Annotated in this window: 23 protein-coding genes and 1 pseudogene (2 of these 24 cut by a window edge); 6 read left to right on the top strand and 18 right to left on the bottom strand. The window is 72.8% G+C overall.

The window, feature by feature from the left end:
* The 4 genes in view from DTB53_RS37905 to DTB53_RS25200 are tightly spaced (at most 16 nt apart) and all read right to left on the bottom strand, a layout consistent with a single transcriptional unit that may run on beyond the window.
* Positions 1-8690: the beginning of an SDR family NAD(P)-dependent oxidoreductase gene (locus DTB53_RS37905; protein ID WP_012382213.1), read on the bottom strand. It extends 11980 nt beyond the left edge of the window; 8690 of the gene's 20670 nt are visible here — the first part of the coding sequence; its start codon is at positions 8688-8690; its stop codon lies beyond the left edge, outside the window.
* Positions 8687-10723 (bottom strand): asparagine synthase (glutamine-hydrolyzing), encoded by a 2037-nt coding sequence (asnB, locus tag DTB53_RS25210; protein WP_012382212.1) that lies wholly within the window; start codon positions 10721-10723, stop codon positions 8687-8689. Before asnB ends, DTB53_RS37905 begins: the two co-directional genes overlap by 4 nt.
* Before the next feature lie 16 nt (positions 10724-10739).
* On the bottom strand, positions 10740-10997 hold the full coding sequence (locus DTB53_RS25205; RefSeq protein WP_003971103.1) for an acyl carrier protein: 258 nt from the start codon (positions 10995-10997) through the stop codon (positions 10740-10742).
* Between the two features lie 3 nt (positions 10998-11000).
* Entirely contained in the window at positions 11001-11876 is an 876-nt protein-coding gene (locus tag DTB53_RS25200) for an ACP S-malonyltransferase (protein WP_012382211.1), read from the bottom strand.
* A 432-nt stretch (positions 11877-12308) separates the two neighbouring features.
* Between DTB53_RS25200 and DTB53_RS25195 the strand changes: the two genes are divergently transcribed.
* The gene (locus tag DTB53_RS25195) at positions 12309-15656 is read left to right on the top strand and encodes an ATP-binding protein (protein WP_370454223.1); all 3348 of its coding nucleotides are present in this window, start codon (positions 12309-12311) and stop codon (positions 15654-15656) included.
* A gap of 69 nt (positions 15657-15725) precedes the next feature.
* On the opposite strand, the gene fabD is transcribed toward DTB53_RS25195, so the two are convergent.
* From fabD to DTB53_RS25155, 8 genes are all read right to left on the bottom strand, one after another.
* Positions 15726-16994, bottom strand: coding sequence for an ACP S-malonyltransferase (fabD, locus tag DTB53_RS25190; protein ID WP_012382209.1), 1269 nt, complete (start codon positions 16992-16994; stop codon positions 15726-15728).
* A complete protein-coding gene (locus tag DTB53_RS25185) occupies positions 16994-18058 on the bottom strand; it encodes a ketoacyl-ACP synthase III family protein (RefSeq protein WP_003971099.1) in 1065 nt (354 codons plus the stop codon). The genes fabD and DTB53_RS25185 overlap by 1 nt, the downstream gene beginning before the upstream one ends.
* The gene (locus DTB53_RS25180; RefSeq protein WP_012382208.1) at positions 18055-26427 is read right to left on the bottom strand and encodes a type I polyketide synthase; all 8373 of its coding nucleotides are present in this window, start codon (positions 26425-26427) and stop codon (positions 18055-18057) included. The genes DTB53_RS25185 and DTB53_RS25180 overlap by 4 nt, the downstream gene beginning before the upstream one ends.
* Positions 26420-30859, bottom strand: coding sequence for a beta-ketoacyl synthase N-terminal-like domain-containing protein (locus DTB53_RS25175; protein ID WP_012382207.1), 4440 nt, complete (start codon positions 30857-30859; stop codon positions 26420-26422). Before DTB53_RS25175 ends, DTB53_RS25180 begins: the two co-directional genes overlap by 8 nt.
* Positions 30860-30882: 23 nt before the next feature.
* Positions 30883-41760 (bottom strand): non-ribosomal peptide synthetase, encoded by a 10878-nt coding sequence (locus DTB53_RS25170; RefSeq protein WP_042497799.1) that lies wholly within the window; start codon positions 41758-41760, stop codon positions 30883-30885.
* A 999-nt stretch (positions 41761-42759) separates the two neighbouring features.
* Positions 42760-43938, bottom strand: a complete 1179-nt coding sequence (locus tag DTB53_RS25165) for an acyl-CoA dehydrogenase family protein (protein ID WP_012382205.1) — start codon at positions 43936-43938, stop codon at positions 42760-42762.
* A gap of 102 nt (positions 43939-44040) precedes the next feature.
* Complete coding sequence (locus tag DTB53_RS25160) at positions 44041-45195, bottom strand: methyltransferase (RefSeq protein ID WP_012382204.1); 1155 nt, start codon at positions 45193-45195, stop codon at positions 44041-44043.
* Between the two features lie 129 nt (positions 45196-45324).
* Complete coding sequence (locus tag DTB53_RS25155) at positions 45325-45537, bottom strand: hypothetical protein (protein WP_003971091.1); 213 nt, start codon at positions 45535-45537, stop codon at positions 45325-45327.
* A 158-nt stretch (positions 45538-45695) separates the two neighbouring features.
* Here DTB53_RS25155 and DTB53_RS25150 point away from each other — a divergent pair, with 158 nt between their 5' ends.
* The 4 genes from DTB53_RS25150 (at position 45696) to DTB53_RS25135 (ending at position 50116) form a co-directional block, all read left to right on the top strand.
* The gene (locus DTB53_RS25150) at positions 45696-46247 is read left to right on the top strand and encodes a GH25 family lysozyme (protein WP_003971090.1); all 552 of its coding nucleotides are present in this window, start codon (positions 45696-45698) and stop codon (positions 46245-46247) included.
* 374 nt (positions 46248-46621) lie between these two features.
* Positions 46622-48394 carry an eCIS core domain-containing protein gene (locus DTB53_RS25145; protein WP_012382202.1) on the top strand — a complete coding sequence of 591 codons (1773 nt, stop codon included), beginning with the start codon at positions 46622-46624 and terminating at the stop codon, positions 48392-48394.
* Positions 48395-48432: 38 nt separating this feature from the next.
* Positions 48433-48984 carry a hypothetical protein gene (locus DTB53_RS25140; protein ID WP_012382201.1) on the top strand — a complete coding sequence of 184 codons (552 nt, stop codon included), beginning with the start codon at positions 48433-48435 and terminating at the stop codon, positions 48982-48984.
* Positions 48985-49297: 313 nt separating this feature from the next.
* On the top strand, positions 49298-50116 hold the full coding sequence (locus DTB53_RS25135) for an endonuclease I family protein (protein ID WP_012382200.1): 819 nt from the start codon (positions 49298-49300) through the stop codon (positions 50114-50116).
* A 24-nt stretch (positions 50117-50140) separates the two neighbouring features.
* On the opposite strand, the gene glsA is transcribed toward DTB53_RS25135, so the two are convergent.
* The 3 genes from glsA to DTB53_RS25120 are packed head-to-tail and all read right to left on the bottom strand — an operon-like array spanning position 50141 to position 52601.
* A complete protein-coding gene (gene glsA / locus DTB53_RS25130; RefSeq protein ID WP_012382199.1) occupies positions 50141-51490 on the bottom strand; it encodes a glutaminase A in 1350 nt (449 codons plus the stop codon).
* A 10-nt stretch (positions 51491-51500) separates the two neighbouring features.
* A complete protein-coding gene (locus tag DTB53_RS25125) occupies positions 51501-52049 on the bottom strand; it encodes a hypothetical protein (RefSeq protein ID WP_012382198.1) in 549 nt (182 codons plus the stop codon).
* 57 nt (positions 52050-52106) lie between these two features.
* A complete protein-coding gene (locus DTB53_RS25120; protein ID WP_012382197.1) occupies positions 52107-52601 on the bottom strand; it encodes a DUF1269 domain-containing protein in 495 nt (164 codons plus the stop codon).
* Between the two features lie 119 nt (positions 52602-52720).
* Between DTB53_RS25120 and DTB53_RS25115 the strand changes: the two genes are divergently transcribed.
* Positions 52721-53836, top strand: coding sequence for a baeRF3 domain-containing protein (locus DTB53_RS25115; RefSeq protein WP_012382196.1), 1116 nt, complete (start codon positions 52721-52723; stop codon positions 53834-53836).
* Positions 53837-53962: 126 nt separating this feature from the next.
* On the opposite strand, the gene DTB53_RS25110 is transcribed toward DTB53_RS25115, so the two are convergent.
* The 3 genes and pseudogenes from DTB53_RS25110 to DTB53_RS25100 all read right to left on the bottom strand — a co-directional run.
* Positions 53963-54922 (bottom strand): D-2-hydroxyacid dehydrogenase family protein, encoded by a 960-nt coding sequence (locus DTB53_RS25110; RefSeq protein WP_012382195.1) that lies wholly within the window; start codon positions 54920-54922, stop codon positions 53963-53965.
* Positions 54923-55008: 86 nt separating this feature from the next.
* Positions 55009-57395: pseudogene (locus DTB53_RS25105) on the bottom strand (phosphoketolase family protein).
* A gap of 48 nt (positions 57396-57443) precedes the next feature.
* On the bottom strand, positions 57444-57671 hold the final stretch of the coding sequence (locus tag DTB53_RS25100) for an NADP-dependent succinic semialdehyde dehydrogenase (protein ID WP_003971080.1). It continues 1185 nt past the right edge of the window; the window shows 228 of its 1413 coding nt (coding positions 1186-1413); the start codon falls outside the window, past its right edge; its stop codon occupies positions 57444-57446.

The raw sequence follows: 57671 nt of genomic DNA, 5'->3' as shown, positions 1-57671 counted from the left end.
GTCTTGCACCGCCCGTCCGGGCTCAGCATGCCCGCCTGTGCGGCGCTGACGAACGTGTCGACGCTGAGGAGCAGGTTCACCCCGCCCGCGATCGCGGCGTCGCAGGCCCCGGACCGGAGTGCTTCGACGGCCCGGTGGACGGCGACGAGCGAGCTGGAGCAGGCCGTGTCGACCGGTTCGCTCGGACCGTGGATGTCGAGGACGTAGGAGATGCGGTTGGCGAGCATGGAGTGGGCGTTGCCCGTGGAGGTGAAGGCGTCGGGCGGGGTGCCGTGGGCGGCGAGCAGCGTCGCGTAGTCGGTGCCCGAGACGCCGAAGAACAGCCCGGTGCCGGCCGGCAGGTCCGCGGGGGCGTACCCGCTGTTCTCCACCGCGTTCCAGACGGTCTGCAGCGCCAGCCGGTGCTGGGGGTCCATCAGTTCGGCCTCGCGCGGCAGGATGCGGAAGAAGGCGGCGTCGAAGGCGTCCACCCCGTCGAGGACGCCCGCGTGGCGCGGGAAGTCGGACGCCTCCACGATCCGCGCGTACTCCTCGTCGTACCGGTCGACGGGGAACGCCGTCACCTGGTCGGTCCCGGCCGCCAGATTGGCCCAGTACGCGTCCAGGTCGGGGGCGCCGGGGAAACGGCCGCTCGCTCCGATGACGGCGATCGGGAAGGCGCCGCCCGGGTCCGCCGGGCGTGGGGCGGCGTCGGGGGCCCCGGCGCTCTCCCGGCGGGTCCGGTGCCCGGTGTCCGGGGCGGGCGGCCTCGGGGCCCCGGACGTCCGGGGGGTCCCGGCAGAGGTCCCGGAGGTCCGGACCGCCGTGGCGGGGGCGTCGGCACGGGCCGGGGTCCCGGTGGACTGTTCGTAGGCCGTGCGCAGGGTGGCCGCGTGCTCGGCCACGAGGTGCTCCCCCAGCGACGCGAGGGTGCTGCGGTCGAAGAAGACCGCGGGGGTCAGCTCGACGCCGAGCCGCTCGCTCGCCTGCGACGCCAGGGCGACGAGCGAGATCGAGTCGAAGCCGAAGGCGTCGAAGCCGGTGCGGGCGTCGAGTTCGCCGGGGTCGAACTTGAGGATGCCGGACGCCAGGCCGCGCAGTTCGTCGACCGCGAAGGCCAGCAGTCGCCCGGCCTCCCCGGTCTCCCCCGGTGTCCCGTCGTCCGCTTGCCCGTTGCCGCCCCGAGCGGCTGCCGTGGTCGCGCCCGAGGTCCGTGCGGTCACCTCCGGATCCTCCCTCGGCCCTTCGTCGTCGCCGCACCAGAGGCCGGCGAGGACACCGACCACGCCGCCGTTCCGGTCCAGCAGTCCGACCGAGCCCCCGATGCCCTCTCCGGAGGCGGTCACGTCGAAGACGGCGTACGCCACCGGGACCCGGCCGTCCGCCCCGTCGGCGAAGATCCGGACCTCGTCGATCCGGTGCGGTGCGCTCCGCGCCCACCGGGGGTCACCCGTGCGCTTCGCCTCGAACCGCAGTCCCTGCGCGACGGCCTGGAGGACCTGCGGAGCGAGCGTGACACGCGGTTTCACCCGGTCGTGCTGGAGCTCGGGGGTGCCGAGCCGCAGCACGAGGCGTCCGTCGCGCAGGCGGAACACCTCCTCGACACCGGCGAGTTCGGGGGCGTACCCGACTCCGCCCCCGGCCAGTTCCGCGAGGAAGACGGCCGGGGAGAGCGGTTCGGCCAGGTCCGGTGCCAGCGCCCCGGGGAGCAGGCCGACGAAGGGTCCGGCGTGGGGGTGTCCGGTCGGCCGCGTGCCGCCGCCCCCGTCCGCCCGCAGGGCGAACTCCGCCACGGCGGTGCGTCGCCCCGACGCGTCCTCCGTGTGGACGGCTCCCGCCGCCGAGTCCCCTCCGGCCGTGTCCAGGACCGTCACCAGGCGCGCCGCGGCCGTCCAGTCGACCGGGCCGAGGAGGCGGAGCCCGCGCACGAGGGACCCGTCGGAGAAGCCGGAGACCTTCGCGGCGGCGATCGCCAGGTCGACGGCGAAGGTGGGAACGATGCCGCGTGTCCTGTCCTGCCGCTCGCCCAGCGTGCGGCCGTAGTCCAGGAGATCGTCGAGATGCACGTCGAGGACGTACCGCAGGCCGGTGACGTCCGACGCGTTCCGGCCGAGGAACGGGTGCAGCTTCTCGCGCAGGGCGAGCGGCGCGGTCACGGACGGCGCGCCGTCCTGAGGGGCGACCCAGCACCGTACGCGCTCGAAGGGGTACGCGGGCAGGGAGACGCGGCGGGGCGCGGGAGCGTCCTGCGCGTCGGCCCGCTGCCAGTCGGCGCTGCTCCCGCCCACCCAGGCGGTCGCCAGGTCGCGCAGGTCCGCGGTGCGGGCGCCGTCGCCCGCGAGCGCGGCGCCGAGGTCGCGGTCGCCGGCCAGCCGGCGGTCGACGGCGGCCAGCGCCTCGTCCACGGTCCGCGCGAGGAAGGCCCACCGGTGCGGGAGTTCGTTCTTGCCGACGCGGAGGGTGTGGGCGACCGAGGCGAGGTCCGGCGCCGCGGCCTTGGCGAGGAAGGCGCGGAACCGGGCGAGGTAGGCCAGCAGCGCGGCGTCGTTCATCGCGGAGAAGACGAGGAGTTCCTCGCGCCCGCCGGGTGCGCTGCCGCGCGCTGCGCCGTCGTGGCGCGGGTACTCCTCCAGGATCATGTGGGAGTTCATCCCGCCCGCGCCGATCGAGGTGATCCCGGCCCGGCGCGGATGGGTGACCTCGCGTCCGTCGACGCTGGTGACGGCCGGCTTCCAGGCGGTGAGCTCCTGCTGCACCCGGAAGGGGGTGCGGGAGAAGTCGATGTCCGGGTTGGTCACCGAGCTGTGCAGCGAGGGGACGAGCTGTCCCCGCTGGAACTGGAGGAGGACCTTGGCGATGCCGATCATTCCGGCGGCGTGCAGCAGATGGCCCATGTTCGACTTCACCGAGCCGATCGCGCAGAACCCGGTGTCCGGGGTGTGCTTCCGATAGGCGGTGGTCAGCGCCTTGACCTCGATCGGGTCGCCCAGGGACGTCCCCGAGCCGTGCGCCTCCACGTAGCTGATGGTCCGCGGGTCGACCCCCGCGTCGTCGATCGCCTTCTCGATCGCGCGCGCCTGCATCCGGGGGCTGGGGACGGTGAACCCGTTGCGCACCCCGGCGTTGGCGAGGGCCGTCCCCTTGATGACGGCGTACACGTGGTCGCCGTCGCGCTCGGCCTCGACGAGCGGCTTGAGGACCAGGGCGCCGACCCCCTCGCCGAGGATCGTCCCGTCCGCCCCGAGACCGAAGCTCCGGATCACGTCCGAGGTGGCCGTGGTGAAGTGCTCCTGGGACGAGCTGATGAGGTTGTACGGGTGCAGGAGCAGGTTCACCCCGCCGGCGACCGCCATCGCGCACTCGCGCGCCCGGAGCATCTGCACGGCCTGGTGGACGCAGGTGGAGGATCCCGAGCACATGGTGTCCACGAAGAGGGAGGGGCCGGTGAAGCCGTAGAAGTACGACAGCATGTTGGGCAGGGTCCCTGTGTAGCTGCCGCTCGCGGCGGACCCCCGGGTGAGGCCGTTCTCGAATCCGTAGAGGCCGTAGTGGTTGCTCATGGATCCGGCGAGCACGCCGACGTCCCCGTCGTACTTTCGGCGCAGCGTCTCGCGCGAGTAGCCCGCGTCCTCCAGTGCCTCGACCCCGGCCCGCAGGAACAGCCGGACCTCGGGCGACATGTTCTCGGCCTCGCGCTGGGAGATGCGGAAGTAGCGCGGGTCGAACGTGTCGATGTCCGAGAGGAACGTTCCGGTACGGATGGTGCTCTTGCCGAGGACGCCTCGGTCGCTGCTGTAGATCGCGTCGTGGTCCCAGCGGTCGCGCGGCACCTCGCGGAACGCGTGGCGGCCCTCTTCGAGTACCGCCCAGAGTTCGTCCAGGGTGTCGGCGCCGGGGTAGCTGCCGGAGACGCCGATGATCGCGATGTCGTGGTAGTCGTCGCGCGCGCCCGGGGCCTCGCTCCGGCTGCGGGCGGACGCGGGGGCCGCTTCCGCCACCGGACGTTCGGGTGTGGCGGGAAGGCTCGCCGCGACCGGGACCGTGCCGCCGACCGGTGCCGTGGCCTCGGCCGGGACCGTGGCCTCGGCCGGAGCAGAGGCGTCGGCCGTCCGTCCGGCGGTGGTCCGGTGTGGGCTCGCGGTGTCGGGGACGGTCCGCAGCACCCCGGCGTGCTCCGCGACGAAGTATCCGGCGACGCCCGCGATGTCGGTGTACTCGAAGAAGATCGTCTTGGGCAGCGGGCCGAAGAGTTCTTCGAGCGCCGCGGTCGTGTCGAGGATGGCGAGCGAGTCGATGCCGTACTCGATGAGGTCGACCGTCTCCTCCAGCGTCCCGGGATCGCGGTGGAGCGCCTCGCCCACGACCCGGCGCAGCAGGGCCGTCGCACGTTCCCTCAGAACTTCGTCGGCGACGGTGGCGGCCGTTTCCGCCGGAGCGGAGGCGGCGGGAGCGGAGGCGGCGGATCCGGCGGCCGGCGGATCCGGCACCGTCGGCGCCGCCGGGGGCGTCGGTGCGGCCGTGAGCGTCGCGGCGGCGCCGTGCGCGACCACGACGTGCGGGGGCGCGTCGCCCAGGGCACGGCCCAGGAGCCGCAGGCCGTCCTCGGTGGGAAGGGGCTCCCAGCCCCGGTCCCGTCGCATCGTCCTCAGCGTGACCGCGTCCACGGACATCCCGCCGTCGGCCCACAGCGGCCAGCTCACCGAGCGGGTCCGGCCGGTCCGCTCGCCGATGTCGACCAGCGCCTGGCGGTGGTGGGCGAAGGCGTCCAGGAAGGCGTTGGCCGCCGCGTAGTCCGACTGGCCCGCGTTGCCGAACACGCCCGCCACCGAGGAGAACGTGACGAAGAAGTCGAGCGTGAGGCCGCGCGACGCGGCGTCGAGGTGGAGGACCCCGTCGACCTTCGGCGCCAGCACCGCCCGCAGGTCGGAGGCGTCCTTGGTGAAGACGTACGCGTCGCGGAGCACGCCCGCCGCATGGACGATGCCGTCGATGCCCCCGTGGGCCCCGGTGATGGCGCGGACCGCCCGGTCCACGTCGGTGCGCGAGCCCACGTCCACGGGGACGTGGTGGGCGTCGACTCCGGCGTCCCGCAGCTCCCGCAAGGCCGCCTCGCTCACGGCTCCGTGCTCCGACCGTCCGCTCAGGACGACGGTGACGCCGGGGTACCGGCCGAAGTAGCGGGCGACGTGCCGGCCGATCCCGCCGAGACCGCCCGTGATCCAGTAGACCCCGCCCTCCTTCAGCGGCGGGACCTCGGCCCCGTCGCCCAGGCGCAGTTCCCCGGGACGGGACGCCTGGCGTGTGCCGTCCGCCCCGTACCGGACATCGCAGTCGGCCGACCGGTCCGCCGCCTCCGCCCGCAGGATCTCGGCGATCCGCTCCGGCGGCGCGGCGTCGAGGTCCGCGACGCGCACGACCCGGCCCGAGACGCGCGGGTTCTCCTGGACGACGGTCCGGAACAGCCCGGTGAGGGGGGCGTGATAGTGCCGGGGCGGCCGGTCGTCCACGAGCACGACGAACCGCCGCGGACCTGCGGGCTTCGACCGCACGGCGTCGGCGACGTCCCGGAAGGCCAGGTCCAGCGCGGCCCCCGCGCCCTCGGCGACGCGGCCGGGATCGACGTCGGGGAGCCGTGCGACGGTGAATCCGGTGAGGTCCGCCACGGCGGCGGTGTGCCGGGCCGCGCGTCCGCCGAGGTACCCCCGTACGACGGGTACGGGTCCGGCCCCGTCATCGGGTACGCCGAGCGGGGCCGGCACCCAGGAGACGGCGGCGGTCACGGTGTTGCCGCCCGTCTCCGGGCCGGCTCCGGGGGTCGCCCCGGCCGGTTCCGTCCGCTGGACCAGTCCGCGCAGACTGACGCTCATCGTGCCCTTCCCGTCGCAGAGATCGATGTCGAACATGTCGAGCGGGCCGCGGCCCTCGCGCCGCCGCACCCATGCCCAGGTCTCGGGCGCGCAGGGACCGTGGACCGTGAGCTCCTCGAAAGCGAAGGGCAGCGCGGGGGCGGACCGGCCGCCACCGGTGGCCGTCGAGGTGTCCGCCAGAAGGACGACGGAGGCCTGGAAGGCCGCGTCCAGCACGCTCGGCGGCAGGACGTGTCCGGCGTCCCCGGCCCCGTCCGCTCCGGGTTCGACGATGCGCGCGACCAGCTGACCCTGCCCCAGCCGCAGTTCCCTCAGCCCGCGCATGGCGGGCCCGTAGTCGAGCCCCCGGTCGCGGAACTCCGCGTACACCTGTGCCTGCCCGCGCTCGCGGGGGCACGCCGCCAGCAACCCGGCGAGGTCGAGCCGGGCCGGTTCCCCGGCCCCGACGGTCTCGGCCAGCCCCGAGCTGTGCACGGTGCCGGGGGCCGTTCCGGTGGAGATCTCGAAGGCGAGCGCGCCGCCGTCACGCGCGGTGAGGCCCACCCGGACCTCCACCGGCCCGTCCCGCACGACCAGCGGGCGCGCCCATCCCATGGTGCGGAGCCGGACGGCCGGGGGCGCCCCGGTCTCCCGCCCCGCCGCACGGGCCACCGCGGCACGCACCATCTCCACCTGCGCCGCCGCCGGGAGAACGGGAGTGCCGCGTACCCGGTGCGCGGCGAGGAACGGCTCCTTGCCGGTGAAGGTCGAGGCGAAGCGCCGTCCTCCGGAGCCGGGGACGGCGGCGTGGAGGAGGGGATGCGGCGCCGCGGACCGGGACGCGGCTCCCGGCTGCTCCGTCAGCGCCCTCTCCGCGCCCGTCCGGGCCGGCTCCGTACGCGCGGCGTTCGCGGTCCCGGCGGTCTGCGCGGTGGGCGCGGTGGGCGCGGTGGGCGCGGTGGGCGCGGGCGAACGGTCCGCCGTCGCTCTGCCCGCCTCCCCCTCCCCCGGCGTCCCCGCCTCCCTCTCCCTCGGGATGCCCGCGTCGCCGTCCTTCGGCGGAACCCTGAACCAGTGGCGTTCGCGGGCGAACGGATATCCGGGGAGGCGCACGCGGCGCGGGGCCGCCGCGGGGTCGGCCTCCCGGGGCCGCTCCGACCAGTCCGCCGTCCCGCCGCCCGCCCAGAGCGCCGCGGCCGTCCCCAGCCCGGCCGCGTCCGCGTCGTCGGCACGCACCGTCGCGCCCCGGTGGACCTCTCCCCCGGCCCGCTCGCCGTCCGCGAAGGCCGCCAGCAGACCGACGAGTTCGGTACGGTCCGCGACGATGAACGCGACCCGCTCCCGCATCGGGTCGCGGCCGATCCGCAGCGTGTACGCGATGTCGGCGAGCGCCTGCGCGGGCTGCTCCCGCAGATGGGTGAGCAGCGTGCGGGCGACCTGGCGCAGCCGCTCCGGTGTCCTCGCGGAGAGCGGCACGAGATGCGGGCCGGGCGGGTCCGTCCGCCGTGGTTCGTCGGCGAGGTGCTCCTCCAGCACGACGTGGGCGTTCGTGCCGCCGAACCCGAAGGAGCTCACCCCGGCCCGGCGTGGCGGGACGCTGCCGTCCGGGCCCGCGGGCGGCGCCTCCCAGGGCCGGGTCTCGCGGACGACGTGGAAGGGGCTGTCGTCGAAGCTGATGAGCCGGTTCTGCTGGCGGAAGTTGACGGTGGCGGGCAGTGACCGGTGTGCCAGGGAGGCGATCACCTTGGCGATCCCCGCGACCCCGGCGGCCCCTTCCAGATGCCCGATGTTGGTCTTGACCGATCCGATCCCGCAGCTCTCCGGCCGGGCGGCGGTGCCCTGCGCGGCGTGCAGGTTCCGGAAGGCGGTCTTGAGCGCCATGACCTCGATCGGGTCGCCGACGGGTGTGCCCGGGCCGTGCGCCTCGATGTAGCTGACGGTCTCCGGGCGGATTCCGGCGCGGGTGTAGAGCCCTTCGATCAGGTTCGCCTGCGCGGTCGGACTGGTGACGGTCAGGGAGTTGGTCCGGCCGCCGTGGTTCGTGGCGATCCCCTTGATGACCGCGTGGACGGGGTCCCCGTCCGCGACGGCCCGTGCGAGGGGCTTGAGCAGGAGCACCGCTCCGCCCTCGCCGCGTACGTAGCCGTCGGCGGCCTGGTCGAAGGCGCTCGCGCGGCCGGTCCGCGACAGCATGCCCGCCTGGCTGAAGGCGACGAAGTGCTTGGGCGACCAGATCAGGTTGACCCCGCCGGCCAGGGCGAGACCGCACTCGCCGTGGCCCAGTGCGCGGACCGCTTCGTACACCGCCACCAGCGAGCTGGAGCACGCGGTGTCGTTGGTGATGCTCGGACCCTGGAGGTCGAACTGGTAGGAGATCCGGTTCGCGATGATCGAGTAGGCGGTGCCGGTGGGGAAGTAGGCGTCCGTCCGCACCCCTTCGCGTTCCATCATCTCCGCGTAGTCCGCGTGGCAGACGCCCATGAAGACGCCTGTCGCGGTACCGGCCAGATCTCCCGCCGCGTACCCCGCGTTCTCCACGGCCCGCCAGGCGAGTTCGAGCGCCATCCGCTGCTGCGGGTCCATGCTCTCGGCCTCGCGCGGCGATATGGCGAAGAAGTCGGCGTCGAAGCGGTCCGCGTGCTCGACGAAACCGCCCCAGACGCTGTTGGTCTTCTGCGCCCCGCGCCGGGGATCGCCGAAGAACTCCTCCCTCGACCAGCGTTCGGGCGGTACCTCCGAGATGAGCGAGCGGCCCGCCAGAAGGTGTCCGGCGAGTTCCTCCAGTGTCTCGGCGCCGGGGAAGCGCAGAGCGAGTCCGATGATGGCGACGTCGTCCGCCGCCGGCTGCGGTGCGGCCGTGCTCATCGGGGGCCTCCCGCCCCGTGGAGGGCGTGCGCGGCCGGCCGCGGTCCCCGGGAGCCACGGAGATCGACGATCGTGTCCGCCTTAAGCTCCGCTTCCGGGTGGCCGGCCCTCCCCCGGTCCCGGCCGCCCGCGAACTGCTGGTGCAGGACGGCCGTCGACAGCAGGTAGATAAAGGCCTGGTCCTCCTTCGTGCTGATCCCCTCGCTGGGTGTCGCCATGATCTTCGCCACGAGCTTCCTCGCGAACACCGGGTCGAGGCCGTCGATCTTCCGCAGCTCCGTCTCCGAGAGCAGCAGCTCCATGTAGTCGGGCCGGTGCTCCTTGAAGACGGCCGCGCCGGGGGCGCGGTAGGGCTGCTTGCGCCGGGCGAGGCTCGATTCCGGCAGCTCGCCCCGGAAGGCCTCCTTGAGGATGGCCTTCTCCTCGGAGCCGTCGTCGAACCGCAGATTGACCGAGGCCGCCGCACGGACCACCGCGGGATCGAGGAAGGGGCAGCGGTTCTCGATGCCGTGGGCGAGGCTCATGCGCTCCCCCTGGGTGGAGAGCAGGTAGCCGGGCAGCAGGGTCTTGAACTCGAGCCACTGGGCCTTCTGCACGGGGCTCAGGGCGGCGTATCCGGGTGTCGACGCCGTCAGCGCCAGGAGGTCCGCGAACGGATCGCCCCGCTCCTTCAGCAGACGTGCGGCGAAACGGCCGTTCTGGTAGCGGAGTTCGTGCGAGAAGAGGCCGGGGAGCCGTTCCACGGCGAACTGCTCGAACAGGCCCTTCAGCCGGGCCCGGTTCGCGGGACCGAAGTGGCTCAGCTCCGGGTGAAGGCGCCCGATCCCGGCCATGCGTTCGTCGTCGGAGAGGTCGTGCCACGCGGCACGCAGCAGGGTCTCCCGGAAGAGGGAGTAGCCGAGGAAGGCCTCGTCGGCGCCCTCGCCGCTGAGGATCACCTTGATGCCGGCGTCGCGCACATGACGGGAGAGCAGGTACATGGGCACGAACGCCGTCCGGAACGCCGGGACTTCGGCGTGGTAAACGGCGGACGGGAAGTTCGCGGCGATGTCCGCGCCGCGCACGGCGATGGACGAGTGGAGCGACCCGAGGTGCGAGGCGACGACGTGCTGGCTGCCCGACTCGTCGAAGGCCGCCTCGTCGAACTCGACCGAGAACGTGCGGACCGCGTGCGGGGAGAGTTCGGTCGCCAGTGCGGTGACGATGGACGAGTCGAGGCCTCCGCTCAGGTAGACCCCGACCTCGACGTCGCTCCGCAGCCGCATCGCGACGCTTTCCCGGAGGGTGTCGCGGACGAATGCGACCGCTTCCCGGGCGGAACCGGTGAACGGGTCGGCGTCGATTTCGAGTTCGGCGTACGTGGTCAGATCCACGCGGCCACCGCGCACGGTCAGGAAGCTCCCCATGGGCAGTTGGCGGATGTGCCGGAAGGGGGTCCGGTCGGGCAACGGGGTCCACACCGCGAAAGCGGAGGCGAGTTCTCCGGGGTCCAGTTCGAAGCGGAATCCGGGGAATGCCCGGAACGCCTTCATCTCCGAGGCGAAGAGGAAATCCCCGTCCGGGCCCGTGCCGCTCCCCCGGTCGCTGTAGAAGACCGGGCGCTTGCCGTACCTGTCCCGGGCCAGGAAGAGGTCCCCGGACACCGCGTCCCGGATGGCGAAGGCGAACGCGCCGTTGAAACGGGGCAGAGCGCCCGCTCCCCACTGGGCCCACGCCTGGAGGACCACTTCGGTGTCCGAGCGGGTGCGGAAGTGCCGGCCGAGCCCTCGCAGCTCCCGGCGGAGTTCGACGTGGTTGTACAACTCGCCGTTGAAGCAGATCCAGTAGCGGTCGGACGGGTCCGCCATGGGCTGGGCGCCCGTGGCGAGGTCGATGACCGACAGCCTGACCGTGCCCATGGCCACCCCGTCGTCCAGGTAGTAGCCCGCCTCGTCCGGGCCGCGGTGGCGGATGAGCGACAGCATCGAGGCGATGACCTCGGGCGTGGCCCCGGCGTCGAGCGAGGGCGAGACGAAGCCTGCGATTCCGCACATGCGGGGTCTCCTTGCTTCAGCGGTCGCCGCGCTCGGCGATCTTCTTCGCCACGAAGGCGTCGATGGATTCCAGCGAGGTGAGAATGTCCTTGAGGAAGTCCTCGTCCTTCAGTTGGATCGAGAACTCCTCCTCGATGGAGCCGAGGAGCTGGACATAGCCGAAGGAGTCGATCACCCCGACCTTGAAGAGGTCGCTCTGATCGGTCAGTTCTTCATCGAATTCAACGAGAAACTGTTCCTCGATCATGGTCCGCAGGCGCTGGGTTCGCCCCATGTCTCATACCCCGCTTTTCGTCAGAGTGGCCCGAGGGCCGGATTTCGCGATGCTTTTCACCATGCGGAGCAGCGATGTGCCGCCGATCTCCTCGTACTCCAGGGAGGCGTCACGATCGAGGAGATGCCGGACGCTTTCGACCCATCGGACGGGTTCGACGATCTGCCGACACAGCAGCTCCGGAATCATGCTTCCCTCGTAGGGGCGTGCGCTCGCATTGGATATCACGGTCACCGAGGGTTCCGCGAAGGTGAATTGGCGGAGGAATACCTCGAACGCGGTGCGCGCCGATTCCATGGCGCGCGAGTGAAAGGCCGCCCCGACCCGCAGCGGGGCGAAGCGGATGCCCCGCGCCCGCAGGGAGGCGTGGGCGGCCCGGAGAGCGCCGTCGGCGCCGGCGATCACGATCTGGGTGTCGGTGTTGTGGGCCGCCACCTCCACGCCCTCGACGCCGTCGGCGCCCAGTACCTCCAGGAGTCGCTCGGCCGGGGTGTTCATGACCGCCGTCATGCCGCCGCCCGAAGCCGCGGCCATCAACTCGCCGCGCTTCTGGACGATCCGGAGACCGGTCTCGAAGTCGAAGACCCCCGCGGCGAGGAGCGCGTTGTACTCCCCCAGGCTGTGCCCGAGGTAGCAGTCGGCGGGCCGGCCCTCCCGGCGTTCCCGCTCGAAGGCGTGCAGCGCGTTGACGGTGAAGAGAGCCGGCTGCGTGCACTCCGTACGGGAGAGCACGTCGTCCTGGTTGTCGCGGCAGCGTGCGGGGAGGTCGTAGCCGAGGAGATCGCAGGCGAATCGGGTGATGCCCGGATAGTGGCCGAAAACATCTGCGCCCATGCCCCGGAACTGCGAGCCCTGACCAGGAAAAAGAATCGCGAACACCGTGTGACGCCTCCTGGATCCGCGCCGAGCGATTGGCTCGGGCCACTCGGAAAATTCCGGTTTCGATCATGTTGACCCATCCCCCTTGCTGGACGCTGGCCGGTTCGCTGACACCCCGGCGCAAGGACTTGTCCACATCCCTGCCGTTCGCTTGCCGATGCACCGGCCCGGGCGTTCCCCGAGGTTGCGGTCAAAGGCCCGTACGGGGGATCCAAGGCGCCCGGGGCCCTCCGCGTATCCCTGGGAAATTCACCGTGCCGCATGGCCGGTTTCGCCTCACCGGCGAATCTGCGCCGTTGACATCCGCGCACGTTTCGCCCTAGGGCTTCGGGCCTCCATGACCACCGGGAAAATCCCCGCGGATGAGATCGCTGTTCTAAGGTGTATTCACCGACGACGTCTTAGGCGTGCGAACGAATGGGGCAGGAGAATATGTTCGTGCATCAGGCCGATGGGGCCTCGCAGCCCTCATCACCGCCCGCACCCTCCGGGCCGGAGCTTCAGGTGCTGGGGCCGATGTCGGCCCGTTACGAGAGGCGCGACGTGGCCCTCGGACCACCACGCCGCCGGGCGCTCCTGGCCCTCCTCCTCATCAGGCTGGGCCGCGTCGTCCCCACCACGGTGCTCATCGAGGAACTGTGGCGGGACGCCCGCCCCCAGCAGGCCGTCGCCACCCTGCAGAGCCACATCTCCCACCTGCGCAGGGCCCTGGCGCCGGCGGCCGGCCCCGGCAGGTCCGCGATCCTGCGCCACCAGGCTCCGGGGTACGTCCTGCGGCTCGCGTCGGACCAGGTGGACGCGTACCGCTTCGAGCAGCTCGTCTCCACCGGCCGCCGGCTGCTCACGGGGCAGAACCCTCTGGCCGCCCGGGACCACCTCACCCGGGCGCTCACGCTGTGGCACGGCGCTCCGTACGCGGAGTTCCACACCCATCCGTCGATCGCCGACGAGAGCGCCCGTCTCGAACAGATGCGGCTCACCGCCCTCGAATCGTCCGCGGAGGCCGGGCTCCTCCTCGGGCGGACCGCCGAGGTGATCGCCGAACTGGAGCGCGAGGTCCGTCAGCACCCGGCCAGGGAGCGCATGGTGGGCCACCTGATGACCGCGCTGTTCCGGTCCGGCCGGCAGGCCGAGGCGCTGGAGATGTACGCGTACACGCGGAACTATCTGGCCGAGGAGTTCGGGGTGGACACGAGCGCCGATCTCCAGAAGCTCCACACCGCTCTCCTCCGGCAGGAACTGGGCGGGCGCGCACGCGGCGCACCCGGCGGCCCCGCCCGTCCGGGAGCGACCGTGTTTCCGCGCCAGGTCCGGACAACGATGTCCAGCACGCTCGCGCGGCCCGCCGCGACCTGGGCGCCGGCCGAGCCGGCGGAACCGGCGGCAGGGGCCCGGGAGATGCCGGACGGTCGGGAACGGGAGACGCCGACCGGGTCCGCCGCCCCGGTGCCCGCACCGGACGAACCGGGGGTCGCCTCTCCGTTGATAGGCCGCGAACGGGAGTTGAATGTTCTCGTCGCCGCCATGGCCGAAACGGCCGCCGGCCGCGGACACCTCGCGTGCGTCCTCGGTTTCTCCGGGCTCGGGAAGACGCATCTCGTGATGGAACTGGTCCACCGCCTTCGGGCCCTGGACGAGAACATCGAGACGGTTCGGAGCAGCAGCTTCTCCGGCGAGGGCGTTCCGCCCTACTGGCTGTGGACACAGGTGCTGCGCCGGCTCGCGACGGCACGGCCCGAGGCCTTCCGGTCGGCCGCAGCTCCGTTCGGCGCGCTGCTGGCGCCGCTGTTGCCCGGATGGCAGCCGGGCCCGGGCGGCGACGCCGGGCCGGGCGACCCGCCAAACCCCTTCCGGACGCACGACGCGCTCTGCGAGATCCTGCTCGACCTGGCGGCGCGGCGGCCTCTGGTGCTGCTCCTGGAGGACGTGCACCGGGCGGACACGGCTTCGCTGGACGTGCTCCGCCTGCTGGCCAACCGCCGCCAGGGACATGCGCTCGGGATCGTGCTGACCGGCTGGGACCTGGAGACCTGGCCCGACGGCTCCCGGTACCCGACGATGACCGGGATACTCAGGGGCCCCAACACGCAGGTCCTGCGGCTCGGGGCCCTGACCCTCCCCGACGTCACCGCCCTGGCCGAAGCGCACTCGGGGCCGGGCGTCGACCGCCGCGTGGTGGAAGCGCTGCACCGGCAGTCCGTGGGCAGCCCCTCCTTCGTGCTCCAGATGCTCTCCCTCCTCCGCGAGGCCGGCGACCTCCGGGACCCCGGCAACGCGGACGAGTTGATCGGCCTCGTCGTCCCGTGCGCGCGCAAGGTCCTGCGCCAGGAGTTCGCCGAGCTGCCGGGACCGGTCCTGCGGCTTCTGCGGCTCTGCGCCATCGCCGCACCCGACATCGAAGGGGACTCCCTGTGCCGGGCCGCGGGCGGCGACGGCGCCGTGGCGATCGTGGAGTCGGCGGTCCGGCACGGGCTGCTCGCCGCCGGCCCACGGCCCGCCGGCCGCCTCCGGCTCACCCCACCACGCGCCCGGGAGGTGCTCGTCGGCGACCTCACCGGCGAGGAGAGCCGGCGGCTGCACGCCGCGTACGCGTACGCCCTGTCCCCGCGCTCCGCCGGGGAGAGCACCCCCGAGCGGAGCGACCGCGTCGCCCACCACGTCTGGCGCGCCGGGGGCGCCGTGCCGCCGGAGCGGGCGCTTCCCTGGCTCCTGAGCGCGGCCGAGAACGCGGGGTCGCGGCTGGCCGCGGGCGACCGCCAGATGTGGCTGCGCCGTGCCATCTCGGTCTCCGGCTCCCTGCCCGAGGGTTCGGCCGCCCGGGGCCTGGTGCCCCGGCTCCACGGTGAACTGGCCCATCTGCTGGGCCACGTACGCGGGTTCGGCGACTCGGAGGCCGAGTCGGAGATCCTCCGGGGGTACACCCCCGGCACCCCGCCGCACCGGTCCGACGACCCGGCGGCGCTGTCGATGCTGAGTGTGTCGCTCCTCGTCCGGGGACGCTACGACGAGTCGGGGCGGCTCACCGACCGGTTGAAGGCCATCGCCGCACGCACGGGGGATCCCGCGGCCCGGCTGGGCGCGGTGTACGGCGAGGGGATGACCATGTTCATCCGCGACCGGCTGCCCGACGCGCTGCGGTCGTTCGAGCACGGCGTGGAACTGTCCGAACGGCTGGCACGCGAGGGGCGGCTGCCGGACGGGATGTACCGGTCCGACCCACGCGTCTACTTCCGCACCCACGACGTCTTCGCCCGCTGGCTGATGGGCGAACGCTCGGCCGCGGCCGAGCAGGGCCGTCGCCTCCTGAGGCTGACGCAGTGGGGCGACAGGCCCTGGGACCGGGTCCACGCCCTCTACGTCAACGCGATGGTGGCCGCCTGGGAGGGCGATCCGGACGCGGCCGGGGACTTCGGAGCGCAGGGCGTCGAACTCTCCGCCCAGCACGGCCTGTCGTCCTGGGCGGCGATGCTGAACGTCCCGCTCGGCTGGGCCCTCGCTCACGGGGGGCAGCGGGAGGGCATCCCCAAGATGATGAACGCGCTGACGGAGATGCGGCTGTCCCGGACGAGGATCCACCTCCCCCTCCATCTGGGCCTGCTGGCCCAGGCCCAGCATCTCGCCGAGCAGCGGGAGGGCGCCGTGGACACGCTGCGCACCCTGCTCGCGGTCGTCGAGCACCACCGCGAGTACGTGTACCTCAACTCCGCGCTGCCCTCCACCCTCCTGCTCGACGAACTTCTCGGCAAGGAGACACGTGAAGCCGTGGGCGCGGTCGAATAGACGGTCGGCTTCCCCGTGTTCGCACCCGGCCCCGGCGGCTGTGCGGCACAGCGGCGCACGCGGCGCCCGTCAGGCGAGCGCGCGGATCGCCTCGACGGTCCGGTCCACGCTGAGGGTTCCGTTCGCGCAGTCGTGCAGCAGGGCCGCCACCCGTTCGTCCCGGTACTCGCCCAAGGGCGCGGGTGGGGCGTCGGGCGCCGCTGGTGGGGCCTGCGGCACCGCGGTTCGGGCGACGTCGTCGCGGGTCAGGAGGTAGTCCGCCAGGGCGGCGCAGGAGCGGTGCTGGAAGATGACGTCCGGCTTGACCGCGACGTCGAACACCTTCCCGGCCCGGCGGGCCAGGCGCACGTAGATGATGGAGTTCAGGCCGAGCTGCCGGAACGACGCGTCCTCGTCGAAGCCCAGCGCCTCGTCACCGATCTCCGGCTGGAGGATCTCGCGCCTGATCCGCTCGATCAGGTCGCGGCGCGGGTCGGGCGCGGCCTCTCGCGCGGTGGTGATCCGGTCGATGAGCGAGGTGAGCACCTTCGACTCGCCCAGTTCCGTGAAGTCCGACACGCCCGCGTCCCGCAGATACCGGATGGAGTCGCTCCAGCGGACGGGCCGGGCGATCTGTTCGGCGAGCAGGTCCCGGACCTCCCGCGCATCGGGGCCGAACGGCCGTCCGGTCACGTTGGAGACGACCGGTGTGCGCAGTCGGCCCACGTCGACCGCGGCCAGCACGGAGCGGAAGCGCTCGGCGGCCGGGGCCATCGCCGGCGCGTGGAAGGGTCCGCTGACGCGGACCGGAACGAAGCCCCGGACTCCCTCCATCTTCTCGAAGACGGGCCTGAGCCGGGCCAGTTCTTCGCGGCTGCCGGCGAGCACGAACTGCTCGGGCGCGTTGTGGTTGGCGATGACGACGCCGTTGGCACCGTGCCGTTCCAGGGTCTCCTCGACGATCTGCTCGGAGACGCCGACGATCGCGGCCATGGCACCGCCGCTGATCCGGCTCATCAGTTCCGCGCGGCTCCGCACCAGCGCCAGGCCGGTTGCGAAGTCGAAGGCGCCGGCCGCGTACAGCGCGCTGTACTCGCCGAGGCTGTGGCCCGCGAAGAAGTCGGCGGCCGGGAGGTCCTCCTGCGCCGCGGCCCAGTGCAGCGCGTTGACCACGTAGATCGCGGGCTGCGCGTAGGCGGTCTCCGACAGCCGGCGTTCCGGGTTCTCCAGGCAGAGTTCCTCGATCGGGTATCCGAGCACCCGGTCGGCGCGGCGCCGGAGGTCGGGGAACCGGGTGAACAGGCTCCGCCCCATCCCCTTCTTCTGGGTGCCCTGTCCCGGGAAGACGTAGCAGCGCATCAGATCCGCCCGCCCCCGAGGCCGAGTCCGCCCGGCTGCGCCGGCCACCGGGGGATCTCGGTGATCCGGACCACGGCGCACGTCCAGGTGAAGCCGGCGCCGACGCCGAGCAGCATGACGAGGTCGCCGGCGTCGACGGCGCGCTCCTCCACGAGGTGGTTCAGTCCGGCGATCTGGTCGCCCGCGCCGAGGTGGCCGACGGTGCGGCCCCAGGACCAGGTGGTGAGATCGAGGTCGATGTCGAGTGCGGCGAGGACCTCGCGCTGCAGCACGATGCGTCCGAAGTGCGGGACGACGAACCGGGCGATGTCGCCCGGGCGGGTGTCCGCGTCGCGCAGGGCCCGGTCGACGCAGTCGCGGAGGCCGGCCCGGAAGCGGCGGGTGAACTCGTCGAGCTCCACGTCTCCCAGGTACTGCAGTTTGCGCAGCCGCAGGTCGATGGGGAGCGTGGGGTCGTGGTGGGGTGTGAAGGGCGCGTCGCCGCGGTGCAGGCGCTCCAGGGTGGGGTCCGACACCGTGGAGGTGCTCAGCACCTGGGCGAAGCCGGACCTCTTGCTGAGCACCATCGCCGACGCACCGTCGCCGGGGACGATGCCGATGTCGCTGTTCCAGCGGTCGATGGCCGGCGGACTCACCTTGTCGGCGGTGGTCACCAGCGCCGCGACGTCGTCGGTGGCCGCGAGGGAGCGGGCCGCCAGGTCCAGCGCGGTCATGCAGCCGTTGGAAGCGTTCTTGACCTCGAAGGCGAGCGCCGAATGGTCCCCGAGCACTTCGCGGTGGATGTAGGAGGCCGTCGGGTAGAGCTCCAGGCCTTGGAAGTACACACAGGCGTGCAGCAGCAGCGCGATGTCCTCGGCCCGGTGGCCCGACCTTTCCAGGGCGTCCCTGGCCGCGGCCACCGCCATCTCGGGCGGTGCTTCGTCCGTGGCCTCGCAGACCGACTCGAGCTGCGTGTCCTCGGCGTCCTGGGCGTCGAACCGGCCTTCGAGGACGGCTTGTTCGACCTTGGTCGCCGGAGGCAGGCAGGTCGCGGTACCCGCGATGAACAGGGCCTCTGTCTTCACTTCTCGTTCCCTCTCGGAGCGGTGGTGTCGTGGATCAGGAGTCCGGCGATGGCCTGGGCGGTCGGGTAGTCGAACACCAGGGTGGCGGGCAGGGTGGTGTTCAGCCGCTTGGCGAGGCGCTTGCGCAACTGGACCATGGTGAGCGAGTCGATCCCCAGGGAACGCAGTGCCCGGTCGGCCGGCACGCTGTCGGGTCCGGGCAGGCCGAGCACGTCGGCGGCTTCGCTGCGGACGAGCTCCAGCAGCAGAGCCGGTCGTTCGGCCTCGGAGGCGCCCGCCATCCGCGCGTCGAGCGACGGCGCGGTCCCGGTGGCTTCGGCACGGGGCCCTTCGGTCGTGCGCCGCAGCATGTCGCGCAGCAGCGGGGGCGCTTCCGCGTCGCCGAGCGCGTGCCGCAGCGACCCCAGCTCCAGGTGGACGGGCAGCAGCTGGGTCTCGGGCCGCGCCAGGGCGACATCCAGGGCGTTCAGTCCCTCGGCCAGGGTCAGGGCGCCGATCCCCTGACGCCGCAGGCGGCCCAGTTCGCCCTTGCCGAGGTGGGCGGTCATGCCCACTCCGGCCTGTTCCCAGAGCCCGAAGGCGAGGCTGAGTCCGGCCTGGCCGCGCTTGCGCCGGTTGGCCGCCAGGGCGTCCAGCGTCGCGTTGGCCGCCGCGTACCCGCTCTGTCCCGCGGTGCCCAGCGTTCCGGCGGCCGAGGAGAAGAGGACGAACGCGGCCAGGTCCAGCCGCTCGGTCAACTCGTCGAGCAGGCGCGCGCCCTGGACCTTGGGCGCCATGACCCGGTGCAGCCGCTCCGCGGTGAAGCCCTCCACCAGGCCGTCGTCGAGCACGCCGGCGAGGTGGAACACGGCCGTGAGGGGATGGCCCGGGTCGATCCCGTCCAGTACCGCGGCCACCGCGGCCCGGTCCGCCACATCGCCGGCGACCAGGTCCACCCGCTCGGCGCCCGCGGCTTCGAGCTTTCGCGCGAACGAGCCGGCTTCGGGAGCGTTGCCACCGCGCCGCGACAGCAGGACGAGCCGCCGCGCTCCGTGCGCCCGGACCAGGTGGGCGGCGAGCGCGCCGCCCAGCTCACCGAGGCCGCCGGTGATCAGCACCGTGCCGTCCGGGTCGAGGGCGCGTGGCAGGGTCAGTACGGTCTTCCGCGCGGCGTTCCGCTGCGCGTGGCGCAGGGCGTACGGCGCGTCGCGTACGTCGAAGGCGGTGAACGCCCCCTTGTCCTGCGGCGCTGCGGAGGCGGACGGGCCGGCGGCCGCCTGGGCGAAGGTGAGGTGCGCGGGCATCGGCCCGAGGCCGGCGCCCGCCACGCGGATCTCCTTGCCGAGCGCGGTCGCCGCACGGCCCATGACCCGGTCACCGGCCTGTACGGAGGTGACGTCGCCGCCGACCTCGATGACGGTTCCCGTGAACTCCAGGGCCTGTGCCCGCTCCGGGCTCATGGCGGCGGCCCGTACCTCGACGCGGACGTCCGACGGCGCGAGCGGCTCCGGCTCGCCCCCGCCGTGCGTGGCGGCGGTGACGGCGGGCCGGCCGTCCTCCCGCCGGTGCAGGTGCCAGCCGCCTTCGCCGGGCAGGACGAGCGCGTCGGTCTGCTCGACGGTCGGCCTTGCCCGTGGGACGTGGGCGGTCCCGCCGCGCAGTACGCACTCCGGCTCGCCGCCGGTCCCGATCACGCGGGCCAGGAGCGGCAGGTCCGGGGTACCGGGATCGAGGTCGATCAGGCGCAGGGCGCGCTCCGGTTGCTCCGTGCGGGCCGTGCGTACCATGCCCCACACCGCGGCATGGGACCAGTTCCCCACCTGGTCGTCGGGGCTCGACGACACCGCGTCCCGGGTGATCCAGACCAGCTCCGTGTTCTGGAGCCGGGCGTCACCGAGGCACAGCTGGAGCGTCCGCAGCGTTTCGGCGGCGCTCCGTTCCGCGTCGTCCTCCTGGGCGGACGGGCGGTCGGGCCGTGCGAACAGCAGCTGCCGAGGCGTATCCGCCCGGTCGTCGAGCCGCTTCACGAGGGCGTCGAGGTCGGGTACGACGTCGGCGCCGAGCCCCGCGCCCAGTTCCGCGTCGCCGACCACCAGGATGCCCGCGGAGTCGGGGGTCTCGGCCCGGGGGTGTACGGGTGCGAAGGCGACGCGGTAGAGGTGCTCGGCGAACGGGTGTCCGCGACGTCGGCCCGGCTGGAACTTCAGCCCGCCGATCCGGGCCACCGGCCGGCCTGCCGGGTCGGCCAGCCACACGGTGGCCGGTGCGAGGTCCTCGTCCCCTCCGGGCTCGTACGACACGCGCACGGCCAGTTCTCTGCCCCCGGCACGGAACAGCTCGACGTCCGACCAGATGAACGGGACGAGCGGCCCGGGAGCCGCGCCCTCCTCCATCAGACCGGCGACGACGACCTGGAGTGCCGCGTCGAACAGCGACGGATGCAGGCCGTGGCCGCCCGGATCCAGCGCGCCGGGAAGGGACACCCGCGCGTAGTAGAGGCCGTCGCGGCGGGAGAGTTCGCGCAGTCCCCGGAACGCCGGGCCGTAGGCGAGCCCGTTGGCGAGGGCGCGTTCGTAGAAGGCTTCGACGTCGAGGGCGCGGGCGTCGGGCACCGGCCAGTCGTGGAGGTCCGGCGGCACCGTGGCGTCGGCGCCCGCGCGGGTCACGCACTCCCCGGTCACGTGCTGCTGCCAGACCAGCGGATCGTCCGTGTCCTCGGGCTGGGTGTGCAGGGCGAAGGGGCGTCGTCCGTGCGGGTCCGGATCGCCGACGGTGGCCTGGATCCGCAGCGTGCGGCCCGGCAGGAGGACGACCGGCTCCAGCAGCGTCAGGTCGGTCAGGGCGTCGGCGCCCGCGGTCCGGGCTGCTGACAGCGCGGCGTCGATCAGGCCGGCGCCCGGCACGTAGACCTGCCCACCGACGACGTGATCGGCCAGCCACGGGCTGTCGTCGAGCGACAGCCGGCCGGTGAACAGGTGGCCGCCGCCGCCCGCGAGGGTCGTGATCGCGTCGAACCACGGGTGGCCCACCGTGGATCGACGCTCCGTCACCGCGGCGGGACCGGAGGGAAGCTCGCCGAGCCAGAAGCGCCGGCGTTGGAACGCGTACGTCGGGATGTCCACCTTGCGGGCGCCACGGGACCCGAGAACCCGCTCCCAGTCCAGCGGGAAGCCCCGCTCGAACAAGGTGGCGGCCGCGCGCCAGAGCTGGTCCACGCCGCCCGAACCTCCCTGAGGGGGCGGGCCGATCTCGACGAAGGCTCCGAAGCCCTCGCCGCGCAGCCGCTCCAGCGCGCGGTCGAGGGTCTTGGACTCCGGCTCCGGCAGATCGCGGAGCCAGTAGGCGCCGCCGAGTTCCGGGCCCGGTACGGCCTCGCCCGTCGGACGCGCGTGGAAGGGGATGGACGTGCGGGCAGCCACCATCCCCGCGATCGCGCCGTCGACCGCGTCCCCCGAGCGCGCGCGGGCTCGCAGGGCGACGACGCGGGCGCCGTCCGCCAGGCTCAACGCCCCGCTCACCACGGCGGCGGCGACCTCGCCGTGCGCGTCGCCCACCACCGCCGCGGGCTCCACGCCCCAGCCGCGCCACAGCGCCGCGAGTCCGAGGCAGGTCGCGAACAGCGTGCACGGCAGCACCTCCGGACCGTTCCGGTCCTCCTCGCCGCGCAACACCTTCAGCACGGACCAGCCGGTCAACGGCGCGAGGACGGCGTCGCACACCGCCACGGCGTCGCGGAACACCTCGCTCTGCTCCAGCAGTGGACGGCACGTCCCGGGCGGCCGCGCGTCATGGCCGCCGAAGACGAAGGCGACCTTCCCCGGTGCCGTGCCGGGAACGGGCTCGACCGAACGCAGGGCTGCCGCGGCCTGCGCGGCGTCGGCCGCGAAGACCACGGCGCGGGCGTCGAGGTGCGTACGGCCGACGGCGGAGGTGTGGGCGATGTCGCGCATCGACGCGGCGGGCCCGGCGTCGAGCCACTCGGCCCAGTGCCGGGCCTGCGCGCGCAGAGCGGCCTCGTCGGTGCCCGAGACCACCAGCGGGTGGACGAGAACGTCGTCGCCGGGCCGGTCCTCGACGGCGGTCTGCGGTGCTTCCTCGATGATGACGTGCGTGTTCGTGCCGCTGATGCCGAAGGAGCTGATGCCGGCGCGACGCACCCGCCGTGTCCGCGGCCACGGTCTCGGCTGCCGCAGGAGCTCGAGTTCCCCGCCGCTCCAGTCGATCCGGGTGTTCGGCTTCTCCGCGTGGAGGGTGCGGGGCAGCCACTCGTGCTGGAGCGCCATCACCATCTTGATGACGCCGATGACACCGGAGGCCGCCTGGGCGTGGCCGATGTTGGACTTGGCCGAGCCCAGGTGCAAGGGCCGCACGCGGCCCGAGAACACCGCGGCGAGGGCGCCGGTCTCGATGGGGTCACCGAGCACGGTGCCCGTGGCGTGCGCCTCGACGGCGTCGATGTCGGCCGGGGTCAGCCCCCCGTCGGCCAGGGCTTCGCGCAGCACGCGCTGCTGCGCGAGGCCGTTCGGCGCGGTGAGGCCCTGGCTGCGGCCGTCCTGGTTCATGGCGGTGCCCCGCACGAGGGCCAGAACACGGTCACCGTCGCGCCTCGCGTCCGAGAGCCGCTTGAGCACGAGCACGCCGCAGCCCTCCGCCCAGCTCGTGCCGTCGGCGTCGTCGGCGAAACTCTTGCAGCGCCCGTCGGCCGCGAGCCCGTTGAGACGGCTGAACTCGACGAAGATCTGCGGGGTGCTCATCACGGTCACCCCGCCGGCGAGCGCCAGGTCGCACGCGCCGCTGCGCAGCGCCTCGCACGCCAGGCGCAGCGCCACGAGCGACGAGCTGCACGCGGTGTCGACGGTGAGCGCCGGCCCGGACAGGCCGAGGGTGTAGGAGACCCGGCCGGAGATCAGGCTCGATCCGTTGCCCGTGATCTTGTAGCCGTCGCTGCTCCCGACGTCCCAGCGCCGGGCGACGTCGTAGTCCGAACTCATCGCGCCGAGATAGACGCCGGTGTTGCTGCCCGCGAGCGACGCGGTGCGCAGGTGGGCCCGCTCGACCGCCTCCCACACGACTTCCAGAACGAGCCGCTGCTGCGGGTCCAGGGACAGCGCCTCCTTCGGGCTGAGCCCGAAGAACCCGGCGTCGAAGTCCTCCACGTCGCGCACGAAGCCGCCCCTGCGCTCGAAGCGCCGGCCGGTGGCGGCGCGCTCCGCCTCCTCGATCGTGCTGAGATCCCACCCGTCCCAGCGGCTCGGGAACGGGGAGGAGGCTTCGCCGCCGTCGACGAGCAGTTCCCAGAACGCTTCGGGCGTGTCGATGCCGTCCGGAAGCCGGCAGGCCATGGACACGATCGCGACGGGATCGTCGTCGTCGGGCGGCTCGGGCGCCGCGACGAGGGCGGGCGCGGCTTCCGGGGTCTCGTACCGCACGTCGACGTGGGTCAGCAGCAGGCTCGCGATCGCTTGCGGTGTGGGGTAGTCGAAGGCGAGCACGGTGGGAAGGGGGACCCGGGTCCGTGCGCCGATCCGGTTGCGCAGCTCGACCACCATGAGGGAGTCGAGACCCTGTTCGCGCAGCGTCAGGTCGGGGCTCACCCCTTCGGCGGGCCGGCCGAGCAGGGCCGCCGCCTCCTCCGTGACGAGGGTGACCAGCGATCCCAGCCGCTCGGCTTCGGGGAGCGCCAGTACGTCCTCGCGCCACGCGGCGCCGTTCACGGCCGGGACGACGTCGTCGTGCTCGTCCAGCCAGTAGCCGCGGTGGTCGAACGCGTACGTCGGAAGGTCGGCCCTGCGCGGGTCCGGGTTCGGCAGGACGCGCTGCCACGGGATCGGGACACCGTGGGCGTGCAGCTCCGCCGGCGCCCGCAACGCCTGCTCGATCCCGCCGTGATCGCGGCGCAGGCTGCCCACCACGACGGCGCTCCCGTCGGCCTCGGTGCCCTGCGCCAGGGCTATCTGGAGGACCGGGTGCGGACTCACCTCGACGAAGGTCCCGAACCCGTCCGCCCGCAGGCGTTCCAGCGCGCGGTCGAACCGCACCGGCTCGCGCAGGTTGCGGCACCAGTAGTCCCCGTCGAGCTCGGACCCGTCCGCCCGCTCCCCCGTGACGCTCGAGTAGAAGGCGATCCCGGGCTCCACGGGTGCGAGGCCGGTGAGCCGCTCGCGCAGGGCGGGCAGCAGCACATCCATGTGCGGGCTGTGCGAGGCGTAGTCCACGTCCACCCGCTGGCAGTACGCGCCGGTGGCCTCCATCCCCGCGAGGAAGCGGTCCAACGCGTCGGCGTCCCCGGCCACGACGGTGGAGCGCGCGGTGTTCACCACCGCGACGGACAGCGCGTCGCCGTAGGCCGCCAGCTCCTCCACGACCTCGCCCACCGGGCGTTCCACGAGCCCCATCGCCCCGTCCGGGGCGTGGTCCTGCACGGCCCGGGCGCGCGACGCCACGACACGAGCGCCGTCCGCCAGGCTCAACGCCCCGCTGACGACCGCCGCGGCCACCTCGCCCTGGCTGTGGCCGACGACCGCGGCGGGCTCGACGCCCCAGGCGCGCCACATGGCGGCGAGACCCACGTACATCGCGAACAGCGCCGGCTGGACCACGTCCGTACGCGTGAAGGAAGGCGCGAGAGCGTCCTCGCCCCGCACGACCGCGGCCACCGAGAACCCGGTGTGCGGGGCAAGTGCCTCGTCGCAGGCCGTCACGGCCTCGCGGAACGCGTCGTTCTGCTCCCACAGCGACCGGCCCATCCCCCACCACTGGGCGCCCTGGCCGGGGAAGACGAACGCGACGCGGCCACGGTCGGCAGCGGTGCCCGTCACCACCGCGCCGTGGCTCTCTTCCGCGGCCAGCGCCCGCAGGCCGGCCACCGCCTCGTCCGTCGTGCCGGCGATCACGACGCCGCGGGCGGGGTGCTGCGTGCGGGTCGTCGCCAGCGAGTGGGCGACGTCGGACAGGCTCGCCCCGGTGGACCGCCCGAGGTGGTTCGCCAGCCGCGCGGCGTTGCGCGCGAGGGCGTGCGGGCCGGTGCCGGACACCGTCAGGCAGACCGGACCGTCCGCTTGCGGTGCGGTCGGCACCGGTGCGCTCCCGGGCGCCTCGCCGAGGGCGACATGCGCGTTGGTGCCGCCGTACCCGAAGCTGCTCACCCCCGCGAACCGCGGCCCGGCCGGCCACGCGGTCGCCTCGGTGACCACGTCCAGACGTTCGGCGGAGAAGTCGATGCGCGGGTTCGGTGTGCGGAAGTGGAGGCTCGGCGGGATGACGCCGTGGTGCACCGCCAGCGCGGCCTTGACGAGCCCGAGCACGCCGGCCGCGGGTTCCAGGTGGCCGAAGTTCGTCTTCACCGAGCCGATGCGCAGCGGCGCGGGCCGGTCGGGCCCGAACACGGTGCCGAGCGCGCCCGCCTCCGTCACGTCGCCCAGGGGCGTGCCGGTGCCGTGCGCCTCGACGTACGACACCGCGTGCGGCGCGACGCCGGCGTTCTCCCACGCCGCCCGCAGCACCTCCGTCTGCGCCTCGTGGCCGGGGGCGGTCAGTCCGTCGGTCGCGCCGTCATTGTTGACGGCGCTGCCGTGCACCAGCGCGTAGACGCGGTCGCCGTCGGCGAGCGCGTCGGAGAGCCGGCGCAGCACGACCACCGCGCAGCCCTCGCCCCGGGCGTACCCGTCGCCGTCGCCGTCGAAGGCCCGGCTCAGGCCGGCGGGGCTCTGCGTGCCGAGTTTCGTCATGGCCACCGAGGTGTTCGGATGCAGCATCAGATTGACGCCGCCGGCGAGGGCGAAGTCCGACTCGCCGGAGCGCAGGCTCTGTACGGCCAGGTGCACCGCCACCAGGGAGGAGCTCGAAGCGGTCGCCACGCCCATCGCGGGGCCGCGCAGCCCGAGCGCGTAGGCGATGCGGGAGGGAATCACCGAGTTGTCCCAGCCGATGGCCGAGTGGGCGTGGATCGCTTCGGCGGCGCCCTGTGTGAACAGCGGGTACTCCTGCCACATCGCCCCCATGAAGACGCCGGTGCGTGTGCCCCCGAGGCCGGCCGGGGAACGCCGCGCGTCCTCGACGGCGGCGTACGCCACCTCCAGGGCGATCCGCTGCTGCGGGTCCATCTGCCGGGCCTCGGCCGGTGGGATGCCGAAGTGCTCCGCGTCGAATCGCATGACGTCGTCGAGGAATCCGCCCCTGCGGTTCGCCGCCCGGCCGGATGCCTCCGCTTCGGCCCATGCGGAGGCGTTCCAGCGGTTGGCGGGCACCTGACGCACCGCGTCGACACCCGTGAGCAGAGCCTGCCAGAGCTGGTTCGGGTCCTCGACGGCTGCCGGCAGCCGGCAGCCGATGCCGACGATGGCCACCGGCTCGTGGCGGCCGTGGGTCCGGGCGGCGGTCTGGTCAGCCACGGGAGGCTCCGATCTCGTCGGACGCGTAGAGCGCCAGGCAGGTCTCCTCGATCGCGGCGAGCGGCTCCGCGTCGTTCAGGATCGTCATGTGGTTCGCGGCCTCGATCTCCACGAGGCGAAGGTCCGGCATCTCGCGCCCCCAGTCCTGCTGGTAGTTCACGTGGTCGAGGGAGAAGGTCTCGCCGGCGACCTGGAAGTAGGGTTCGGCCTCGCCGAGGAAGAGCCCGCGCCGGTTGCGGAAGTAGGTGCACACCACGGCTCTTGGCCGCGGCAGCGGCCTGATGGTGTGCTCGCCGAGCCGGTAGGCGAGCTGGATGGCCATGTTCCGTCTGGTGAACCGCGCGATCTGGGCGGGTCTCATGGCGAGCCCGCGTCCGGCCGCCAGCTCCGCGAGCCGCAGGACGAACGCGTCCTCGTCCAGGTCCTCCTCCGCGACCTCGTCCCGGTGGACGAGACGGGCGCGCAGGACCGCCGGGTCCTTCTCCCCGGCCGGCCAGAGCAGGGAGTTGACGACCTGGAGAGCCGCGCTCCGTGCTGACTGGAACCCGTTCGCGTTCGACTTCGCCAGGCCGGTCTCGTCCGGCGAGTCCACCATCGTCAGCGAGGCCACCTCCTGGCCCCGCGCCTGCAACAGCCGGGTCACCTCGTAGGCGATGATGCCGCCGAGGCAGAATCCGCCGACGTCGTACGGCCCTTCGGGCTGCACCGAGCGGATGGCCTCGGTGTAGTGCTCGGCCATCGCCGTGACGCCCTCGATCGGCGCGTCCTCGGTGAGCAGGCCACGGGCCTGGATGCCGTAGAACGGGCGGTCGACGCGCTCGGCGATCGTGCGGTAGGACTCGACGCCGGCCAGGGCGCCGTGGATCCAGAACACCGGCCTGCCCGCGGTCGCCCCGTTGAGGCGCACCAGCTCCGGGGCCGGACCGCGCGGGGAGCGCGCCGCCGCCTCGGGCAGCCTCGCGACCACCTCGTCCAACGTGTCGTGCGGCTGCCACCATTCGGGCCGGAAGCCCGGGAACACCTGGCCGATCCGGCCCAGCATCGCGACGAGGAGCAGGGAGTTGAGACCGTAGTCGGCGAGCGATCTCGTGCCGTCGATCTCGTGGCGCTCCAGGCCCAGCACCGAGGCGACGAGGTCGGCGACGAAGGCTTCGCCGTCCGGAGGGCCGACGCCCGTGTGCGGGTCGCCGTCCAGCGGCGTGTGCTCGGTGCCCGGTCCCGGCGCCTGCTCGGCGAAACACGTCAGACGGGCGAAGGGGTAGCCGGGCAGGGCGATCCGCCGGCGTCGGACGCCGCGGTGCACCTGGTCCCAGTCGGTGAAGGTGCCCGCGACCCAGTGTTCCGCCAGGTCGTCGAGTCGCGTGGGCGTCCCGGCGTGCCCGGCGCCCGCGGCCGGCTCGACGCCGTCGGCGTACGCCACACGGGCGAGGGTGTCCGGGTCGCCGTCGAGCCAGCCGCCCAGCAGGCGGGCGGCCTCGTCGGTGCTCCGCGCGACGAACGCCAGCCGGCAGCTCATCGCCTCCCGGCCGATCTGCAGGGTGTACGCGATGTCCGCCCAGGAGCGCGGATCCGCTCCGGCGAGCCGGTGGAGCAGGCGGCGGGCCCGCTCGCGCAGAGCGTCGGCGCCCCGCGCCGAGAGCACGAGGACCTGCGCGCCCTGGTCGTCGTCCGGGTGCTCGGGGGCGGTGTGCCGCTCCAGCACGACATGCGCGTTCACGCCGCCGATCCCGAAGCTGTGCAGGGCCGCGCGGCGCGGCAGCGGCCGGCCGACGTCGTCGGTCCGCCCGGGCCAGGGCAGGTTGCGTTCGGCGACGCGCAGCCTCGTCCCCTTGAGGGAGAGGTCGCGGTGCAGTTCCTCGAAGCCGGGGATCGCCGGGATCACGCCGTGCCGCATCGCCTGTGCGGTCTTCACCAGCGCGGCCAGCCCGGAGACCACCTCCGTGTGCCCGATGCAGGGCTTCACGTTGCCCAGGTACGTCACGTCCTCGCTGCCGTCCTCGCGGAACCCGGCGCCGAGCGCCGCCAGCTCCGCGCTGTCCGCCAGCGTCGAGCTCATGCCGTGGGTCTCGATGTACTCGACGGAGCCCGGATCGATCGCGGCGTCCGCGTAGGCGTGCGCGACGGCCGTCTTCATGCCCCTGATGTTCGGTGCCGTGAAGGACACCCCCCTGCCGCCGTGGGCCACGCCGGTGCCGCGCACGACGCAGTGGACGAAGTCCCCGTCCTCCAGGGCCCGGCGCAGCGGCTTGATCAGTACGGCGGCGACGCCCTCGCTGCGCGCCGTACCGTCGGCGCCCTGCTGGAACGGCCGGACGTCGCCGCGCGGGCTGAGCATCCCCGCGGCCCGCATCCCGCCGAAGCCCGCGGGCGACATCACCAGGTTCACCCCGCCGACGATCGCCTGCTCGCACTCGCCGTCGCGGATGGACCGGATCGCGCGGTGCAGGGCCACGAAGGAGGACGAGCAGGTCGTGTCGCACTGCTCGCTGGGGCCGTCGAGGTCGAGCAGGTACGAGATCCGGTTGGGCACCATCGCGGGCGAGGGCAGGCTCATCAGATCCGTGGCCGCGGGCCGGTACTCGCTCTGCGTCGTGGCGACGAACACGCCCGTGGGCCGGTTCCGCAGCTCGGCCGGCCGGTAGCCCGCGTCCTCGACGGCGTTCCACGCTGTCATCAGTAAGAGGCGCAGCTCCGGCGTCACCTGGCGCGCCTCGGTCATCGACATGCGGAAGAAAAGCGGGTCGAATTCGTGCACCCCGTCGAGGAATCCGCCCCGCAGATCGGCCGCCCCGTCGCCGTGGACCGCCCAGTCCGCACGCTTCTGGGGCGGTGCGGTGATGCTCCGCCGGCCTTCCTCGACGTTCCGCCAGAACGCGTCGACGTCGTCGGCCCCGGGGAAGCGGGCGGACATGCCGACGATCGCCATGCCGTCGAGCGCCGGTCCGTCGGGCTCCGGCCGAGGCGGCACGGGGCCGGGTGTCCGGTCCGGTGCCGCGGGCTCCGGCGGAAGCACGTCCCGCAGTTCCTCGGCGTACTCGGAGACGATGAATCCGCCCAGTTCGGCGAGGGTGTTGTGCTCGAACAGCACCGTGATGTCGAGGTCGAGGCCCAGCGTCGCGCCGAGGGTACGGGCCACGTTCACCGCGAAGATCGAATCGAGCCCGTAGTTCGAGAAGGGCTCGTCCCGGCCGATCCTCGTCCGCGGGATGTCCAGCGCCTCCGCCAGCACGTCGAGCGCGACCGCCTCGATGTGGGCGGGCAGCCGGTCTCCGGGTTCGCCCCCGGCGCCGTGACCGGCGGCGGCCCGCGGCGGACTCTCGCGCACCGGCGTCGCCTGCGGCGGGGACGGGCGCGGTGCGGCCGTCGCCCGCCGTACGACGCCGTCGCTCTCGGCCACGATGATCTGCTGTCCCAGGTCCTCGGCTTCCCGCGCGGGCAGGGCGATCGCGTGGAACCCCTCCCGTGTCAGGACGTGCCGCCAACCGGCCGTCGAGAGCAGGGGGCTGCCCTGGACACGCAGGTGCGGGTCCTCGTACCGCCACCATCCGTCGAGGAGGCCGAACGAGAACTGGCTGAGCAGGTTGTTGGCGGTCAGCTCGTTGAGGACCAGCAGTCCGCCGGGCCGGAGGAGCGCCTTGGCGTTGCGCAGGGTGTGGCGGATGTCCCGGGTGGCGTGCAGGACGTTGGCGGCGACCACGGCGTCGTACGCGCCGGGGGTGAGTCCCTGCTCCGCCACCGGCCGCTCGATGTCCAGGATTCCGTAGGTCAGCCAGGGGTTCTCGGCGCCGAACGCATGCTCCGCGTGGTTCAGGAAGGCCCTCGACAGATCGGTGTAGCGGTACTCGCGCACATCGATGCGCGCGGACCGCAGCGCCTCCAGGACGACGGCGCTGGTGGCACCCGTGCCGGCGCCGATCTCCAGGATCCGCGCGGGATCCGCGGTCCGGTCCTGTGAGCGCCGTCGCAGCCGCGCCACCAGGTCGGCGGCCAGCACCTGGTTGAAGTAGGCCGACGCCGGGTTGGTCGCGTAGGCGTTCTGCACCAGGTCCAGCGAGCCTCCGGGGAAGAGGACCTCGGTGGCCGGTCGCCGTCCGCTGAGGATGTCGGGGAAGGCCCGCAGGGTGGTCTCCACCAGTTCGTGGGTGGCCGCGAGGTCGGGGTTCTCCCGCCATACGGGCTTCTCCCTCTCCCACTCGCGCCACAGTTCATCGATCGGCCGGCCCCGCGCGGTGTCGTCGAGCAGGATCCTGCCGTCCCGTCGTTCGAGGCGGCCCGCCGCCTCGAAGACGCGCAGGCATTCGTCGAACCAGGCGCCGTAGCCCGGCGCGAGGCCCGCCGACTCCCGTGCGGCCTCCGGGGTCTGCCCGGAGGCGCGGAACGCGCCGAGCGTGCGCAGGTGGGACCAGAGGAAGTCGAGCAGCAGCTGTTTCATGACCAGTCCCTTCGAAGGCGCGATCAGATCGTGAGCGCGGTCAGCTCTGCGGAGCGGGCGCGTATCCGCTCCAGTTCGCCGCCCGACGCCAGCGCGGGTTGCGGGGCTTCGGCGGTGACGGCGTCCGGCGGCACGGCCGTGGGGAGGACGACTTCGTCGTCGCCCAGGACGATGCCCCGGTTGTTGAGCGCGGGGCTGAACTTCATCAGCGTCAGCCCCCCGACCGGTCCCGCGCACAGCCGTTCGATCGCCGCTGTCAGCTCGTCCGGCTGGATGAGCGGCGCCTGCGCTCCGACCACCGCGCCCCGCTCTCCCTCGGCGGGTGCGTTGTTGAAGCAGTAGCCCAGGTTCAGCACCTTGCCGGCCGTGCCGTGGCGGCGTCGCACCGTCCGTGCGAACGAATCCAGGAAGGTACAGGCGGCGGCGTAGTCCGCCTGCTTGATGGCTTTGAGGTAGGAGTTGATCGAGGACAGGAACAGGGCGAAATCGAGCGATTCACCGCCGAACACCTGCATGCACCGGACACTCGCGTCGACCTTTCCGCGCAGCACGTCCTCGAACTGCGCCTCGCTCATCCGGGCCAGGCTCGCCCCCGCGAACACGAGGCCCGAGTGGATGACGCCGTGCACCGCGCCGAACCGCCGTACGGTCTCGTCCTTCGCCGCGCGCAGCGAGGCGAGGTCGGTGGCGTCGCACCGCAGGTACAGCGGCGCGGGGCCGTCCGGGCCGGACGCCCGCGCGATGGCGGCCTCGACTCGCGCGTCCCGCGGCCTGCGTCCGAGCCACACCACCTGGGCGCGGTAGCGGCGGATCAGGTACTCGCTGATGACCGTACCGAGGGCGCCCGCCCCGCCGATGATGACGTAACAGCCGCCCTGCCGGAGCCGGGACGGCGTCGGCGAGGCGGGTGAGGGCGGCTGAACGGTCATCAGCCGCTGCCCGTGCCACCGTCCGTCGCGGTGGACGCGGAGGTTGCCGTCCGGGTCCGCGGGCAGGTCGAGCACCGCGGCGAGTGAGGGCGCGTCGTAGGCCTCGACGTCCGCCGCCCGCACCCGCCAGTGCGGGTACTCCTTCGCGGTCGACCCGGCCAGGCCCGCGACACCGGCGTGCGCCGGGTCGACGGCCTCGGCCTCATGGGCGGCGTGCGCGCGCTCGGTGACCAGGGTCAGCCCCAGGGGGCGATCGCCGTACCCCGCGGCCAGCAGCGCCTTCACCGTGCGGAACGCGTGCAGCGGTCCTGCGGCCTGTGCCTCGACGACGCTTTCGGCGGACCGGTCGTCCACGGCGCCGGGCGCCACCCAGATCAGCTGGTCGAGTTCCGGGACCGCCCGGAGGGACGTCTCCAGGTCGTCCCGCGTGCCCTGCGACGGGTCAGCGACCACGTGTGCGCCCGGCAGGCGCGCGAGGAGGGCGTCCCGTGCCGGCCCCGGGGGTGCGATGACGCCCACCGAGTCGGAACTCCGCGGCAACGCCCCGGACCGGTCGGGCGGCAGGGGATCCCACACCGGCAGCAGCGTGGTGACGGCGTCCGCCGGGTCCGGTGCCGGCTCGGCCCCACGTTCCGCGGAGCCGTCCGCCGGGTCCGCCGTCTGCTCGGTCCGGCCCGCGATGCCGCGCAGCCGCAGGCACACCGTGCCGTCGCCGGTCGCGAGGTCGATGTCGATCCGGTCCGCGCCCCGCGTGTCCTCGGCACGGCGTATCAGGGCCCACAGGGCGGTGCCGCCGGGGGCGAGGAACTCGGCCGACTTGATGGTGAACACCAGCCCGACCCGGTCGTCGCCGTCGAGCAGTCGCATGCACTGCATCGCCGAGTCCACCAGCGCGGGATGCGGGACGAGGCCGTCCGCGGTCCCCGACGCCGCACCGGGCAGCCGCAGTTCGGCGAGGACCGCGTCGTCGCCGCGGTGCACCGCCACGACCCCCTGGAAGGTGGGACCGTACGCGATCCCGCGCTCGCGCCACTCGGCGTAGAACCGCTGGGGGTCGAATCCCGTGGAGGGCATCTCCCGCAGCAGCGCGGGCAGGTCGAGCGTCCGTGCGGCCGTCGGCCGCACGGCGGACACCTCACCCTGGCAGTGGAGTACGGGCTCGTCCCCGGCGGACTCTGTGGAGGACACCGTGAACCGGGTGGCGTCACCGTCCGCCCGGAGGTCGACCTTCAGTGCGCGCGGAGACCCCGACACCGAGAGGGGGCGCAGGAAGACGACGTCACGCAGGTGGACCGCGTCGCTCGCGGTCCGCTGCGCGGCTGCGGCGGCCCACCGGAGATACATGGCCCCCGGGGCGATCCCGGTCCCCCGCACCCGGTGTTCACGCAGGTAGAACTCGTCACCGGTGAGGACGTCCCCGCCGCCTCGGGAGCCGTCGTCCACCGCCGCACGGACCGGCAGCGCGTACCGCTCCCGCTCGAAGGGGTAGCCGGGCAGCGGGACGCGGCGGTGGCGGCCGTCGCGGAACAACGCGGCGAAGTCCGGTGCCCCGCCGTCGAGGAACTGCCGGGCGAGGGCGCCCAACCCCGCGTCCGCGCTCCGCGCCGGTGCGTCCTGCCCGGAGAGCCGGGCGGCGCACCGGCTCTCCAGATCCGCGAGGTCCCGGACCACGCTCGCCCATCGGTGCCTCAGGTGCCTGCGGCCGAGGAGGAGGGTGTGGCTCACGTCGCCGGCGTCGAGGTCCGGGTGCTCGCGGCAGTGGCGCGCGAGCCGGGCCACCTGGTCGCGCAGGGCGTGCTCCGTCGCCGCGGACAGCACGATCAGCCAGGGGCCGTCCCGCCTGCTCCGCGGCGCGGCGGGTGTCCCCGGCGGCTGCTCGATGACGGCGTGGGCGTTGGTTCCGCTCGCACCGAGCGATGTGACCGCGGCGCGCCGCCTGCCGTCCTCCGGCGCGGCCCACCGCCTCGGCTCCGTGTGTACGAAGAACGGGCTGCCGGCGAGCGTGACGCTGGAGTTCGTCTCCGTGTGGTGGGGCAGACCGGGGATCACCTCGTGCCTCATCGCCAGCAGGGTCTTGATGACGCCGATCACGCCGGCCGCGGCCTGCGCGTGGCCGATGGAGGCCTTGGTCGAGCCGAGCGAGCAGAACCGCTCGGCGTCCGTGAAGCCGCGGAACGCGCGATCGAGCGCCCGGAACTCCACCGGATCGCCGAGCCTGGTTCCGGTGCCGTGTGCTTCGACCAGGCCGATGCCCGCGGGGTCGATGCCGAAGTCCTGGTAGATCTCCCGGATCAGCCGTTCCTGCGAGGTCCCGTTCGGCGCGGCGATCCCGTTCGTCGTGCCGTTGTGGTTGATCCCGATGCCACGGATCACCCCGTGGATGTGGTCGCCGTCCGCCTCGGCGTCCGAGAGCCGCTTGAGGATCAGCGCGCCGACCCCCTCGGCGGGCACGAATCCGTCGGCCGCCTGGTCGAACGCACGGCATCGGCCCGTCGGGGAGAGCATCCCGGCGCGTGACGCCGCCAGGTACAGCCGCGGCGAGTTCTGTACGTAGACCCCGCCCGCGATCGCCGTGGTGACCTCGCCCGCCCACAGCGCCTGACACGCGAGGTAGAGGGAGACCAGCGAGCTGGAGCACGCGGTGTCGACCGCGAGCGCGGGCCCGTGCAGGTCCAGGTAGTACGCGATGCGGGAGGGCACGAGCGAGTTCATATTGCCCCACAGCGCCTGGCCCGGGTAGTCGGCCGGCCCGGTCAGATCCAGGTAGTCGCCCGCGGCGCAGCCCACGTAGATACCGCACCGGTCGCGGTCGAGCGACTCGCCCGCGTGGCCCGCGTCCTCCAGTGCCCGCCAGGCTTCCTGGAGGAACAGCCGCTGCTGCGGCTCCATGTAGACGGCCTCCGCACCGGAGATCCCGAAGAAGAGCGGGTCGAACTCGTCGACGCCGTCGAGGAGGCCGCCGTCCAGGCAGACGCTGCCCAGCGACGCGAGGTCCCAGCGGTCCACCTTCGAGACGGCGTCGTGGCCGGACGCCAGCAGGTCCCAGAACGCGTCGGTGTCCCGGGCGCCGGGGAACCGGCCGCTCATGCCGACGATCGCGACGGGCTCCCGACCGCCGCCCGACGCCCCGGACGCCGTTGACAGCTCGGGCACCGGGGACGACCGGCGGGCCGCGGACGGCTCGGGTGCCGCGGACGCGCGTGCCGCGGACCGCTCGGGCGCTGCGGAGGGCGAGGGCACCGGGGAGAGCCCGGGCGCCACGGACCGCCCTGGTGCCGCGGACGGCCCGGACAGCGCGGGCGCCTCCGGTACCGCGGGCGCCTCGGGGGCCGGGGACGCCTCGGGGTGCGCGGCCGTGAGGGCGGCGCCCTCCTCCTCGACGACGAAAGCCGTCAGCCGGGTGATCGACGGATTCTCGAACAGCACGCTCGGATCGAGGTCGGTGCCCAGCGACTCGTTGAGCCGCTGCACCAGGGAGACGCCGGTGAGCGAGTCCAGTCCGTAGTCGGCGAACGGCTTGTCGGCCGCGAGCTCGTCCGCGGTCAGCTTCAGCGTCTCGGCGAGGATCCGCTCGACGGTCGCGCGGACGTGCTCCTGGGCCGAACCGGTCGCGGCGGGCCGCGGATCCCGGCGCGGGACGGGCGAACCGGCGCGCGCCAGCAGCACCTGCTGGCCCAGGGCGCGGGCGGGCTCCGCCAGCAGTTCGACCGTGTCGAACCCGCACTCCCGCAACACCGCGCGCCACGCGTCCGAGGACAGCGCGGGACCGCCCGGGATGCGCCTTCCGTCCGTGAACCGCCACCAGCCTTCGAGGAGCCCGAAGGTCAGGTGCGACCACCAGTCGTTGCGGGCGAGCTCGTTGAGCACGAGGACTCCGCCGGGGGCCAGCAGCGCCCGGGCGTGACGCACCGCAAGCACGATGTCCCGGGTGGCGTGCAGGACGTTGTTGGCGACGACGATGTCGTAGCCGCCCGTGGTGAGTCCCTGTGAGCCCGGCTCCCGCTCGACGTCGAAGGTGGAGAAGGACACGTACGGCACACGATCGGCGAACCGCCGCTCCGCGTCGATCAGGAACGCCTTCGACACGTCCGTGTAGCGGTACTCGGCGAGGTCACGGCCCGTCAGCCGGGCGAAGACGCGTTCGCTGGTGCTGCCGGTGCCCGCGCCGATCTCCAGCAGCCGGATCCCGTCGCGGCGGGCGTCCGCCTCCGCGCGCACCGCCCCTGCCGTCACGTCGTTGAAGTAGTCGGCCGTCGCGTTCCCCCGGTACGCCGCTTCGACCAGTTCGAACGAGCCGCCCGGGAACATGACCGCCGTGGCCTTCGTCCGCCCCGTCAGGATCGCGGGCAGGGCCTCGACCATGCGCTCGGTCAGCCCGGTCTTGGCCGCCAGCTCCGGATCCTCGGCGTGGGCGTCCGTCCAGGCACGCCAGGAACGCCATGCCTGTTCGAGGCCCGGCGCACCCTCCCCGGGCGCCAGGAACCCGCCCTCGCGCACGAGCTCTCCGTGGCTCAGCAGCACCGCCACCGTATGGTCGAGCCACTGGGCGAAGGACGGCGTCACCCCCTGCCCGACCGGGTCGCGACGCGCCGGCCCGTCGAGGAGTCCCGCCGCCACGAGCTGTGCGAGCACGAGCGGGCGGGAGAGTCCGTCCATCTCGTCGGTGGCGGACGCACGACCGGACAGGAACGTCTGGACGCTCTCGGTCCCGGCCGCCGCCGCGAGCAGCGAGGCCGCGTCGAGCGGGTCGGGGCCCCGGGGCGCCGGCACGGTGCCGGGCAGGTCGGGGACGGTCGGTGCGACCGGTACCGCCCCGGCGGCCGGCCAGTACCGTTTCCCGGCGAACGGATACGTCGGCAGGCTCACGCGCACCGGCGGACGCGCGCCGTGGTGGGCACGCCAGTCGATGTCGACGCCGTTGACCCACAGGGGTGCGATCCTGTCCCACTGCCCGCGTTCGACCCATCCCGCGACCAGGTCGCGCAGCTCCCCGGGGCGGTCGAAGAGGCCGAGCAGCTGGTCCTCGGGCCGCCGGGCCGTACCTGCGAACACCGTTCCGCGCCCGCCGCGGTCGACGTGGTCCCGAAGGGCCGCGATCAGCCCGTCGACGTCGTTCGCGACGAAGACCACGCGTTCGGCCATCGCCCGCCGTCCGACCTGCAACGTGTAGGCGAGCGACGCCAGATCGCCGTGCGCGTCCCGGTATCCCGGCAGGAACTCCAGCAGCTGCCGTACGAGGACGCCGAGTTGCCCGCCGTCGCGGGCGGAGAGGATCACGGCCTGGGGGCCGGGGCGTCCGGCGGACCGCGCACCGGCGGGCGCCTGCTCCAGCACCGCGTGCACGTTGGTGCCGCCGATCCCGAAGGAGCTCAACCCGGCCCGCGCGGGCCCGTCGCCGTCCAGCGGGAGATTCCGGTCGGCCACGAAGAACGGGGACTCCTCCCAGTCGATCTCCGTGCTCGGCACGTCGCCGTGCAGGGTGCGCGGCACCTCTCCGTGCTGGAGTGCCAGGGCCACCTTGATGAGGCCGGCGATCCCCGCGGCCGCGTCCAGGTGGCCGATGTTGCTCTTGACCGAGCCGATGCCGCAGAACTGGCTGCGGTCCGTGTAGTGGCGGTACGCCTCGGTCAGCGCCGCGACCTCGATGGGATCGCCGAGCCTCGTGCCCGTGCCGTGCGCTTCGACGTAGCTGATCGTCGACGGGTCCGTGCCCGCCCTGTCCAGCGCCTTGCGGATCACATCGGCCTGGCCGCGCACACTCGGCGCGTAGAACCCCGCCTTGTCACCGCCGTCGTTGTTCACCGCGACACCGCGGATCAGGCAGTAGACGTGGTCGCCGGCGGCGATCGCCTCACCGGCGCGCTTGAGGACGACCACGCCGACCCCTTCACCGCCGGACATGCCGTCGGCGCCGTCGGCGAACGCGCGGCTGTGCCCGTCGCTGGAGAAGTTCAGACCCGGCTGGTGCACGTATCCCAGTTCCCCCGCGGAGAACAGGCTGGCCGCGCCGACGATCGCCTGGTCGGCATCGCCCGCCAGAAGTCCCCGACAGGCGACGTGCACCGCGCTCAGAGCGGAGGAGCAGTTGGTGCTCACGGCCATGCTGGGGCCGTGCAGGCCCAGCTTCGTGGAGATCATCGTGGGGACCGTGCCGCCCTGGGCGAACAGCCACGCGGCGTAGGTCTCGGAGCTCGCCAGGACCCGCGGGCCCGCGGCGTTCGCCATCAGGGCCGGAAGGAGGGCCTGGTAGAAGTTGGTGCTCGTGGACGTCGTGACGCTGGTGGCGGGGACGTCCTCCGGGCGGTAGCCGGCGTCCTCCAGGGCCTGCCACGCGTGTTGCAGCAGCAAGCGCGCCTGTGGGTCCATGAACTCGGCGTCGCGGGGGGAGATGTCGAAGAACGCCGCGTCGAACTCCGCCCTGCCGTCCACGACCGACCGCTGCGGCACGTAGCCGGTTCTGGTGATCAGCTCATCCGGCACGCCGAGCGCGCGCAGTTCCTCGACCGACCACGACGTGCCGCCGCTGCGGCCTTCCACGAGCGCGGACCAGAACGCGCGGTGGTCCCCGGCCCCCGGGAACCGGCAGGAGATGCCGATCACCGCTATCGCGTCATCGAGTGAGGCGTCGTCCGCCGCCGGAGTCGCCCGGGACGGACCGGGGCTCCGCTCGGGCTCGACCGGCCGCACCGCGGGCGCCTGCCCGGCGCGTTCGCGCCCGGCGGGGACCTGCCCGGCGGATGCGCTGCCGGCGGGGGGCGGCCCCGCCAGGTGTCGGGCCATCGTCGCGACGGACGGGTGCGCGAAGAGGCTGGTGGGCCGCAACGAGCGGCCGAACTCGCGGTTGATCCGCTCCACCGCTTCGATGGCCGCGAACGAGTCTCCGCCGATGTCGAAGAAGCCCGCGGCGCGATCGATGTCGCGGGAGCCCAGCACCTCTTCGAAGATCCCGCGCACGGTCCGCTCGATGTCGAGCCCGGCCACCGGGCCGTCGGCGGCCGGGAGCGGCACCGCCCGGGCGGTCTCGGCGAGCTTCGCCCGGTCGACCTTGCCGTGCGGCGTGAGCGGAAAGGCGTCCAGCACCACGTACGCGGCGGGCAGCATGTAGGCGGGAAGGGTTCTGGCGAGTTCCGCGTGCAGCAGCGCGGTGTCGACCGCCGCGTCCCCGCTCCCGGTGCAGTAGGCCGTCAGCCTGTCGGACAGACCGACGTGTTCGAGCAGGACGACGCTTCGGCCGATCTCGGGACGGGCATCGAGCACCGCCTCGATCTCGCCGGGTTCGATGCGGTGGCCGCGCAGTTTGACCTGGTTGTCCATCCGGCCCAGGACGACGATCTCGCCGTTCGGCAGTCGCCGCGCGCGGTCGCCGGTCCGGTACAGCCGTCCGGGGGCGAACGGGTTGTCCAGGAAGCGCTCGGCCGTCAACTCGGGCTTCCGGTGGTAGCCCAGGGCGACCCCGTCGCCTGCGATGTGCAGTTCGCCGGTCACGCCGACGGGCAGCGGGCCCAGGTTCCGGTCGAGGACGTACAGCCGGGTGTTGGCGATGGGACTGCCGATGGTCACCGGCTCCTCGGGGAGCAGCCGCTTGGCCGCCGACCAGATGGTCGTCTCCGTGGGCCCGTACAGATTCCAGGCCTCGCCGCGCGCCACGAGTTGGTCCTTCAGGCCTTCGGGCAGCGCCTCGCCGCCGCACAGCATCGTGACGCCTTCGGTGTTCTGCCATCCGACGCGCACCAGCATGGCCCAGGTCGCCGGAGTGGCCTGCATGACGGTGGGCCGCCAGTCGGCGATCCTGTCGGCCAGCAGGGTGGCATCGGCGGCCGTGGCCGAATCGGAGACGCAGACCTGACCGCCGGTGATCAGTGGGAGGTAGAGCTCCAGGGCGGCGATGTCGAAGCTGTGGGTGGTGATGGCCAACAGCCGGTCCTCGGAGGTCACGTCCAGCGTCCGCGCCATGGCCAGCAGGAAGTTGGTGAGCGCCGGGTGCGGGACGACGACGCCCTTGGGCCTGCCGGTGCTGCCCGAGGTGTAGATGATGTAGGCGGCCCGCGGCGCCGGGGCCGAAGGCGCCGGTGCGTCGGCGGTGGTGGTCTCCCCCGCCGCCCGGCCCCGGTCGGCCTGGTCGTCCTGGCGGTCCGTCGGGTACAGCCTCGCCCTCGGCATCCCCGCGGCGGCCAGCCCGTCCATCACCGCCTCGTGGCAGACGACGAGTTGCGCGCCGCTGTCCTCGATCATGTAGGAGAGGCGTTCGGCCGGCAGTCGGCTGTCCAGGGGCAGGTAGGCGGCGCCGGTTCTCATGACGGCGAGGAGAGCCGCGACCAGGTCGGTCGACCGCTCGTAGCAGACCCCGACGACGTCCCCGGGGCCGATGCCCCGACGTGTCAGCGCCTGTGCCAGCGCCGAGCTGCGGTCCGCGAGTCCGCGATAGGTGAGAGTCCGCTCCCCGCAGGTGACGGCCGGGGCGTCCGGGGTTGCCTCCGCCCGTTCCGCGAAGAGGTCCCAGCACGTTCGATGCGCGGGAAAGTCGGTCTCGGTGCGGTTCCCCGCCTCGATGACGAGGTGCCGTTCTTCCTCGTCGAGGAGGTTGAGTTCGCCCAGCGGCGCCTGCCCGTCCGCGTCGAGGATGCCGGCCACCAGGGTGGTGAAGTGCTCCGCCATGCTCGCCACGGCGTCGGCCGAGAAGGCGTCGGGGTGGTACTTCCAGTTCACCAGGAACCCGTCGCCGGGGGCCACGTCCACCGTGAGGTCGTACTCACCCAGCTGGTACAGGCCGTCGACGAGTTCGAAGTCCGCCTCGCCGGTGGCGCGAGCCCGCTCGGCCAGATGTCCTGAGAGCGCGGAATCCTGGTAGTTGTAGACGATCTGGTAGAGCGGCGACCGCGGGTTCACTCCCCGGGCGCCGAGATCGCCCACGATCCGGTGGAACGGGTAGTTCCCGTGCTCGAGCACGTCGAGCACCGTGGACCGCACCCGCAGGGCGAAGGATGTGAACGGCTCGGAGGCGTTCGGTCTGCTCCGTACGGGCAGTGTGTTGATGAAGCAGCCGACGATCGGGTCGAAGCGTTCCGTGGGGCGCCCGGCCACCGGCATCCCGATGACGAGGTCCTCGCTTCCGGTGTACCGGTGCAGCAGGGTCTGGAAGGCCGCCAGGAAGAAGATCCCCGGGCTGATCCCCTGGGAAGCGGCGAAGGCGGTGATGGCGGCGGCCCGTTCCTTCGGCAGCCGACTGGTGTACACCTCGCCCGTGTGCGGCGCGTCCGGCTCCAGGGCGACCTGCGAGGGTAACCCCGTGAGGACCTCCGCGCCGGCGAGTTCCCGCACCCAGAACTCGCGGTCCTCCTTCGCGCGTTCGCCGGCGAGCGCGTCCTGCTCCCACGCGACGAACTCACCGAACGAGGCGGATCCCCGCTCGACCGGCACGTCCCGCCCCTCGACGCGCGCCCGGTACGAGCCGAACAGCGTGTCGGTGACGAGACGCCCCGACACTCCGTCGATCACGAGGTGGTGGACGACCAGCAGAACGTACGCCTCGGACGCGGAGCGGCGCAGGACGGCCAGCCTGGTCAAGGGATCACCGGCCAGGTCGAACGGCTGCTTCGCCCGCTCCCGCAGAAGGTTCGGCACCCGGTCGGACGGCACGTCGGAGATGTCCGCCTCCTCGACGAAGAAGCCGTCCGGGTCCGCGTGGACCAGACGCGGCCCGTCGTCCGTCTCGCGGACCGTGGCCGAGAGAAGCGGATGCCGGAACAGCGTGTCGCGGAACGCGGCCTGTAGCGCCGCGGTGTCCACGTCCGCGGCCGAGAAGCACACGGGAACGTTGTACGCGTAGGTCTCCGGTTCCATCCTGGCGAGCGCCCACAGGCCGCGCTGCCCCTCGGACAGCGGGATGTCCACGCGTCTGCCGAGCTCGGCCAGGACCTCCGTCGTCGACATCTCACCGTCGGCATACATACGAGCGAGCACGCGAAGGCTCATGCCGGACCCCTTCCTGCCACCCCAGTCAGGCATGACGCCGCGTCGGAAGATCGCGTGCGCACGCAAGGACTCTGCCCGGGGCCCGCACGGAGCGGTCCCCTGTTGTCTTCGAACTCCCACTCGTGCACCCCGCCGGCCGCGACCGTCCCCCGGCCGTGGCCGGCCGTCGCGTCCCCGCACCGGGCGACGTCGCCGAGCGGTTCCCGCGGCGGCGACGGTCCCGGGTTCCGGGTACCGAAGATCGGTCGGTGCGGTGGTCGGACGTTCAGCACCTCGACCGGATTCCGCTCGATGGTGTCGAGCGGCTCGGGATGGGCCACATTTCAGCCGGGCGTTCGAGGCCTGCGCGCAGCGGCGAACAGCAGGCGCCCACGGATGTGACCGTCGGTGTCATGACAGTCAGTATGGCCCGGGGACCTTTGCGTGTTCACACGTTTGTTCCACTGTGGGACACATCACTTATACGTTTCGGCCAGCGGGAATGGTGTATTGGGCGTCGCCGCCGCACTTCGGTGAGCCCTTTCCGGCCCGACCGGTCCGGGCGCCCGGTCGGGTGCGGCAGCCGCGTCCGGCGGCGTACCGTGCCGCCGAGCAGATCAGGCGCCGCTCCGCACACGCTCCGGGGGTGAGCGGAGGACAGGGATCAACGCGTCGGGACGGTATGTCAGCCGATCGAGAAGCGTGTCGCGGCTTCGGCGGGAGTCCCCCTTGACGGTGCCCGGAAACGTCGTGGAGAACGCGCGCGCCCGCGGAGCGCGGTGGACCGGTGTCGGCGCCCCGGTCCAGAACCGGGGCACAGGCGGAAACGCCGCCCGTCACCCGCTCCCACCCCACGACGGCAAGGAGGGGCCGGACGGGGGGCCCGGGCGGTGCAGCGAGCGTACGTCGACCCCAGCCGCGGACGGGGACGGACTCAGGACCGGCGAACCAGCGGGCGAACGGCGGCAGATGGTCCTCGGTGCCGCCCGCGGAAAGCTCGCCGGCTCGCCCCGGCTTCTGTCACCGCCGCACGCGCGGCATCCCCAGCCCGATCCACGAGATGATCTCCCGCTGGATCTCGTTGTTCCCGCCGCCGAAGGTGAAGATCACGGCCGACCGGTAGCCCCGTTCCAGTTCGCCGTGGAGCACGGCGCCGACCGATCCCTCCTTGAGCGCGCCTCCGGAGCCGACGATCTCCATCAGCCAGGCGTACGCGTCCCGGCGGGCCTCGGAGCCGTAGACCTTGACCGCCGAGGCGTCCTGCGGGGTGAGGGTGCCGTCCTGGAGGGCGGCGACCATCTGCCAGTTGAGCAGTTTCATGGCGTCCAGGCGGGTGTGGGTGCGGGCCAGCAGGGCGCGGACCCAGCCGAGGTCGATGACGCGGCGGCCGTCGGCGAGCTTGGTGTCGGCTGCCCAGCGCTGGACGTCGTGCAGGGCGCGGACCGCCATCGTGCCGTGGGCGGCGAGGGTGACGCGCTCGTGGTTGAGCTGGTTGGTGATGAGCCGCCAGCCCTTGTTCTCCTCGCCGACGCGACGGGAGACGGGGACCCTGATGTTCTCGTAGTAGCTCGCGGTCGTGTCGTGCGAGGCGAGGGTGTTGATCAGGGTGCAGGAGTAGCCCGGGTCGCTCGTGGGGACGAGGAGCATGGTGATGCCCTTGTGGGGCGGGGCATCGGGGTCGGTCCGCGCGGCGAGCCAGACCCAGTCCGCTGTGTCGCCGTTGGTGGTCCAGATCTTCTGGCCGTTGACGACGTACTCGTCCCCGTCGCGGACCGCGCGGGTCTTCAGGGCGGCGAGGTCGGTGCCGGCGTCCGGTTCGCTGTAGCCGATCGCGAAGTCGATCTCCCCGGCCAGGATGCCGGGCAGGAAGTGGGCCTTCTGCTCGTCGGTGCCGTACCGCATGATCGTGGGCCCGACGGTGTTCAGCGCCATCAGCGGCAGCGGTACGCCGGCCTGGGCGGCCTCGTCGAAGAAGATGAACTGCTCCATCGGGGTCAGCCCCCGGCCGCCGTACTCCTTCGGCCAGCCGACGCCCAGCCAGCCGTCGGCGCCGAGCCTGCGGACCGTGTCGCGGTAGAAACGCTTCTGGGCGGCGGGCTCCGCGTAGCGGGCGTAGGCGTTGTCGGGCACCAGGGTCGCGAAGTAGGTGCGCAGTTCGGTCCGCAGCCGCTGCTGCTCAGGCGTGTATTCGAGGTGCACGGCCCCTCCAGAGTCTCGCTTCGGCGTCGTCCGTGTGCGGCGGCGCACACAGTAGAACCTGTTGCAAGAATCTGGAAGGGCCGACGGCGGGGCGCTTCGCTGTCAGCGCTTGACGGCGCGCAGCACCACGAACTTCGGGTCGCCCGCGACCGTGGTGCAGTTCCCGAAGATCCGGCGCAGGTGCGTGTGGTAGGAGAGGTGCCGGTTGCCCACCACCCAGAGCTCGCCGCCCCGGCGCAGGGCGGTCTTCGCCCCGGCGAACATCGTGCGGGCCGTAGCGTCGGTGGTCGCCAGGTGCGAGTGGAACGGCGGGTTGTTCAGCACCAGGTCCACGCTGCCGGGGTCGAGATCGGCGAGACCGTCACCGACCAGGAAGTCGGCCTTCGCACCGGCCGGAGCACCGGCCCGGAAGGTCTCCTCGGCGGAGGCGACCGCCCCGTAGGACTCGTCGACGAAGGTGAGATGCGCGTCGGGGTTGGCGACGGCGGCGGAGAGTCCGAGGACTCCGTTGCCGCAGCCCAGGTCGACGACCCGGACCGCCCCGGACCGGGTGGGCAGGTGCTTCAGGAAGAAGCGGGTGCCGATGTCGAGGCGCTCCGCGCAGAAGATCCCGGCGTGGTTGACCGCGGTCAGGCCCGCGACCGGGCCCACGTCCGCGGGCAGCTCGTAGCGGTAGGGCCACGGGCTCAGCGTACGGGGCAGGGCGGGGTCCGGGGTGGAGAAGATGAGCCGCGCCTTGCGCACCGCGAGAGAGGTGCGGGTCGGGCCGATGATCCGCTCGAAGATCTTGAGCGTGGAGGTGTGGATCTCCTTGACCATGCCGGTGCCGATGACCACGGTGCCGGAGTGGACGGCGGGGGCGAGGCGGTGGAGCTGGTCCTCCAGGAACGCCAGGGACTTGGGGACCCGGACGAGCAGGACGTCGATCCGGTCCGGCGGGGTGTCGCGCGAGGACAGCAGCCGGACCGCGTCCTCGTCGATGCCGTTCCTGGCGAGGTTGGCGAGGGTCGCGCGCCGGGCCAGGTAGGAGTCGCTGATCTGGACCGGGCGGTGTGCGGCCAGTGCGGTGGCGAGCGCCCCCCACCGGTCCCCCACGACCGCGACCGTCCCCGAGAGGTCGACCGGGCCCGTCCCGGGGTCCGTCAGCTGCTGGAGCAGGTAGTCGTCGGCGGCGTCCCAGGCGCGGAAGGGGTCGCGCGGGTGCTCGGGGAAGCGGGCGAGCTCGAAAGCGCCCTGTGAGGTCGTGAAACGGTTCATATGGCATTCAGGCTAGCCGAGGGAGCCGGGGGCGCCCCACACGCTCCCCGGCTCCCCCGGCCGCCTCCACCTCGGTGTACGGCTCCGCGCGCCCGCCCATTGGGGCGCCCGGCAGGGTCCGCCGGGCGGTCAGGGCAGCTGTTTGTCGATGGCCGACCGCCCCTCGGCGGCCAGTTTGCGCCGTGCCCACTCCAGATTCTCCGGCGTCACGTCCCGCCCGGAGGCGAGCACCAGGTCCTCCGCGCTCGGCCGGTCGCTCGCGCCCGTGTGCAGGAGCCGGTCGGGTGTGATGCCCTCCGGCCCGGACACGGGCGCGGATACGGATTCGGACTCTTCGCTCATGCCGCCTCCTCGTCCTTGCGGCAATTCTCGCGCCGCACGGACCCGGCCGCATCCGATGAGCCCGCGCACGCCTACCCGGGAGGGTGAATCAGGCCTTGGCGCGCCCGGGCAGTGGGCAGGAGAGGGAGATCGTTGCCCCACTCCCCGAGGTGGTACCCATGCTCCACGGCGTCGACGTCAGCGCCTATCAGCCCTCCTACGACACGGACGGTCTCGACTTCGTCTTCGTCAAGTCCACCGAAGGCCGCAGCTATGTCAATCCGCGCTTGGAGGCGCAGGTGAAGCGGGCCCGGGACGCCGAGTGCGTCGTCGGTTTCTACCACTTCCTCTGGCCGGGGAACGTGGGGGACCAGGTGGACTACTTCCTGGGCAAGACCCCCGAGAAGGCGGGCGATCTGCTCGCGGTCGACTGGGAGCAGACCGGCGGCGGGACGCGGGCGAGCAACGGCGACAAGGACCGGTTCATCCGCGCGGTGAAGAAGAAACGCCCCGACCACCGGGTCCTGCTCTACTGCAACCGCACCTTCTGGCTCGACCACGACACCACCGACTACGCGGGCGACGGGCTGTGGATCGCCGACTACGGCAAGGCGGGCAAGCCGCGCATCGAGGCGGACTGGCGCATCCACCAGTACACCGACGATCCGCTCGACCGGAACGTGGCCGACTTCGCCTCGGTCCGCGCCCTGCGCGAGTGGGCGGCCGGATAGCGCGTTCGGAACGCGCGCCCGCCCGGCTGCTCCGGGCGGGTGCGAGGACCGCAAGAGCGGGTGCTCGGACATACGCCGACGGAATCAGGCCCCGTTGGCGCCGTCACCGCACGGCCTCCGCGGGTTGCGGTGGAGTCTCTTACCGCGGCCGTGTACCGCCGCTGATTCCACGGAGGGAGCTCGCGAGGGAGGCCGCCCCATCGGTGTGCCGGCGCTCGACCCGGTGCTCGCCGAGGTGGTGAGGGAGCACTCCGGCCCCTGCCCCGTCGCCCGGACCCGGCATCGACGAGAGCCCGCGGCCGACGGGAAAGCAGGGGGCCACGCAGGTCCCCCACCCTCCACATGTTCAGGGAGGCAAGATTCGGAGGGGAACCATGCACGCCCGGAACCGCGCAGAAACCCATGAGGCCGAGGAAGGCCGTCCACCGGCCGGCCGGCCCGTCGACCCGGTCGCACCGCCGCTCGTCGCCCTCCAGCGCAGCGTCGGCAACGCGGCGGTCGTCCGGATGCTCCGCAGAGCCGGGCACTCGGAGACCGGGGCAGAACACCAGCAGGGCGACGAACGCGACCTGCGGCCGGCCGGGCACGCCGTTCAGCGCTCCACCGTCCAGGACGTCCTGCGTACCCCGGGGCGTCCGCTCGACCAGGACACCCGCACCGAGATGGGGCGCCGGCTGGGCGCGGACTTCTCGGACGTCCGGATCCACACGGACGCGGCCGCGCGCGCCTCGGCGGTGGAGGTGGGCGCCCGCGCCTACACCTCCGGCCACCACGTCGTCATCGGCGCCGGCGGAGATGACGAGCACACCCTCGCCCACGAACTCACCCACGTCATCCAGCAGCGCCGGGGTCCCGTCGACGGGACCGACGACGGCACCGGGCTGAAGGTCTCCGACCCCTCGGACCGCTTCGAACGCGACGCCGAGGCCAACGCCACCCGCGCCATGCGGCGCTCCCTGCCCTCCGCGGCTCGGACCGAGGGCAGGGACGAGGGTGAGGCCGCGGACGGCGTCCGTACCGGCGTACCGGTGCAGCGCACGTCGGAGGAGGAGCGTCAGGCCGTCGCGGCGCTCGCCGAGACCGCGCGCGGCCGCACCGAGCCGTGGGAGCGCGAGACGTTCACATCCCACGACCCGGAGATCGGCGCGGAGCAGACCGGTTTCCACATCGCCGGCGTCCAGGCACCCACGGACAAGGTGACGGGCGAGGACGCGGCGTGGTCGGCTGTCGATCTGGAGGAGAAGAAGAAGCTCCTGGGCGAGGCGATGGACCTCGCGTTCCTGGAATGGAGCGAGCGGTACGACCCCGAGCACGTGTACGTCTTCGCCGCGCCGGAGTACTACTTCAGCGGCCGGGGCACCCACTTCCTGAGCGAGGACCAGGCTGCCGGCGTGGACGAGTGGCTCGCCGCCCGGCTGACGGGTCTGCCCAGCAACTACCTGGTGGTGCCGGGAACCGTCGGCCGCAGGCGCGCCCTCGGCGGGCCCGCAGCGGACCAGGCGCGCGTCGACCAGCGGACGGGCCGCGAGTTGCTCAAGAGCCAGTCGCAGGCCGAGGACAACGACTACGCCCAGATCATGGTGGAGGAGCTGGAGCAGGTCTGGGAGCAGGGCCCCGACCTCGACGGGTCGGACGACGTGACCGTGTTCGACAACTACGCGCCCGTCTTCCAGGGCGGCCAGGGGCCGAGGAGCTACACGAAACGTTTCGAGGCACCGAGGTACGGCGGAGCTCCGGACCGTTCGGACGAGGAAAGAAAGCAGGGCTTCTTCGCCATCGGGAAGGAGAAGTTCACGACCACGGTGAAGGACGTTGAGGTCAAGCTCGAAATCTGCTCGGACAACACCGCGGACAGCCTCCGGACCGAACCGTACGAAGGCGTCCACATCCTGGTGGCGGCGAACTTCGGCGACGCGGGGGGCAACAAGGCCGGCATGCACGGGGACGCCTTCGTCGTGGCCGACGCGGGACACTCCCAGATCTTCGAGTCCGACAGTCCGGTTCCCCAGCTGGAGAACATCCCAGATCGTCGGTACCACGCTTTCGAGAAGCGGACGATGACGCGCAAGGACGCGGAGGCGACCAGCCGGAAAGGCCCGGTCTCACTCAACTTCTACCGCACGGCGATCCGCAGGCCCGCCGAGTAGCCGCCGCCCGCGTCCGGAACCAGGGAATGGAGTGAGAGATGTCGGCGCCACCGACCCGGAGCGACGGGGCCCACCCGCCCGGGTGCGTGATCGGCCTGTTCTGGGTGGAGCGGGACAGGGTCTGCCTGGGTTCGCCTCCCATCGACGAGGATCCCGGTGTCTTCCTCTCGCCGACCCGGCTCTCGGTCGGCGAGGGTGTCCGGCGGCAGTCGTGGTCCTGGGCCGACCTGACGGACGTGCGGGTTCGGGATGTTCCGGTCCGCTCGTCCGCGGCCCGGTGGCCGACCCGGGTGACGAGTGTCGTCGCCGCGGCGCTGAACGCCTGGGGTCCGCAGGGCCCGACGATGATGACCGCGGTGGTGTGCGCCCGGGACGGGAGGCGCGTCGAGACGCCGGTCTTCGCCGGCGCGGCCACCGCGTACACCCGGCGAGAGGTCGACCTCTCGCTCGGCCCCCTCTCCCACTTCGTGCGGGGCGGCGCCGCACCGGACCTGCTGACGCGGTGGTGGGACGAGAACCAGCCGTCCGACGTCCTGCACTCACGCGAGCGCGAGAGGGTCCTCGAAAGCTGGACGGCACCGCTGATGTGACGCCCCCACACGCGCCGGTACCCCCTACGCCCATGCAGCGGCAGCGTGTTGGCCGATGGACGGGGGCGGAACGCACCGCGCGCCCCACTTGACCCGTACGCCCCCGGTGGCCCAGGGCCACCGGGGGCGTGCGGCGTCCGCACGGTGCCCGGCGGACGAATTCTTGACCTGCACATGATAGGTACACCGTGTTCACACGTGCGACCCGGTGCGTGTGCCAGGCTCCCGTGACCACCTACCGCACGGCCGTCGCGCGCGCTCCCCCACCCAGGGGCCTCGTCGCGACGCCCGCGTTCCGGAGAGGACACCCCACATGTCCCGTCGTCACTCGTTCTACGCGCGTCCACTGCTCGCCGCGGTGGCAGCCGTCACCGTGCTGGCCGGCACCGCGGCCGCGGCCCCGTCGGACGCCCCGCCCGGCCGTTACACCGCCACGGCGGCGGTCCTCGACGACACCTACTACCAGGACGCGCTCGGCAAGACCGGCGCCGAGCTGAAGTCCGCCCTGCACACGATCATCAGCGACCAGACCAAGCTCTCCTACAGCCAGGTGTGGGACGCCCTCAAGGCCACCGACGAGGATCCCGCCAACTCCTCCAACGTCGTCCTGCTGTACACCGGGCGCTCCCAGTCCAAGGACGACAACGGCGGCAACTCGGGCCAGTGGAACCGGGAGCACGTCTGGGCCAAGTCGCACGGCGACTTCGGCACCGCGACGGGCCCGGGCACCGACATCCACCACCTGCGGCCCACCGACGTCCAGGTCAACTCCACACGCGGGAACAAGGACTTCGACAACGGAGGGAGCGAACTGAGCGATGCCCCGGGCAACTTCACCGACAGCGACTCCTTCGAGCCCCGCGACGAGGTCAAGGGCGACGTCGCCCGCATGATCCTCTACATGGCGGTGCGCTACGAGGGCAACGACTCCTTCGCCGACCTCGAACCCAACGACCAGGTGAACAACGGGTCGGCGCCGAAGATGGGCAAGCTGTCCGTCCTGAAGCAGTGGAGCCAGGAAGACCCGCCGGACACCTTCGAGAAGCGCCGCAACGACGTCATATTCGAACAGTTCCAGCACAACCGGAACCCGTTCATCGACCACCCGGAGTGGGTCGGCGCCATCTGGTAGTCCGCCCCAACCGGCGCTACCGGCTCAGTCCTCCCCCGCCAGGGCCTGCGCGCAGCCTTCGACGGCGCCCTCACGGGTGGCGTAGCGCGGCAGGTCCTGGCCGGTCCTCTCCCGCACGAGGTCGGCCGGGCCCAGCAGATCGTTCGGATCGACCACCGCGGCGCGCCGCCCGTCGCCGACGAGCCGGGCGAGCCCGGTGTGCAGCATCGCCCGGGCCACGGAGTCGACGGACGTGACGTCGTGCAGGTCGAGGACGACCGACCCCCCGCCCGGCCCGGACTCGTCCAGGGCGTACAGCACGCGCTCCGCGGCGGTGAAGTCGATGGACCCCTGGGCCACGACGACGCCGACCTGTTCGTGGAGGACCCGTTCGTGCCCGGCCGAGGGCGCCGACGGCAGGTCGTCCGCGGTCGTGACGAGGGTGACGGTGGAGCCGGGGAGCGCGGGGTTGAGCATGAGGTGGAGCCCGTAGCGGTCCGACATCGCCTCCAGTGCCGCGTGGCCGCGCACCGATCCGCCGGTGGCGTCCAGGGGCGGGCTGTAGGTCGCCACGCCGAAGCGGGCCGGGCCCACCGCGATGAGGCCGCCCGACACCCCGCTCTTGGCGGGAAGGCCGACGCGCAGCAGCCAGTCGCCGGAGCCGTCGTACATGCCGCAGGTCGCCATGACGGCGAGCACCCGGGCGGCGACCTCGGCGGAGACCACCCTCTCCCGGGTCACCGGGTTCACGCCGCCGTAGGCCAGGGTGGCCGCCATCGTGGCGAGATCGACGGCGGTGACGCGGATCGCGCACTGGCGGAAGTAGCGGTCGACCGCCAGGACCGGGTCGACGGGCATGGTGCCGGTGGAGCGGATCAGGTAAGCCAGCGCCCGGTTGCGGTCCCCGGTCACCGACTCGGAGCTGAACACCTCCTCGTCGACGTCCAGTTCGCGCCCGGCGAAGCAGCCGAGGCAGCGCAGGATCCGGTCGAAGGCGGGATCGTCCGGGGTGTCGGGGATCAGGGCGGTGGTGACGATCGCCCCGGCGTTGACCATGGCGTTGGCGGGCCTACCCGTACCGGGTTCGAGGCTGATGGCGTTGAACGCCTCGCCGCTCGGCTCGGCGCCGACCCAGCGGCTCACCTCGTCGAGGCCGAGCAGGGAGAGCGCGAGGGCGTAGACGAACGGTTTGGAGACCGACTGGAGGGTGAAGGGCACCTCGGCCTCGCCCGCGACGTAGCGGTGTCCGTCCATGCTCACCAGCGCGAGACCGAAGGCGTCCGGGTCGGCGAGGGCCAGCTGGGGGATGTAGTCGGCCGGCCGGCCCTCCCGTACGCCGACGAACCGGTCGCGCAGGCTCTGGAGGGAGTCGGTCACCGCGTCCGCGGCACTCACCGCCCGCCCCTCAGCCGCGCTCGGCCTGGGCGACCCGGGGGAAGGTCTTCACCCCGGCGGCCTTGCGGCTGTTGGCCTGGACGGTGACGGTCCGGTCGGGCGGGGCGTCCTCGACGCCGACGACGACGGTGTCGAGGACCTTGTCCTCGGCGTCGACGAACTCCACCTTCACCGCGAAGAACGTGGCCTCGTCGGTGGGGTTGGTGACCCGGACGAGCGCGCTGCGCACCTCCTCGGACGCGGTCATCGGCAGTCCGTTGACCGAGACGTCGCCCACGGCGTTGCCCCGGCCCTCGACCTCCGCCAGCCGCTTCGCCGCCTCCTGCCGTACGCGTTCGGACTCGGCGGACACCGAGGCGGCGAAGCTCTCCTGGGTCCGCGGGCTCGGCGCCTCCGAAGGCGATTCCGCCGGCTCGGGCGTGAGGGTGTGGACACCCTGGTCGGTGCCCTCACCGCTGGTGTCGGAGTCGCAGGCCGCCGTGACGGCGCACAGCAGGGCCGCGACGGCGACGGGAGCCAGGGCGCGTACGGCTCGGCGCGCGGGGAGGTTCGCTTTCACGGACGGTCCGTCCAATCCGGGTGAGGGGGGCGGGAGGGGGGAAGGGCTGTGCGCGGGTCAGACCGTCTCGTCGCCGAAGATGTCGCGGAGCTTCGCCTCGCGCTCGGTGTCCAGGTTGCTGTGGAGGAGTTCGGCGCCGTCGCCGGGCAGTTGTGCGCTGATCCGCTCGGGCACCTCGTTCATGGTCAGCAGGAACAGCGCCGACGTACCCGGCGTCACCTTCTCCTTGACCTCGGCGATGAAGTCGTCGTCGATGCCGACGTCCGCGAGCTTCCCGCCGAGCGCCCCGGCGGCGGCCCCGATCGCCGCGCCCAGCAGCGGCATGAGGAAGATCAGGCCGAAAAGCATGCCCCAGAAGGTCCCGCTGAGGGCCCCTGCGCCGACGAGGTTCAGCAACTGCTTCGTGCGCGGTTTGGCCCGGTCGGCGGGCCAGCTGACCACCGCCGCGTCGAGGATCTTGATCAGCCCTTCCTTCTGGAGGGACTTCAGCGCCTCCTCGACGCTCTCCGCGCCTTCGGCCGTCCGGAACTTCCACACCGTGAGCGTGGACATCGCGCAACCTCCCGCACTTCAAGGGCAACAACTCGCTCATATTAGGATCAAAAGGTATGAATTGACTCGTCGAAGCATCCGCTTCATACGGGAGCGGGTTCTAGCCCCGGGAGGGAACGATGGATACGGACGCCCTGACCGCCGACCTGTTGCGGGAGCTGCGGGCGACCCGGCCCTATCCGGCCCTGTCCCTGACCATGCCGACCCACCGCACGGCCCCGGACAACGCCCAGGACCCGGTCCGCCTGCGGAACCTGGTCGCCGAGGCAGGGCACCGCCTCGAAGCCGATCCGCAGGTCAGCCGCGAGGTCCGGGCCGCCCTCGTGCACCAGCTGGAGCGGGCGGCGGCCGAGGTGGACCCCCGCGCGGCGATGGACTCCCTGGTGCTCCTCGCCACCACCGACGAGTACTGGATCTGGCAGCTTCCGCGCACCGCACCCGAACGGGTGGTGCTCAGCGACACCTACCTCACCCGCAACCTCGTCGCCGCCAGGGCCCAGACCCGGCCCTTCCGGGCGCTGACGGTCGCCGCCGACCACGCGACCCTGTGGATCGGCACGGCCGACGGCATCCGCCGGGAGGAGGTGGGCGGCTTCCCGCTGACCGCGCCGAAGGAACCGCCGAACCCGCAGCGCGAGGAGCGGATCGGGGACACCCCGAGCACCTTCAGCGACGAGGAGACGCGGAACTTCTTCCGCGATGTCGACGAGAAGCTGCGCACCGTGCTGGCCGACGACCCGCGCCCCCTGTATCTGATGGGCCTCGCCCCGGCCCTGGCCCTGCTGGACGAGGTCGGCGAGAGCTCCGGATCCGCCGTCGGACGGGTCACCAAGGGCGCTCCGGCCGACCTGTCGCCCGCCGAGGTGCTCAAGGAGTTGCGGCCCGCCCTCGACGAGGGCGCACACCGGGCGGCGGCCGAGGTGGAGACCAGGCTCGACAACGCCCGCAGCGCCCACTCCTTCGCCGGCGGGCTCGACGAGGTGTGGGCCGCCGTCCGCGAGGGCCGGGCGGGGCTGGTCGCGGTGGAGGAGCACTTCCAGACGGCCGTCAGGGTGACCGATGAGCACCTGGAGCCGGTGCCCGAGGGGAGCACGCAGAGCGCGGACGGGACGATCCGCGAGGACATCGTCGACGAACTGGTCGAGGCCGCGCTGGACAGCGGCGCCGATGTGGTCTTCGTCGAGGACGGTTCGCTGGCGGACCACGGCCGGATCGCGGCGGCGCTGCGCTACTGACCGGAGTGCCGGGCCGGAGTGCGGGTCGGTGGCGCCGGGCCGGAGTGCGGGCCGGTGGCGCCGCCGGTCGCCTCGCCAGAACGGGTACGGAGCGCCGGTCCGCGGCGCTGTCGGGGCCTTCCCCCGTCAGCCCAGGCGGCGGACCGGCTGCCCGTCGAGGAACGCCCTGATGTCCTCCACGGCCTGGCCGTAGTAGGTCGCGTAGTTGGCGCGCGACACATAGCCCAGGTGGGGGGTGGCCAGCAGGCCCGGCGCCGTGCGGACCGGGTGGCCGGCCGGGAGCGGCTCGATGTCGAACACGTCGGTCGCGGCCCCGGCGATGACTCCGGCGTCCAGGGCGGCGAGCAGGGCGTCGGTGTCGACGAGCGCCGCCCTGGAGGTGTTGACCAGGTACGCGGTCGGGCGCATCAGGGCGAGTTCGGCCGCGCCGATCAGGCCCCGGGTCCTCTCACCGAGCGCCAGGTGGACGGAGACGAAGTCGCTGGAGGCCAGCAGTTCCTCCTTGGAGGCCGCCCGCGCGGCCCCGGCCTCGTGGGCACGTTCCTCCGTGAGGTTCTGACTCCATGCCAGGACGTCCATGCCGAAGGCGAGACCCACCCGGGCCACCCGGCCGCCGATCTTCCCGAGTCCCAGCAGCCCGAGCGTCCGCCCGTGCAGATCGGCGCCGAGGGTGGACTGCCAGGGGCCGCCCGTGCGCAGGGCCTGGGCCTCGGGGACGATGCCCCGCGCCAGGCCGAGGAGCAGCGCCCAGGTCAGCTCGACGGGCGGGGTGGAGGAGCTGGCGGTGCCGCAGACGACGACGTCGTGCCGTCGCGCGGCGTCGAGGTCGATGACGGAGTTGCGCATGCCGGAGGCGACGAGGAGCCGTAGCCGGGGCAGCCGGGCGAACAGCTCCGCCGGGAACGGAACCCGCTCGCGCAGGGTGACCACGAGGTCGAAGTCGGCGAGGGCCGCCGCCGCCTCGTCCTCGGTGGCGAGGTGCTCGGTGAAGGTCACGACCTCGACCTCGTCGGTCACGGGTGACCAGTCGACGACGGTGGTGGCGACGGACTGGAAGTCCTCGATCACGGCACAGCGCAGCTTCATGGCGGCCTCTCCGACGGGTCTCGGTTCGCCGCCCATGATCGCTCATCGCTCCGAGGGCCGGAACCGGGGCCCGGTGGGCGGTGCCGTCAGCCGCCCCATGTCCAGTCGACGACCTCCGGCAGGTCCGTGCCGTGTTCGCGGATCCACGCGTGGTGGCGGGTGCGGGCGTCCGCCATCTCCTGGCGTACGGCGACGGCGCGGACGCCGAGACCGGGCACCCGGTCGATGACGTCCATGACCAGCCGGTAGCGGTCGAGGTCGTTGCGGACGACCATGTCGAACGGCGTGGTCGTGGTGCCCTCCTCCTTGTAGCCGCGCACATGGAGGTGGGCGTGGCCGTGGCGGCGGTAGGCGAGCCGGTGGATCAGCCACGGGTAGCCGTGGTAGGCGAAGATCACCGGCCTGTCGCGGGTGAACAGGGCGTCGTACTCGGCGTCCGGCATGCCGTGCGGATGCTCGGTGTCGGGCATCATGCGGGCGATGTCGACCACGTTGACCACACGCAGGGCGAGCTCCGGGAGGTGGCGCCGGATCAGGTCCGCCGCTGCCAGGGTCTCCTGCGTGGGTACGTCCCCGGCGCAGGCGAGGACCACGTCCGGTTCCCGGCTCCCGTCCTCGGTCCCGGCCCACTCCCAGGCCCCGGCCCCGCGCGCGCAGTGGCCTCGGGCCTCCCGCGGTGTGAGCCAGTCGAAGGTCGGCTGTTTGCCGGCCACGATCACGTTGACGTAGTCCCGGCTGCGCAGCACGTGGTCGGCGACGGAGAGCAGGGTGTTGGAGTCCGGTGGGAGGTAGACGCGGACGACCTCGGGGCTCTTGTTGAGGATGTGGTCGACGAAGCCGGGGTCCTGGTGCGAGAAGCCGTTGTGGTCCTGGCGCCAGACATGTGAGGTGAGCAGGTAGTTGAGCGAGGCGATGGGCCGCCGCCAGGGCAGCCGCCGCGAGGTGCGCAGCCATTTGATGTGCTGGTTGACCATGGAGTCGACGATGTGGGCGAACGCCTCGTAGCTGGAGAAGAGTCCGTGCCGTCCGGTGAGGAGGTACCCCTCCAGCCAGCCCTGGCAGAGGTGTTCGGAGAGCACCTCCATCACCCGGCCGTCGTGGGCGAGGTGTTCGTCGGTGGGCAGGGTGCCGGCCTGCCAGGCCTTGCCGGTGGCCCGGTAGAGGGCGTCCAGCCGGTTGGAGGCGGTCTCGTCGGGGCCGACGACGCGGAAGTCCCTGCGGTCCGCGGTGGCGGCCATGACGCTCTCCAGGAGGCCGCCGAGCACCTTGGTCGGTTCGTGGAGGGTGGTGCCGGGCCGGTCGACCCGTACGGCGTGGTCCGCCGGGTCGGGCAGCGGGAGGTCGCGCAGGAGCAGCCCGCCGTTGGCGTACGGGGTGGAGCCGAGGCGGGCCGCTCCCTCGGGGACGCGGGCGAGGACCCGTTCGGTGGGGCGGCCGTCGGCGTCGAAGAGTTCGGCGGGCCGGTAGGAGCGCAGCCAGGCCTCCAGTTGCCGCAGGTGTTCCGGGTTCTCGCGGACGCCGGGGAGCGGGACCTGGTGGGAGCGCCAGGTGTTCTCGACGGGGACTCCGTCGACCTCCTCGGGTCCGGTCCAGCCCTTGGGGGTGCGCAGCACGATCATGGGCCAGTCGGGGCGCTCGGTCGCGCTGTCCTCGCGGGCGGCCCGCTGGTAGGCGCCGATCCGGTCCAGGGCGGTGTCCAGGGCGGCGGCGAGTGCCCGGTGGACGGTGGCCGGGTCGTCGCCCGTGACGAACAGGGGTCGTGGCCGTAGCCGCGCAGCAGCCGGTCGAGCTCGTCCTCGGGGATGCGGGCGAGGACCGTCGGGTTGGCGATCTTGTAGCCGTTGAGGTGGAGGATGGGCAGGACGGCCCCGTCGTGGACCGGGTCGAGGAATTTGTTTCCGTGCCAGGAGGCGGCGAGCGGCCCCGTCTCGGCCTCGCCGTCGCCGATCACGCAGGCCACCACGAGGTCCGGGTGGTCGAAGGCGGCTCCGTAGGCGTGGGCCAGGGAGTAGCCGAGTTCGCCGCCCTCGTGGATGGAGCCGGGCGTCTCGGGGGCGACGTGGCTGGGCACGCCGCCGGGGAACGAGAACTGTTTGAACAGCAGTCCCATGCCCTCGGCGTCCCGGCCGACGTCCGGGTAGGTCTCGGAGTAGCTGCCCTCCAGCCAGGAATTGGCGAGGACGGCCGGTCCCCCGTGGCCGGGCCCCCACACGCACAGGGCGTTCAGGTCGCGGTCCTTGATCACCCGGTTGAGGTGGGTGTGGACGAGATTGAGCCCCGGCGAGGTGCCCCAGTGGCCGAGCAGCCGCGGCTTGATGTCCTCGGGGACGAGCGGCCGGGTCAGCAGGGGGTTGGCCATGAGGTAGATCTGGCCGACCGCGAGGTAGTTGGCCGCGCGCCAGTGCGCGTCGAGCGCGGAGAGTTCGTCGTCGGAGAGCACGGGGGGATCGGAGGGGGTGCGGGTGTCGCTCACGGAGCGGTCTCCTCGTCGGGTGTCGGGCGCACACGGGGGCGGGGGATGTCAGGACGCCTCGGGCCCGTACCAGAGCGTGGTGGCGTTGCAGAACTCGCGGATGCCGTGTCCGGCCAGCTCACGGCCGTAGCCGGAGCGCTTGATCCCGCCGAAGGGCAGGGCCGGGTGCGAGGCGGTCATCCCGTTGAAGAAGACGCCGCCGGCCTCCAGGTCGCGGGCGCAGCGCTCCTGTTCGCCGGGGTCGCGGGTCCAGACGTTGGAGCTGAGGCCGAAAGG

The organism is Streptomyces griseus (assembly GCF_900460065.1).
In the GTDB taxonomy this organism is placed as follows: Bacteria; Actinomycetota; Actinomycetes; order Streptomycetales; family Streptomycetaceae; genus Streptomyces; species Streptomyces griseus.
This window is presented reverse-complemented; position numbering and strand designations above follow the sequence as displayed.

Excerpts from the sequence above, each read along its gene's own strand:
- asnB (WP_012382212.1), bottom strand. The coding sequence starts at position 10,723 with ATGTGCGGAATCGCAGGCTTCGTCTCGCCCTCGCTCGACGCCGGGGCC.
- DTB53_RS25205 (WP_003971103.1), bottom strand. The coding sequence starts at position 10,997 with ATGGGGCGAACCCAGCGCCTGCGGACCATGATCGAGGAACAGTTTCTC.
- DTB53_RS25195 (WP_370454223.1), top strand. The coding sequence starts at position 12,309 with ATGTTCGTGCATCAGGCCGATGGGGCCTCGCAGCCCTCATCACCGCCC.
- fabD (WP_012382209.1), bottom strand. The coding sequence starts at position 16,994 with ATGCGCTGCTACGTCTTCCCGGGACAGGGCACCCAGAAGAAGGGGATG.
- DTB53_RS25175 (WP_012382207.1), bottom strand. The coding sequence starts at position 30,859 with ATGAAACAGCTGCTGCTCGACTTCCTCTGGTCCCACCTGCGCACGCTC.
- DTB53_RS25170 (WP_042497799.1), bottom strand. The coding sequence starts at position 41,760 with ATGAGCCTTCGCGTGCTCGCTCGTATGTATGCCGACGGTGAGATGTCG.
- DTB53_RS25160 (WP_012382204.1), bottom strand. The coding sequence starts at position 45,195 with ATGAACCGTTTCACGACCTCACAGGGCGCTTTCGAGCTCGCCCGCTTC.
- DTB53_RS25155 (WP_003971091.1), bottom strand. The coding sequence starts at position 45,537 with ATGAGCGAAGAGTCCGAATCCGTATCCGCGCCCGTGTCCGGGCCGGAG.
- DTB53_RS25150 (WP_003971090.1), top strand. The coding sequence starts at position 45,696 with ATGCTCCACGGCGTCGACGTCAGCGCCTATCAGCCCTCCTACGACACG.
- DTB53_RS25145 (WP_012382202.1), top strand. The coding sequence starts at position 46,622 with ATGCACGCCCGGAACCGCGCAGAAACCCATGAGGCCGAGGAAGGCCGT.
- DTB53_RS25140 (WP_012382201.1), top strand. The coding sequence starts at position 48,433 with ATGTCGGCGCCACCGACCCGGAGCGACGGGGCCCACCCGCCCGGGTGC.
- DTB53_RS25135 (WP_012382200.1), top strand. The coding sequence starts at position 49,298 with ATGTCCCGTCGTCACTCGTTCTACGCGCGTCCACTGCTCGCCGCGGTG.
- DTB53_RS25120 (WP_012382197.1), bottom strand. The coding sequence starts at position 52,601 with ATGTCCACGCTCACGGTGTGGAAGTTCCGGACGGCCGAAGGCGCGGAG.
- DTB53_RS25115 (WP_012382196.1), top strand. The coding sequence starts at position 52,721 with ATGGATACGGACGCCCTGACCGCCGACCTGTTGCGGGAGCTGCGGGCG.
- DTB53_RS25110 (WP_012382195.1), bottom strand. The coding sequence starts at position 54,922 with ATGAAGCTGCGCTGTGCCGTGATCGAGGACTTCCAGTCCGTCGCCACC.